Here is a 57,671-nt window from a genome sequence, read left to right as displayed (position 1 = left end):
CCTCTATAGATCTCATCTGATCTGCAGTTACAACGGGTATCACTTCCCTACTCCTCGACTGTTTTTAGAGCTATAGCCACAACGCTTGCTATTGCTGTATCGCGAGAATGAGTGAGACTTATATCCCAGCTTTGTATTCCAAGCTCCTTTGCTCTATTCAAAGCTCTACCGTAAAGATGCAGCACAGGCTTACCTCTATGGTCCGGTACAACTTCTATCTCCTTCCACCCCACCCCACGCATCCCGGTTCCCAAAGCCTTCATAACTGCCTCCTTAGCAGCAAACCTAGCAGCAAGTGACAACAGCTTATGCGAATACAGATCCCTTTCCCTAGCAGTATATACTCTATTCAAAAACCTTTCTCCCCAACGCTCCAACGCTGCTGCTATACGAGGGACCTCTACTATATCAATGCCGCAATATGGAATACAGTAACTCTCAATATCTTTCACAAGCACTCCAGGTTATAAATTCTACTTAGTTTCCTCAAGCAATCCGGCAAAGCGCCTTTCACGATTGAGCTTTCTTGCCTCAGGATCTGGTGGTTGAAATCCAGCTAGGAACTGCTGTCTATAATCCTCAAACTCGCCCTTTAGGATGGCCTCTCTGGCTCCATCCATCAATCTGACAAGGAATCTAAGGTTATGGGTAGTAGCTAGGGTGTAAGCTAGCAGCTCTTCGGCTCTAAAGAGGTGATGAAGATACGCACGCGTAAAGTTACTGCAGGTATAGCAATCACAATCCTCTTGTATAGGTGTGAAATCCTCTTTAAATTGCGCATTCCTGATATTCAACCTACCAGTTGGCACGAGAAGGGCGCCATTACGCGCATTACGTGTAGGCAAAACGCAGTCAAACATGTCTACACCGAGAGCAATACCATTCAGTAGGTCCTCTGGAGATCCCACCCCCATTAGATAACGAGGCTTGTCCATTGGAAGTATAGCTGTCACTACTGAAAGAGCTTCAAGCATTTGCTCCTTATCTTCACCAACGCTAAGGCCACCTATTCCGTAGCCCGGAAGATCCATGGAGGAGACAAAGAGAGCACTTTCTTCCCGAAGATCAAGCCATATACCTCCCTGGACTATTCCAAATAAAGCCTGATCAGGCCGTGTTTTAGAAGCTATGCACCTTTCGAGCCACCTATGAGTTCTCTCCATGGCTTCTTTGACATAGCTCTTATCTGCAGGATAAGGAGCACACTCATCGAAGGCCATGATAATATCTGCACCCAAAAATTCTTGGTACTTAATCACGTTCTCAGGTGTAAATAGATGCTCGCTCCCATCAATATGGCTACGAAATCGCACCCCCTCATCTAGTACCTCTCTTCGAGAAGCCAGGCTAAATACCTGAAATCCTCCACTATCTGTAAGTATAGGCTTGGGCCAACGCATGAACTTGTGTAGTCCACCCGCCTTTGCCACTATCTCTACACCGGGACGAAGGTAGAGATGATAGGTATTGGAGAGTACTATCTGAGCCCCAAGTGCATCTACATCTTCAGGCTTCATAGCCTTGACGGTTGCTTGGGTACCTACGGGCATGAATACTGGAGTTTTTATGTCCCCGTGAGGAGTAGTCAATATTCCAGCTCTTGCAAGCCCATCTGTAGCCTGAACCTCAAAAGAGAACTGGGTATGATCGATATCCATAATCCTCCCTAGATAATGAGCATTGCGTCCCCAAAGGAGTAGAATCTATATCTATTTTCTACAGCTATCCTATAGGCATTCATAATGTGCTCATAGCCGCCTGTCGCAGCTACCAGCATCATAAGAGTAGACTTAGGAAGGTGGAAATTGGTTATTAAAGCATCTACTATCTTGAACTGATAGCCAGGCTTTATAAATAGGTCCGTCTCCACCCAAGTGCCTGCCTGACGTCTTACAGCAGCATCTTCCAAAGCTCTGACAGATGTAGTACCTACTGCTACTACTCTATTGCCAGCACTACGTTTCTCTTCAAGGTATTCAAGCAAGCCCTCTGGGATGTAATATCTTTCGGAGTGCATCTTATGCTCTTCGATACGCTCTGTCTTTATAGGCTGAAATGTCCCAGGACCAACATGGAGAGTTATAAATCTTAGGTCTACTCCATAGTCTCTTAAGCGGGATATCAACTCCTCAGTGAAATGCAAGCCTGCTGTTGGCGCCGCCACGGCACCAGGGTCACGAGCATAGACAGTCTGATATCTCGAAGCATCACCATGAAAATCATGTATGTATGGAGGTAATGGTATCTCGCCATATTTGTCGAGGTTCTCGTGCACTTCTTGCGGTAACCTAATAAGCAATAATCCCTCGGGCAGTTTTTCTAGTACCTGAGCATCGAGATCCTCGGCAATAGTGACCCTCTCTCCAGTCTTCAACCTCCTGGCAGGTCTACCCATGGCCTCCCATTCGGTATCTTTCACATGTCTAACCAGCAAGAACTCAACATTGCCACCTGTCTGCTTTCTACGGCCATGCAATCTAGCTGGGATAACGCGTGTATCATTGAAGACTAATACATCTCCAGGCGATAAGTAATTAGGCAGATCCCTGAATATAGCATGTTGGATCTCACCAGTACGTTTATTGAGTACGAGCAGTCGCGATGAATCTCTAGGTTCAGCTGGTGTTTGAGCTATGAGCTCGGGTGGTAGATAGTAATCAAAATCCTGCAACCTCATTTAAGCTAACGCCCCAAAATACGCAAAATTATGTTGATTATCACTGTAAGTACGACGCTAATTACTATGCATGAGACTATAGGTATATAGAGACTAAATCCATCCCTACTAAATCTGATATCCCCAGGAAGTCTACCAAACGGCAAAAATGATCCAAACACAGCTATGATAATCCCTACTACTAGCAAGAATAAGCCAGCAAAAATAAATATTTTGGCCAGCTCATTCATCGTCTTCGTTGTTCTCCCAAAGAGTAGGTTGTTCCGTATTATTTTCTGTCTTGGACTTACTTTCCGGATATGGTATGGACAGGTGGTCATAGGCCCTTCTGGTAGCAACTCTACCTCTGGGCGTACGTTGTATGAACCCAAGTATTAGCAGGTAGGGTTCGTAAACATCCATTATAGTGTCTGGTTCCTCTGAGATGGACGCTGCTAGCGTCTCAAGTCCCACGGGCCCACCATCAAATTTCTCTATTATTGCGAGGAGTATACGTCTATCAACCTCATCAAGGCCAAGCTCATCTACTCCCTGAATATCAAGCGCCTTGCATGCAGTCTCATGGTCAATTAAGTGATCCGCCCTTACCTGAGCGTAATCCCTTACCCTTCTCAATAGTCTGATAGCGACTCTAGGAGTGCCTCTGCTACGGCGGGCTATCTCTAAGGCTCCCTCATCTGTAATACCTACTTTGAGGATATTAGCAGCCCTCTTCACTATGGCTGCCATCGAGTCAATATCCTGATATTCAAGCCTGAAGATATCCCCGAACCTACCTCGCAGTGGAGAGCTAAGCAAAGCTAGCCTAGTGGTAGCACCAATAAGTGTAAAAGGAGGTAAAGGCAAGGTGACTGTGCCCGCGTTAGGTCCCTTACCATAAACGAAATCTACCTTAAAGTCTTCCATAGCAGAGTAAAGCATCTCCTCAACAGGTCGAGGCAGCCTATGGATTTCATCAATGAATAGGACCTCAAATGGCTGTAACTTAGACAAGATAGATGCTACATCACCGGGTCTTTCTATAGCAGGCCCGGATGTAGAATGTATCTTCACACCCATTTCATTGGCAATAATCGTAGCAAGTGTAGTCTTGCCTAAACCCGGTGGGCCGTAGAGCAATATATGGTCTATGGCCTCCCCCCTTGCCTTAGCCGCCTCGATGATAACCTTGACCCGGTCCTTTATTTGATCTTGACCAATATATTCATCTAATCGCTTGGGCCTGACCGTGGCTTCCTGTATATCATCTTCTGGATATTTTGTAGGATCAATAGCACGTTGCAGCATGATTTAGTCTCCAGTGTTACTAGACAAATTATATCAATCCACAAGCTTCAACTTTACCAGACGGTTATAAGCTATCTGGAGGCTCTACCTGCTAACAAGGTAAGATAGCCAGGTTCTTTTGGCAAGATTTGAATTCTATAAATAGATTTTTGAAGGGTGTTATCAGATTTAGCGGCAACTATTAGGAATGGCTCATCCTTAGGGTCTTGGGCTGAAAGCTTATAGATAGCTCTGCCATCTGCACCAGCATCCACTAGTACGTACCGTTCAGGACTGTTAGCATCTAGGATAATCAAGCTATATCTACCTGGAACATAGGGCCCGCTTAGAACCCATCCGTTAGCCTGCCAACCGTTTGGACTTTCCATATCATCGTAGAAACCTATCTCAGGTATACGTACTCCATCCACAGCCATACCTGCCGAGTTATATCCATCGTCCGTAACATATTCAAATCTCAGCAGGATCTTTCTCCCTGCATATGGAGTAAGATCAAAAGTATCAGTAATCCATCCTCCGCTCTTGCCTGTGTAACCATTTCCTAGGTTGTTTCCACTTGGATTGCTAGTAGTCGAGTGCTTTCCACGAAGTGTAGTCCAAGTTTTGCCGGCATCCCTAGATACCATAACGTAACCATAATCGTAACCTGTCTCTATGTCGTACCAAAGATCGACTTGTAGGGTAGCTTTTTTTACCTTACTAAGGTCTATCTGACGTGTTAGAGTACTATCTACCAGGTCACCTCGATCACTGTACCAGAATTTCTGGCCCTTTTGGGGAAGCACGGGCAGTAAAGGTACCCGGGGATCTGCTTCAAAAAATACATAGTAGTCCGATGAATTCGGGGGCAACTTATAGTAGTCAGCACCCCACTGGTTGATATCAGCCGTCAGATCGGAACCAATATCCAAAGAGGCATATTTTACATTGGGTTGATCAAATTTATACCCAAACATCTTATTGCCCTTGATATCCACTAAATTGGCTATGAGCCATTGAGAGTAGACCTTAGACCAATCATATCCATAAGCAGATAAGGTTTCAGATAAGGCTAACAAGCCTGGGTACTTAGACCTTATTATCCCTCTGAGTATATCGGGGCCAAACCTATGTGCTAAGTAAGACATAAGTCTGTATGATTGACCATAATGAGACAAGGCATCATCTGGGTTGCTGCTCCAACTGCTTAGCTGTACGTCCGGGTTATTAGCGAAGGACTTGCTAGTTTCTAAAGGGATATGTCCTGAAAGCTCCGAGGCGTACTCGGACATACCTTCATTTATCCATACATCTTGGTTGGCATGTTGATACCAATGGATCATATGCTGAAACTCATGCGCAAGCGTAGAGATAAAGGAAGGGCTACCGGGATCAGAATTAACATAGATTATCTCGTGGCCATTACTATATGGACTGACACTACTGGGGTATTCATCATTACTGGAGTAATACCCACCAACACCTGGAATATTCCCTATGAATATAACTATCCTAGGGTCATCATCTATACCGGGTCTCCACTCGGTTCCAAAGACGGACCTTAGATTTGGTATCAAAGATTCAAATTGATCCGCCGCTTGCCGAAGATCAAACTTAGAAAACCCCATCCCCTCCTCAACAAACCAATATGCATTAGGAGTTACGAGTTGAAGAACTGCCCGTTTCCGTAAGTACGAGTTACTCTCTTGATTTAGCACCCAAAAGCTTTTCCTTGTACCTACATGCCAATCCTTAGTGCTGTTGCTAGTGTTAGTCTCCTCCTGAACTAATCCTAGGCGAGATCTCAATAGATCTAGCTTCCTTGCAGGAGGAACGGACTGGTTAAGGACTTCCTCATTGGAAATATCTTGAATGGTCCAATAAGAACTATTGAAGTTCTTATTGGAATTGCGATCGTAAGGGGAAATACCCAAAAGACAAATTACGCAAAAGCCGATGAGTATCAGGCGTAGCCTAAAACTAGATACAACCACAGACACTTTCCTGAAGTTTAATAAAGCTGGTAGTCATCGACATCGCAGGGGATTGTAACAGAAGAGCTGACCTTGCACAACAAATAAAAACGAACATCCGAACTACAAGGAACGTTATATATAGGTAGTTAGATCTTGGAGTAACATCAGCCTTACTATATCATGGGAATCACTACTTTTCTATCATTGGGGAAACAGAAACTCGAGGGAATAGTAAGCCGGAGCCTCTGCCGAGCCAGCAGTTATGGATTACTCCAGGATTACACTCCGAATTACCGCTCTCGTCCATAGGGCTGTTCCCAAGGAGCCCCTCGCTGACAGCAACTTGACAGCAAAGCATGCTGGCCAAGTGGAGGTAGCTTCGAAGAGAACTCTACTTGATAACTCAGTTTTTCTTGGTCGGGGCGAGAGGATTTGAACCTCCGACCTCACGGTCCCGAACCGTGCGCGCTATCCGGGCTGCGCCACGCCCCGGATCCGAACCTCAGGTAATAAGCCATCTTCAGAGGATCTCATGAACTCACCAACCCACTCAAATCCCCTGTTTTGCCAGCCAGGATGCACCAAAAATGCACCAGCCTTTGGAGCACAAAAGGTTGCAATTTGACACAAAGCTAGCCTATACTCAGTATGCCTAGCTGAGGCTAGCTTTTGTACCGATCAAGGGATTGCTGAGCGTTTGTCCCCACTCGTGCGGGGATTGAGCCAAAAAGTCGAAGTCAGAGGGCTTTTTGTGCTCAAAACCAGGCGAGTGAGGGCAAACGCTTTTTTGTTTGGTCAGCACAGAAAGGAGGTGCAAATGGAACAAAAGTTTCTCACTCCGCGCGAGGCAGGGCGGATCCCAGCCGAGGCTCTGGATCCCGAGGCTTTGAGAGCTTCGGGCAACAAAAAGGGGCATCAGTCAGCTTGATGCCCCTGCCCCTGGTGCGGGAAGCACCCCCCCTGTTTGTTTTGGCCGAGGGGAAAATCGGCCCCAGGAGTTATCAAGGAAATGGTACTACACGACGCAAACGATGTCTATACCCAAATCATTGCTAGCCTGCAGTGTGGCACCCCGAGGTGCCCATGCCATCGAGGCGGCAACGTGCACTGTCCGAGTCACGAAGATGCAAATCCAAGTCTGTCGGTCAAGCTTGAAGGCGACAAGGTTTTGTTGTGCTGTCACGCCGGCTGCAGTCAGGAGCAGGTGATCGCAGCCTTGAAGGAGCGAGGGCTGTGGTACTCACCAAAGCCTGGCTCCAACGGCTTCAAGCCCCAAGCCAAGCGCTACCTGGTCAGGCTGGCTGCGACTGGGGAGGCGGTGGGCTATCAGGTCCGACTGGACACGGCAACCGGCAAGCGGATCTGGTGGGAACAGGCTGCTGGCGTCAAGGGGCTGCCCGAAGGCGTCAGCCCTGAGGACCTGGCTTTGTGGGGCGTCGAGCGGTTGGACAAGCATCCAGGCGCGACTGTGATTTTGCTGGAAGGCATAGCCAAAGCCGAAGCCATCCAGGAGCAGCTGGATCCTGAAGAGTTCGTTGCTCTTGGAGGCTACGGCGCTTCAACCCTGCCAGGCGAAGCCAGCCTCAGGCCGCTTGTTGGCAGGAGCGTGATAGTTGTTCCTGACGCTGATGAAAGTGGGCTCCGTTGGGCTCAGCAAGTGCTGGTGCGGCTTTGGCAGCTTGGAGCCAACCCCGAGCAGTTGAAGATCGTACTTGGCTACGATATTGCCGACTTCAAGCGCAGCCTGCCCGAGCTGATACGACGCAAAGCCAAGCCAGTGAGCGTTGAGCAGCTGGAGAGCTGGGGAGGGCTAAAACCAACAACCAACAACATAGATGTTTCTGTTGTTGGTTTTCCTGACATAGAGCCAAAACCAACAACCAACAACTATAGTAGACCTCTTGTTGGAAGTTGGTTGTTGTCAGGCCCACAGCTGCTTGAAGCCGCCAAAGAGCAGAGCAGTATCGAGTACCTGCCCCTGCTTGGAGAGGAGGGCTTTGTTGTTCGTGGCTGGTCTCATCTGCTGGCTGGCTATCCAAGAGTAGGCAAGACCGAGCTGCTGCTTGGCTTGGTGGCTGAGCGCACGCAGGCAGGCGACAAGATCCTGTACCTCACTGAGGAGCCTCAAAGCATCTGGGCTGTGCGCGCTGCAAGGCTACGCGACAAGCTCGACTGGAGTAACTTCACGCTTGGCCTGGCTTTGGGCGTGGATCCAGCACAGCTGCTTGAAGCCGTCAAGACTTCAGATGCTGACCTCGTGATTGTGGACTCGATCCGCAACCTGCTGCGACCTCGTGACGAGACCGACAACAGCGAGCTCGCAAGGCTGATCAACCCCTGGATAGTAGCCTGTCGCGAGGCTGGCAGGACCCTGATCCTGGTACACCACACACGCAAAGGGGGCGGCGACCACGGCGAGGGCATAGCCGGCGGGCACGCGCTGCTGGGCGCTGTGGATATCGCGCTGGAGCTGACCTATGACAAGGTCGAGAGCAGGCGAGTGCTGACCAGCTACGCAAGAGTAATTCCGGGCAGGCAGCTGGCCTACGAGCTGAGTCCTGAAGGCGACTTGCGAGCGCTTGGTAGCCCTGCTGCTGTGGAGCTGCGCCAGCTGCAAGCTAGGATCCAAGAGGTCCTTGATGAGGCTGGCGACTGGCTCACGACTCGCGAGGTCAGAGCTGCCCTTGGCGAGCCACAGCCATCAGATGAACAGGTCAGGCAGGCCTTGCTTGGCCTGGCGCGCGCTGGCCAGATCGAGCGCGATCCAGACCTCTCCACAGAGGCCCGGGGCAAGGTCGTCAGATGGCGATCAGGGCAAGTTCCAACAACCAACAACAAAAATACCTATGTTGTTGGAAGTTGGAAGTGCTCAGGATCCAGCCAGTCCGAGCCCGCTGAGCAGCTTGAATGGGACCCCCCGCTTGACGATCCCGAACAGTTTGAGGCGTACCTGGATGGGATCTTTGGCCCCTCCTCACGCAGGCAGACGAGTCAGTCCCCTGAGACCTCACAAGGGCAGACCTGCTATGTTATCGATCCTGACGAGATTCGGCAGAAGGTTGACGAGATCGAAGAGGAGCTTCGGAGGTTGGGGCTGTGAGCGAACTGGACAGGATCAGGCAAGCGCTCGAGAGGCTCAGGCTCAAACAGAGGACCTGCCGGGACCCAGACCAAAGACGACGGCTAGACAGGCTAGAGTGGGAGCTTGTAGCGGCCTTTCAGCGAGCTCGGTACCCACGCCGCCACAGCTGCGGAGGCCCTTTGCTCGAGACGGGACTGCCAGGCTGGCTGTCGTGTCCGAGCTGTGCCGTCAACATCAAGGCTGACAGCAACCAGGCAAGAGGGCTGCTGGCCTCGAGGCAGCGTGATGCTTGCGCAGCAGAAGAGGGATCTTTTTGAGCGAGCAAATCCGCTGGCCATGCATCGATCCAAAGACGCGCCGCTACACAGGCTGCCTGGGTAGCAGGTGCCCTGCCAGTGGTTGCTGGGCAGGCGCCAAGCCCGTGCCCCGAGGCAAAGGCAGGGTATGGTGCAAGCAGTGCCAGAGGGCTTTTGTGCAAGCGCACCCTCACCAGAGGTACTGCTCACAGGAGTGCTACACGCAGGCACGCAACTCACGCCGGCGTGAGCGTCACCTGCAAACCATCCTGTCGCGGAGCGCGTCGTGATGCAGCAAGGCAAGTGATACGCTCCCTTTTTTGTAGTGTGTACTAGTGTCACCTGCCCCAGGACTGTTGGATCCTGTAGCTGCTTTGGGAGCTGCGGGATCCTGGCCACAAAAATCCGGCATGTCGGAATAAAAAATCCGGCAGCCGGATTTTTTCAAAACGTCCACTTGCTGGACGTTTTTGCCGTAGCAACGTATACTCTTGCCATGAAGCAGGCAGAGGAGCGGAACCATGAGCGCAGCTGGAGAGGGGAAGATCATCAAGCGTGGCAATGCCTATCGAGCGCAGGTTCAAATCAACGGCGTGCGGCACAGCATCACGGGCAAGACCAGAGCGGAGGTCCAGCGCAAGCGCAGAGAGCTGCTTGCTGCTGCAGATCAGGGCATCATGCCTGCACGCACGCGTGTCACGGTGGCAGAGTTCCTGTCCCACTGGCTGGAGATCATCAAGCCTCAGGTCCGTCCTGCCACGCTGGCCGATTACCAGAACAGCGTGCGCAACCACATCGTGCCTGCTCTTGGCACTATCAAGCTCACCAAACTCGAGCCTGCTCACCTGCAGGAGCTGTACTCCCAGCTGCTGGCCAAAGGGCTCTCGGCCAAAACAGTGCGCAACATCCACGGCACAATCCACAAGGCGATCAAAGACGCTGCTCGCTGGGGTATGCTCCCTCGCAACGTGGCGGATATCGCGCGACCTCCCAAAGTGAGCAGGCAGGAGCTGCAGTGCCTGACTCCTGAGCAGGTTCGGCTGCTCATGCAGGCATGTGCGGGCACACGCTACGAGCCCCTGCTGGGACTGGCCATAGCCACGGGAGCCAGGCAAGGGGAGTTATTGGGATTGCGCTGGGCGGATATCGACCTGCAGAGGGGAGTGGTGCAGATCACAAGGCAGCTGACGAGACAGGGCACTTTCTCTGAGCCCAAGACGAGCTCAGGCAAGCGCTCCGTGCATGTGCCGGTCAGCACGGTGGAGCTGCTGCGGAGGCATCGCTCCCTGCAGTTGCAGGAGAGGCTATCGGCAGGGGACAGGTGGCAGGATCAGGGACTGGTGTTTGCCAACACACTGGGAGGGCCGATGGATGCGCGCAACCTGATCCGTGCCTGGCACAGGATCCTGCAGCAGGCAGGGCTGCCCAGGATGCCCTTTCACAGCCTCAGACATACAAGCGCTTCCCTGCTGCTCAGGCAGGGCGTGAGTCCGAGGCTGATCCAGCAGCGACTTGGACATGCAGACATCGCTGTCACTTTGCAGGTATATGCCCACCTGGTGGAAGACATGGACGCACAGGCAGCAGAGGCACTGGCAGCTCTCTGGAGCTAGTCCCAGCGACTTGCACCAAAAGTGCACCAATAAGCCCCTTCGAGCTCTCAGCTTCGAAGGGGCTCTGCTTGTAACTCCAGGCAGTGCCTGGGCTTTCTCTAGTCGGGGCGAGAGGATTTGAACCTCCGACCTCACGGTCCCGAACCGTGCGCGCTATCCGGGCTGCGCCACGCCCCGGCAAGGCTAATAATAACAAAATTACGGTCCCACTTCCAGTCGTGACGTCCATCGATCTTGTACAGGTTTTGGGGCCTTTGATATACTTATCAATGCAGACGCGGCCTCGTAGCTCAGAGGATAGAGCAGCGGTTTCCTAAACCGCGTGTCGGGGGTTCGAGTCCCTCCGGGGCCGCCAAATCCTTCCTGGGGAGATCCATGCAGAACAACTCTCTCGTTCCCGAACGCGTCCTTGTCATAGTAGCTCATCCTGATGATATGGAATTTACCTGTGGAGGTACCATAGCTAAGTGGGCTGAAGCAGGTTCAAAGATATGCTTGGTACTTGCTACTAGTGGTGACAAAGGTACAAAGGATAGGAATAAATCTCCCTTTCATATTGCCGAAATAAGAGAGCAAGAGCAGAAGAAAGCAGCAGAAGTACTGGGTATATCAGAGGTTATTTTTCTTCGCCATCTAGATGGCGAACTCGAAGTCACTATGGACTTTCGAAGACAAATCAGCACTATCATCAGGAAATTCGAGCCTAATGCCCTTATCACTCACGATCCATGGAGGGCTTACCAGATACATCCTGACCACAGAGCAGTTGGCATGGTGAGTATTGATGCAATAGTAGCCGCGAGAGATCATCTATACGTCCCCGAACAACTGGTAGCTGGTTTGGAGCCCCACCACACTTCCCACGTGTTTCTGTTTAGCACGGATAGCCCTGACCATCTAGAAGATATCAGCGACTTCATGGATAAGAAGATAGAGGCTCTGGCGTGCCACCATAGCCAGCTAGGGCACCTCCCCAACTGGCAATCCAGAGTAATACAGTGGGCAGAAGTTACCGGAGAGCGTATAGGTGTGAAGTATGCTGAGGCTTTCAAGCATATAGAACTGCTATAGTTCTGAAATACCTGCTCGCCTCGCTAGCCTCTCCGCACTTCTAACAAGCAAGTCAGTATAATACCTGCCGAATATATTGCTACGCGAAAACCATAGAAACATGGCTGCTGGATCAATCAGCCATATCCTGTGCTGCTCATCAACCACAAGATTGTTCGAGCATCTTATATCATGCATGCACCACCTAGGTGGCCCACCTATGACATCTGGTAAAGAATTAGTCTCCGCTAGGCACATCTTTATAGCCTTGACCAAGTCTAGCAACTCATCCCTAATAAGCTTTAATTCTCTATCTTCAAGCATAGACAGAGGTGTGCCGTTGATTTTCTTCTGGATCACCAAATTTACAGCTTTGCCACTAGAAGTTGTGGATCTTACAAAAAAGCTTTGGGGCACTCTAAAATACTTGGCAGCTGTTGAATGTTCGTTGGCCTGTCGAATTAACCAGCTTAGAGGCTGATCATATCCAAAATAGGGCTTAGCTATCTTAACAACATAATCCTTGTTATTCGTAAGTTCCCATACGTCGTTGAAGAAACCTGAGCCTAAACGTGCTTGGAAAGAGTCACAGATACTATCTATGTTCAACTTTTGGGGTTCAGGATGGTAGAAATTCAAAGTTACTGCACCTCGTATCTCTATGTCGAAGAGGAAGTTTTGAAGTCAAAGACATCCAAAGCCTTTCTAGCAGCTTCCTGCTCAGCCTCAGACTTGCTTCTCCCCTCGCCCTGAGCAGAAACATCGTTTACTTTTACTTGGACTATGAAATTATCTCGAACCGGAGGTGCAGCGATAACTGTGTAAATGGGATTTGTTCTATATAGTCTGTGAGACAGTTCTTGGAGACGCGTCTTGTTATCCTTGACATCAAGCCAGTGCTCTATCTCTTCTTTGCTAAGACGCAGTAAGCGAAATACAACGGACCTGCATGTTTCTAGATCTGAATCCAGGTACACCGCCGCAATGAGCGCCTCTAGGGCATCAGCCAGCACGCTTTCAGATTGGCTACTACCAGAAAGTCTTGCACCTTTGCCCAGTAAAATAAAATCTCCTATACCTAAAGTACGAGAAATATCAGCAAGGTTCTTTCTGCCAACAAGATGAGCTCTAGCTCTGGTCAGAATACCCTCACTAGCTCTCGGGAATAGCCTGAACAAAGCCTCCCCAACTACGAAGGCGAGGATAGAGTCACCGAGAAATTCGAACCTCTCATTAGTTTCCGTCTTTTCTAGGGACTCATTAGCAAAAGACCTGTGGGTAAGCGCTGTCTTGAGCAGCTCTATGTTCCTAAACTTATAACCCAGCCTCTCCTGAAGGGTAATGAAAGAATCGCTTGAGCTCATGCTTATCAGCTGTTATTCTTTCTTTTCCTGATTAGGCTCATCTAGGTCAAGGCTATTTATAAACTCTCTGAATACTGCTAGGCGCTCATTGTCTATATCTGAGATCTCAGAGGATTCTTTCTCAGATTCCGGAGCCTGAGCTTCTTCTTGTTCTACAGGCAACACGAAGCCAGCTTGATCCATAACGTGATCTTCAACGTAAATAGATGCATTAGAGCGGATAGCCAAATTGATAGCATCGCTGGGCCGTGAATCAATAAGCAACTTCTTACCACCCTGATCTATCTCAACGAGCGCAAAGAAGGTCTGATCTCTAAGATCATTAACAATTACCCTCTCAACCACACCTCCCATCTCCGTAATTATGGAGTTCATGAGGTCGTGGGTCATAGGCCTTGCTATTTCCCTGCCACCAAGGTGGAGAGCTATTTGGTGAGCTTGGTATGGATCTATCCATATAGGTATGACTCTAGAACCTCCAACTTCCTTCAGGAGGACTACATGTTGCTCATTCACTACATTAATACGGACCGCTTGAATAACTGTCTCGATCATAGCCGCCTCTCCTCCGACTAGTCCGAATACCTGACGTAAAGCTCCGACAAAACTGGTAATGATACAAACCCTCTATTAGCTAAGTGTACACCGCTTATCTTCAATCCTCCAGGGATAGGACCTATTCTGCTGACTGGCCAGTACGAGAAAAACGCCTTACCTATTATGTCATTTAGTGAGACGTAACCCCAACTTCTTGAATCACTACTATGATATCTGTTATCACCTAGCACAAAAAATTTCCCAGCCGGTACCTTCCAGGTGTTCTGAGAAAAAGGCATTGCTTCGGTCGTAACACCATGGACGTAAGGTTCAGTAAGCTTTCTGCCATTGACCCAAACAGCACCATCGACTATGGTTACCGTATCACCCGGGATGCCTATTATCCTCTTTATATAATCCGTTCCAGGTTGAGCGTTAGTAGCATGAAATACTATAACGTCACCTCTCTGCGGAGCTCGAAATAGATATACGTCACCTGTACCTGTTTCTGGGCCAAGAGCTAGGCGAGCTAGGAGCGAATCCTTATCTACATGCCAGTATAGGGCTTTGTTTACTAAAACGAGCTCGTTGTTCAGGAGGGTAGGGTACATACTCTCTCCTTCAACTCTAAAGGACTGCACAACGGCTCTGACACCTACAAATATAACTATAGTCAGTATCAGAGTCTCTAATAATTCCCTAGCAAAGCTACGTTTCTTGATAGATCCAACTTCGCTTTGGCTTACTTCCGTCGAAGCAGCACCATCAACCTCTCTTTGCACGATCACCCCACAAACACTGAAATTGCAATCTCTGTATGGGATTCTAAATCTTATCAGATCTAAGTACAAGGAACATCTAAAACAAAAGCAGGAGTAATATACTCCTGCTTAAACAATTCAAGACAAGTTCAGTTACTGGGATTAGCCCTTGAGTTCCTGGCGCTCCGCGGTCTTATCCTCCTCCAGCTCTTTACCTGTAAGATTGTCCTTAAACTCTCTTATACCTCTACCAAGAGCTCCACCTACCTCTGGCAACTTCCCGACACCAAACACAAGCATTACTATCACTAAGATGATTATAAGCTCTGGAGCGCCTAAACCGAATGGCATTTGTCTTTTCCTCCTGACTTCCTAGACTAATTTTGCTACGAGAGTGCTACGCTCAGCAGAGACACAGCTACAAACACCACTGCCAGGACTATTGTAAGCTGGAAGAGAGTCTTCTCTAGCCCTCGCCTAGTGTGATAAATCGAACCCGGATCTCCACCGAACGCACCACTAAAGCTGCTACTCTTGCTTTGCATTAGAATAACAGCTATCAAAAGTATAGATACTATAATCTCAGCTATCTTTATAGATGTTTCCAACTCTATATCCTCTGTTCGGCATTATAACAGGGTAGCAATTTCTAATCAACCATAGCAGGAGAAGCCATCATGACTAGCTCGGCAAATTCTTCTGCCTTGAGACTGGCTCCTCCCACCAGAGCACCATCAATATCTTTCTGTTCGATAAATTCTTTGAAATTACCTCTATTGACGCTCCCACCATAGAGTATTCTAACTCTCTCTTGATTGAGGCCATATGAACTAAGTTGTTCCCTTATAAAGGCTGCCATGTCCTGGGCATATTGAGCTGAAGCAGCCAGTCCTGTTCCTATCGCCCAAACAGGTTCATACGCGATCACTATTTCATGATCCCAACCATCGGCAAGAACAGCAGAGAGCTGATTGCTAACGATTTCCTTGGAGATTCCCTCTTTGTACTCCTGCTCCAGCTCCCCAACCGCTAGTATAGGTACCATCCCTGCTCTGGCCACAGCCCTAGCTTTCCTAGCTACTATTTCATCAGTTTCTCCGATAATATGCCGTCTTTCGGAATGACCAACTATGACGTAACTGCACATCTCACTGAGCTGCAGAGGAGATATCTCCCCGGTGTATGCTCCCCAGTCCTCCCAAAATGTATCTTGAGCTCCGACGAGGATGCCGGTCTCCTCAACTAGCTTTGCTACTCTCTCAAGCCAAACAAACGGTGGGCAAAGAACAACCTCAACATCCGTCACGGAAGAAACTCTCGATACGATAGATGACGCTAAATCCTGAGCTTGAGAGGAGTCAGTGTGCATTTTCCAATTACCCGCAACTAGAGGTTTACGCATTGTTATCCTCCAGAGCTGCTATACCCGGTAACTTTTTGCCTTCCAAGAATTCGAGCGATGCACCTCCTCCAGTAGATACATGATCAACCGAAGAGGACATACCTGAATTCTCTAAAGCAGATACCGAGTCTCCGCCCCCAACAACGGTAAATCCGCTACAATTCGCGACAGCCCTTGCTATTGCATAGGTCCCGTCGGCAAAGCCCTCGGTCTCAAACACTCCCATAGGACCGTTCCAGAAAACGGTAGAAGCAGTCGCTATAACACTAGAATAATTTTCGATTGTCTTTGGGCCAATGTCATATATGGACTTATTTTCCGGCACTAAGTTAACCTCAACTATTTCCTTACTATCAGGATCTTGCAAACTGCTAGCAACTACTACATCGACAGGCAAATCTATTTTTTGCTCGCTTAGCAGTTGTTGTGCAGTATCTATCATATCTGCTTCCGCTAAGCTCTTACCCACCTTCAACCCTTGGGCCAGGAGGAAAGTATTGGCCATTGCTCCACCTATAAGCACCTTATCAACGCGTGGTAACAGATTCGATATGACTCCTAATTTATCTGACACCTTAGCTCCACCCAAAATAGCTACAAAAGGCCTATTGGGAGAGTTCAGGATTTTAGTGAGGACCTCAACTTCCTTCTCCATAAGCAGTCCAGCAGCTGAGGGTAACAGCTTTGCTATAGCCTCGGTACTCGCATGTGCCCTATGGGCGGAGCCAAATGCATCATTTACATATACATCTGCTAAGCTCGCGAGTTGATGGGCAAACTGTATATCGTTCTTTTCCTCACCAGGATAGAACCTAGTGTTTTCTAGTAGAAATACTGAGCCTTCTCGGCCGTTTTGTATAACTTGCCTTGCTTGTTCAAGATCAAGGGGAAGCAATTGAACTGGTCTGCCTAATAGGTCGGAGACACGGTCTACAATAAGAGCCATGCTGTACTTAGGATTGAATTGCCCCTTGGGCCTACCAAGGTGAGAGGCTAGAACTAGCTTGGAAGCCCCTAGTTCAAACAGTCTTGTCAGGGTGGGAACAGCTGCCCTGATACGGGTGTCATCCAGGATGACACCCGTATCAGACAATGGGACGTTGAAATCCACGCGGACTAAGACTGTCCGCTCTCTTACATCTATAGATTCAAGTGTGCGCATGCTACGCCATGCTCGCAGATATCATAGCAGCAAGATCAGCCACCCTGACGGAATAACCCCACTCATTATCGTACCAGGAAATTACCTTGACCATCTTTCCGCCTATCACCATCGTAGACAGACCATCAACTATCGTGGAGTGAGTATCCTCTTTGAAATCCGAAGATACCAGAGGCTCCTCGGTATAGCCCAGAATCCTGCTCAACCTGCCATTCGCCGCCTCTTTGAAGCTACAGTTTACCTCCTCGACAGTTACTTCCTTCTCGACCTCCACCACGAAGTCTATTATGCTAACCGTCGGGGTAGGTACACGTAGCGAGAAACCGTCGAACTTACCCTTGAGCTCTGGCAGAACCAACCCCACTGCCCTAGCAGCACCAGTGGTTGTCGGTATTATATTAGCTCCTGCAGCCCTGGCTCTACGAAGGTCTTTATGAGGAGCATCAAGTATCACCTGGTCGTTGGTATATGAGTGTACGGTAGTAAGAAGGCCACGAACGATACCGAAATTCTCTAGCATAACCTTAGCGATTGGAGCTAGAGCATTGGTAGTACATGAAGCGTTCGAAATTATGTTGTGTTTATTGGGGTCGTACTTATCATCATTTACGCCGAGAACAACGGTTATATCCTCATTTTTAGCTGGGGCAGTTATTAGGACCTTCTTGGCACCTGCATCAATATGGGCTTTCGCGCGAGCTCCATCGGTCCCTACTCCGGAAGACTCTATGACGAAATCTATACCCAAATCACCCCAGGGCAGCTTAGTCCAATCTCTCTCAGCGAAAACAGATATTTCAAGGTCATCAACTCTAAGCTGACCATCTGATGCCCATATCTCAGCTTCGTATCTACCATAATTAGTATCGTACTTTAGAAGGTGAGCTAAGACATCGCTACTGGTGAGATCGTTTATAGCTACGATTTCTATATCATCAGGATAATAAGTTCGTATAGCTTTAAAAACCTGTCGACCAATTCTCCCAAAACCGTTAATAGCAACTCGAGCCACCAGTTTCCCTCCCTAGTTTTTATATAGATAATTTTTGATCAATCGGTTTATAGAAAAAAACACTTAGATTGCGGTCATTATAGCAACCAGCAAAAGAAGAAAGGGAGGGTAAATGATAATTTCTTGAAGGGAATCGTCGTTAACTGCTATAATACGTCAAACGGAGCAAGAAGTAAGAAGGGAAGTGGGGCAACCCACTTTTTTATTTATATAAAAAGTTATACAAGGTGATTTGGTCGGAGGGCATATGAGAGGCGAATTCTATGCAGCCATCTCCCAGTTAAGCCTTGAAAGAGGCATCCCCAGAGATGTGCTTATTAAATCAGTAGAAGAGGCAGTCAAGGCTGTATACCGTAAAAACTATGACGCCTCCGGTGATATAGAGGTCAAAATAGATCCTAATACCGGGCAGGCAACGGTTTATCGTGTCCTGCAAGTGGTAGAAAACGTCAAGGACCCTAAAACTCAGATAAGCCTGGCGGATGCAAAGAAGATTGATAAGGAAGCCAGGATAGGCAGCGTCGTACATCAGGACGTTACCCCAGATACCTTCGGCCGAATCGCCGCCCAGATGACTAAGCAGGTAATGCTGCAGAAGATTCGAGAGGCTGAGCACGAAACAATATACAAAGAATTCGGGGACAGAGAAGGAGAACTGGTAACTGGGGTAGTACAGAGAGTAGAGAACGGCTTGGTCATAGTCCAGCTGGGTAAAGCAGAAGCTATTATGCCCAAAGCCGAGCAAGTAGAAAGCGAAAACTACAAACCTGGTCAGAGATTAAAGGTGCTACTGCTAAAGGTTGTTAAAACACCCAGGGGACCTCAACTCATTGTCTCCCGCAGGGACAAAAACCTGCTGAAGAGGCTATTTGAGATTGAAGTTCCTGAGATATATAACGGATCTGTAGAGATCAAGGCTATAGCAAGAATACCTGGGGTGAGATCGAAGATAGCAGTGGCTGCAAGACAACCTGGGATTGACCCTGTGGGTAGCTGTGTAGGTGTTAGAGGTACTCGTGTCCAGAATGTAGTAGACGAGTTGCAAGGGGAGAAGATCGACATTATACAATGGAGCGATGATCCAGCTACTTTTATAGCTAGGGCACTGAGCCCCGCACAAGTCAACGAAGTGATATTGGACAAAGAAACCAAAACCGCTACTGTTATAGTGCCAGAAAAGCAGCTATCCCTTGCAATAGGAAAAGATGGCCAAAACGCTCGACTGGCCGCAAACCTTACGGGATGGAGAATCGACATTAGAAGCCCAGAAAATGTAGAGCATTTCTCTAGCTCCTCCACATCAGTATCAGAGGAGCAAACAGACAGACTAGAGCAAGACGTTTCAGCAGAAACTATATCCGAGTAAGACATATTGCGGTTAGATATGCCAAAAAAGGGGCAGATAATCCGAGTAAAAAGACAACCTCAGAGAACCTGCGTAGGGTGCAAACAAGTAGAAGGCAAGCGCACCCTCATCAGGGTAGTACGTCGTCCTGATGGTATAGTAGAGGTAGATCCCACTGGCAGGAAAGCAGGTAGGGGCGCATACGTACATCAGAGTCTTGATTGTATAGAACAGGCTATCGCAAGTAATGCGCTTTCAAGAAGCTTGAAAGCAAACATAGGAGAAGAGGTAATATCTGAGTTGAGGAACCTTGCCTCTTCTGAAGACTCGGAAGAAACTTAATAAGAGCAGTGTTTGATAATTAGTATGGAAAAGGGTTTGAAGGTTTTTAGTGATGGCAGATAGAGATTTGGACTTGGAGACAATTGAAGATTTGGAAGAAATACTTGAGGAAGACGAGGTTCCTGCAGCCAAACGTCCCAAGAGCAAAAAGACAGGAGCTACTAAACAATCTGCTCCTCGAGCCGCTGTTAGGGGCAGAGAAAGACCTGTAAGGGGAGGCCCACAGGCAGGGAGAGCTGCTACTGCCGTAAGGGTCAGAAGGATCATTGAACTTCCTCCTACAATGACCGTTAAGGAATTAGCTGATTCTCTGGGAGCTAGTGCTGCTGATGTCATAAGGACTTTGATGCAAAACGGCATCATGGCAACTATCAACCAGCAGATAGACTACGACACAGCGGAGATTATAGCTTCCGAGCTAGGCTACGAGACACGGCTCGTTGTGCCTCAAACAGATGAAGAAAAACTGTTAGCCGAACTGGAGGAAGAGCAAAAAAGAGTATCCAAAGGCGTTCTGCAACCTAGACCTCCTGTTATTACCGTGATGGGGCATGTCGATCACGGTAAGACCAAGCTGCTTGATACCATCAGGAAGACGAATGTAGTAGCTGGTGAAGCTGGAGGCATCACGCAACACATAGGCGCTTACCAAGTAGAGTATCAGGGAAGAAAGATAACCTTCCTAGACACGCCTGGGCACGAAGCGTTCACAGCTATGAGAGCGCGTGGTGCTCAGGTAACAGATATAGTAGTGCTTGTAGTAGCTGCCGATGACGGTGTCAGGCCTCAGACTCTCGAGGCTCTGGCACACGCCAGAGCTGCTAATGTGCCTATTGTGGTAGCTATAAACAAGATAGATAGAGAAGGGGCAAATCCGGATAGGGTCAAGCAACAGCTTTCAGAGCAGGGTCTTGTCCCCGATGACTGGGGTGGTGACACCCCGTTTATACCCGTATCGGCCCTAACAGGCGAGGGTATCCAGGACCTATTGTCTATCTTACTCCTGGTAGCAGACATGCGTGAACTCAAGGCTGATCCTACAAGATTGGCTGAAGGCACAATAATAGAGGCTCATCTAGACCCCAATCAGGGGCCAACAGCTACAGTATTAGTTCAGAATGGTACACTCAAGCCCAGAGATTTCGTACTTGTAGGCTCTGTAACTGGCAGAATTAGAGTGATGTTCGATGACAAGGGACAGAAGCTGAGGAAGGCCGAGCCTTCTACTCCGGCAAGGATCATAGGGCTAGAGGGAGTACCTGAGGCTGGAGATAAATTGCTTGTGGTCACTGATGAAAAGCTGGCCAAGCAGGTTGCCCTCCAAAGGGCCAAGGCTGCTCAAGCAGCCGCTCTAGTAAGTAATAGGCCAGCGAGTCTTGAGGAGCTATTTAAGAACGCTTCAGATAGCAAAGAAAAAGAACTTAACATCATCTTGAAGGCAGACGTACAAGGTTCTATTGGAGCAATACAACACGCTCTCTCGCAGATTCAAGAAGAAGGTGCCAAGATATCTATCATCTATTCAGGTACTGGTACCATTTCAGAGTCGGACGTGAAACTGGCTGCGGCCTCTAACGCGATTATTATTGGGTTTAATGTCAGGCCTGACCCTGCCGCGCGCAAGACCGCTGAAGCTGAGAAGATCGATATCCGTTACTATAACGTCATATACAACTTGCTAGATGATGTAAAAGCAGCTCTAGCAGGCCTGCTAGAGCCGGAATCCAAGGAGGTTATAGACGGCTACGCAGAAGTGAGAGCTGTATTCAGGCTTCCTAACAAGGAGCAAGCCGCTGGTCTCTATGTTCTAGATGGTAAAGCACTTAGAAATAGCAGGGTCAGGGTGATTAGAAACGGAGCGGTCATATACGACGGAACAGTATCCTCTCTCAAGCGCTTCAAAGATGATGTCCGAGAAGTGGCAGCAGGATACGAATGTGGACTCACTGTAGCCAACTTCAACGATTTCCAAGAGGGCGATCACATAGAGTTCTATCATACAGAGCAGGTTAGCAGGCAATAAAATGAGTAGAAGGACTGAGCAGGTAGCTCAGGAAATCAAAAGGCATATAAGCGAGCTCCTCGTACAGGAAGTCAGGGATCCTAGGATTGGGTTTGTAACTGTTACCGCTGTAGAGGTATCCCCTGACCTGGAGCATGCAACCATACACGTAAGCGTGCTCGGATCTGAGGAAGATGAGAAGGAAACCATGAAAGCACTGAGGAGAGCTTCCGGATTCCTCAGATCCGAGCTTGCCAAACGTATAAGGCTCAGAAAAATGGCCGAACTGAGGTTTGAGCCAGATAGAAGTGCCGCAGAGGCTATACGTATAAGCCAACTGCTAAACGAAGTCCTACCACCAGATGATAGACAGAAAGAATCAGAGTAAAGAATTTCTCAATGGCTTCATCGTAATCAATAAACCTCTCGGCGTTACTTCTCAATGGGTGGTCAATAGGATAAAAAAACTGTTTAGTGCCAGACGTGTAGGGCACGTAGGGACACTAGATCCGTTCGCAACAGGAGTGCTTCCCATAGCTCTAGGCAAAGCGAATCGGTTAGCTGAGGTTATCCATTCACAGCCCAAGTCTTACGTGGCTGAATTGTCCTTTGGATTTAAGACCTCTACCGGTGATTTAGAGGGAGACATCATAGCCCAATCGGATATTATCCCTAGCCCAAAAGATATAGCGGAGATATTACCGGAGTTTATTGGTCAAATAGAGCAAACGCCACCCAAATACTCTGCAATTAAGGTCGAAGGAAGGAGAGCTTACGAGTTAGCTAGGCAAGGACAAGAATTGACTTTGCCTACTCGCAAGGTAGAAATTTACTCGCTAGAGGCATTGGAATTTCGAGCTTGTACTTTAAAACTAGCCATATCTTGCTCATCGGGTACATATATACGCTCACTCGCTGAGGATATAGCTGAGCGTCTAGGAGCATATGGGTATCTCAGCAATCTCGTAAGGACAAGTGTAGGGGCATTTAGCATCGAGAGCTCCATAACTATAGAGGAATTAGAATCGGTAGGTGACTATTTACAGCCTGCTTTGATCCACCCTCCAGATGACGCACTTACCCACTTGCCAGCAGTCATGCTGGACGAGCGAGATGTCCAAAGGATAAGCAATGGAGCGACGGTCAAAATGGCACATATATCTGAAGAACCCATTCCTCTAGTAAGAATATATAGCGCCAACGGAGAAATAGTTGGGCTTGCTGAATCTAGAGATAATACACTATTCCCTCGTATAATGCTAAAGTAATCGTATGCATAGATACATCTCTTCGCTTATCCACGAAAGGCCATACCGAGAAGCCCCAGGGCCTCAAGTAATAACCATGGGGACCTTTGATGGTTTACATCTCGGGCACCAGGCAATAATCAAAAAGACACTAGCAGTAGCTGAAGAACATGGCTTAGAAAGTACCGCCATCACATTTCATCCGCATCCCAGATATGTACTTAGCGGGAATAAAGTTCCTCAACTATTGCCCTTAGAAGACAGACTAGATCTTCTTGCCGACATGGGCATCAACCATGTATGGTGTATTAATTTCGATCTAGAGCTAGCCAAGCTGTCGGCAAAGGAGTTTTTTGAGCTTCTTTCAAAATGGGTAGTGCCAGCAGCTCTAGTGGTGGGTGAAAACTTCCGTACAGGTCGTAACCGAGAAGCCGGAGTCAAAGAACTAGATGTTCTTGGACAGGAACTCGGATGGGAGCTCATCTCAGTACCAACACTATATATTCATGGGCAGCCTGTCTCAAGTACTCGAATAAGGCATCTACTGACCCAAGAGGGAGATGTAGAATCAGCAGCCTCCCTCCTTGGTCGTAACTATTACATCAAAGGAACAGTAGTACATGGTGAGGGGAGGGGCAGGCAACTAGGTTATCCTACGGCAAACCTCAGTGTAAGCAGCGATTTAGTCGTGCCGTATAACGGTATCTACTACTGCGATGCCTACCTAGATGAACCATCAACTCAACCAAAAGTAGCAGCAGTAAGCATAGGCACCAGACCCACTTTTGGAGGGGGAGAAAGAACAATAGAAGCTTACCTACTTGACTGGTACGGTGACCTTTACGACAGGACACTCAAACTTGAATTCATTCACAGAATTAGGGACGAGCTCAAGTTTGCATCTGTAGAAGATCTCATAGATCAGATGGATCGAGATGTTGCCAACATTAGGTCTCTAGCCTCCTCCAGGCTAAGGAACCAGGTCCAGCAGAACAGATAAATTCCTAATAAATCAAGCTAACAGGTCAGCGAAAAGGGTATCGTAAGCAAATTCTAAATCTACACGGAAGGGGTTTCTATGCTCGCGAGCGTTGCTAGTTGTGCAGTTATAGGGCTCAATGGTGCACTAGTAGACATCGAAGTAGACATAGGGCCAGGCTTACCTACCTTCACCATAGTAGGACTTCCAGATACAGCAGTGCAAGAAGCTAAGGAGAGAGTTAGAACAGCTATCAAGAACTCAGGATGCGCTTTCCCTAACAGAAAGATCACAGTAAATATGGCACCGGCGGACCTCCGAAAAGCAGGGCCAGCATACGATCTTCCAATCGCGGTAGGCATATTAGTAGCTTCAGGCCAGGCCAATGCCTCAACTCCAAAATCAGTGTTCATTGGGGAGCTTGGATTAGATGGGACAGTACGACATGTAAACGGCATAATCTCCATGGTAAGCACTGCCATGGAAGAAGGCTTCTCTCAGATATTCGTTCCCAAGGAGGACGCGCCAGAGGCAAGTCTTATACCAAACGTAACTATTTACCCAGTACAAACACTTGGAGAGTTAGCAGCCCACCTAAGAGGCGAAGCTCCCATAGTACCTTTTACTAATAGTACAGGATGGCAAGACGAGGCTCCGATAGAAGGTCTGACTGACATGGCAGAAATAAAAGGACAAGACCATGCAAAGAGAGCCCTAGAGATAGCAGCAGCTGGACATCACAATATCCTTATGTCGGGGCCTCCCGGATCAGGGAAGACGCTGCTAGCTAGATCATTACCAACTATATTACCCAAGATGTACACAGAAGAAGCGCTGGAAGTTACCAAGATCTATAGCGTAGCAGGGCTACTACCTAAGAATAGACCTTTGATAACAGAAAGGCCCTTTCGAGCACCTCATCACACTATATCTTATGCTGGATTGATTGGAGGCGGGAGACAACCAAAACCCGGCGAAGTTAGCCTTGCACACCGAGGAGTTTTATTCCTCGATGAGATGCCCGAATTTGCACAGAACATCCTAGAGTTGTTGAGACAACCCCTGGAAGATAGAGTGGTTACTATCAGCCGAGTTTCTGGAACTATCACACTACCGGCAGACTTTCTGTTGGTCGGAGCCATGAACCCATGCCCATGCGGATATGCTGGGGATCCGGTAAGAGAGTGTCAGTGTTCTCCAGCTGCCATCACTCGCTACCAAAAGAAGTTGTCTGGTCCATTGATGGACCGGATAGATATCCACATCGAGGTCCCCAGAGTGGAGTTTGAGAAATTAGCCTCTCGAGGAACAGGAGAAAGCTCAAAGAATATAAGGGAGCGAGTGGAAAAGGCAAGAGAGATACAGAAAAAGAGGTTCGGGAATAACCCTCACAAGCAAAACTCAAACATGACGCCTGCCGACATACGGCGTTACTGTCAGCTAAACGAAAAGGGTCAAGCAATTCTGAAAATGGCTGTGCAACAGCTTGGTCTGTCAGCAAGGGCCTACCACAGAATACTCAAGTTAGCTCGAACAATAGCCGACCTAGAGGGTCATGATCAGATACAAACACCGCATGTGGCAGAAGCTATACAATACAGGCGTAGAGAGATAAACTAGCGTTTTCTTACGCAAATATGAAATGCTCAGAGTATAGCACGTAGAAAAGTGCGCGTGCGTTCATGCTGAGGATTGCTGAATATGTCCTCGGGCTTGCCTTGCTCCAAAATAACACCGTGGTCCATGAATACGACTTCATCAGCAACCTCACGGGCAAATCCCATCTCATGAGTCACGACGATCATGGTCATGCCTTCATAAGCAAGATTTTCCATAACCGTAAGAACCTCTCCCACCAATTCGGGATCGAGTGCTGAAGTGGGCTCATCAAACAGCATAACCTTAGGATGCATAGCCAGGGCCCTGGCTATAGCTACCCTCTGTTGCTGACCTCCAGAAAGCTGGCTAGGATAATTATTAGCCTTATCAGCCAGTCCTACCTTAGATAGCAAGCTCAAGCCCTCTTCTATAGCCTGTTTCTTGGGAACACCACGAACGTGAATAGGGGCCTCTATGACGTTCTCTAAGGCCGTCATATGGGAGAAGAGGTTAAAGCGTTGGAACACCATGCCTATTTCGGCACGCTGCCGGGCTACAGCCTTGGGGGGCAACTCAACAAGTCTACCGTTAACCTCTTTATACCCTACGAGGTGACCTTCTAGGTATATGCGCCCTGAGTCTACTTTTTCAAGATGGTTTATACATCTCAGGAGTGTGCTCTTCCCGGATCCGCTAGGACCGATTATAACTATAGTCTGACCTTTTTGAACCTCCAGGGTTATTCCCCGAAGCACCTCCAGATGTCCGAACTTCTTATGAACATCTTCCACATAGACCATAGCATTCTGAGCATTCATCCTCTTCTCAGAGCTCCTGCCATCATCCTTCCAAAGAAACCTGCTGCTTGAGGCTCACGTACAAATCCTCTTTCAAACCTTCTCTCTAGTTTGCCTTGCAAGTAAGAGGCTACAGTAGTCATAGCAAGATACCACAGAGAAGCTATAGTGAGAAGCTCAAAGTACCTGAATGTGGCACTGTAGATCTCCTGTGTAGCAAAGAGCAGTTCATGAGCGCTTATGACGGCCACCAAGGAAGTATTTTTCAGCATTGAGATGAACTCGTTCCCTGTGGGAGGAATAATTATTCTTATGGCCTGAGGAAGAATTATCCTCCTCATTGCTAGCCACCTGGTCATGCCTAAGGAGAGGGCGGCCTCCATCTGGCCGCCCTCAACAGAAAGAATACCAGCACGTATAATCTCAGCCATGTACGCGCCCTCGTTCAGGCTGAGAGCTATTATTGCCGATGGTACCTCTGGTATTACTACTCTCTGATTAGTGAGTTGCGGAATAGCAAAATAGACGAATATTATCTGTACAAGCAGAGGTGTGCCTCTGAAAAGCCATATGTAGAAACCGCTTATCCACCTAAACACAGGTATACGACTATGAGATATTCTCCCTAAAGCCGCTACTAGTCCCAGTAATATGCCTAGGAGCTGTGATACGACAGAGAGAAATATGGTTAGCTCAGCCCCTCTAACTATAGAAGGGTGAAATAAGTATTCCCAAAATATCGCCGGATCAAAGTTCATCTTTCAAAATCCCGATCCGTGAATTCACTCTTTGAGAGCCGCTCCTTCTACTCCCCATTTCTTGAGTATTCTGTCATACTCCCCACTTGCCCTTATTTGCTCCAGCGCCTTAGCCAGCGCATCCTTGAGATCTTGCCTGTTCTTTGGAACAGCTATACCGTAATTTTGTCCAGCGGAGAAAGGCTCACCAGCCAGCTTGAACTTGGATGGGTTCTCTTTTATATGAAATGCGGTCACAGGTAGATCCGAAGTATATACGTCTACGTGCCCAGACACAAGCGCCTGCCAGGCATCAGTGTCCTGCGTAAAGGTCTTCAAAGTCATCTTCTTGGTGCATTGCTCATTAACTTTTTGCAACTCATCCAGCTCTACGGTTCCTCTTTGTACAGATATCGTATAACCACAAAGATCCTTATAGCTATCAGCCTTGATGTTGCTATCGCTAGGGACAACAATTCCGATACTGGCTGTCATATAGTCTACAAAATCGACCTGTTGCCTCCTCTCTGGAGTATCGTTCATACTGGACATTATGATGTCGAATTTTCCTCTCTGTAGTGCCGCGATTATCGTATCAAATGAATTGTTTACCATCTTGGCGCCCTTTAGCCCCATAGCCTTAGCAAGGGCATTGGCCAAATCCACATCAGCGCCTACTATTTGTCCTGTCTTTGGATCAACGGACTCCATAGGTGGATAGCTAGCATCCGTTCCTACAGTTAGATACCCATCATTTATCAGCTTTAGCTGAGGTGCAGGTGAAGATGCAGCTGTAGTAGGAGATGGCGATGGAGATTGAGCAGAGGGAGAAGGAGACGATGTGCCGGTGCTACCAGTGGTGGGTGTAGCTCCTCCCTGCTGCCCTCCACAGGCGATCAAAAAGATTAATCCTAAGATCAATATTGGGAACATTAGAGACTTTTTTATGGCCTGTTTGCTCTTCTTCATAGTTTACGATCGTGACCTCCAGCGTGAAAACTAGTAATAATTATTGCAGACTCATATACAGAATCAGAGCGAATTATATAGCAATTACAAGCCTCAAAGTAGAACAAAACAAATCAAAAAGTTGAGGGAGTTATGCTAAAGGCTTTCCTACACGGCTTTGTGTTGGCTATTGGGTTGATAATCGCTATAGGTCCACAAAATATGTTCATTCTCACCCAGGGAGCTACGCATTCAAGGTTTGCTAAGGCTATCCCAGCTATTATTACGTCCTCGATATCCGACACCATTCTGATCCTTATCGCAGTATTAGGCGTGTCTTTGTTGGTATTGAACAAGCTTTGGGTAATGGTAACGGTGACTACCATAGGTACAGTATTCCTAATCTACATAGGATGGGTTAACTGGAAAAGCTCTCAGGCACACAACCACATCATACATACTAGTGAATCGACGAATTGGCCAGTTCGCAGGCAAGTTGTATTTGCACTATCCTTTTCTCTCCTGAATCCCGGAGCAATAATGGATACCATAGGTGTGATAGGTACAAGCTCGCTAACTTACTCGGGGAGAGAAAAGTTATCTTTTACCCTTGCAACCATAGCAGTATCTTGGATCTGGTTTGCTCTGTTAGCATTAACCGGCAGAATTATGAGGAAAAACATAGCAATGTACGATGTCTTAAACAAGGCATCAGCTATAGTTATGTGGATTAGTGCTATTTACATGGCACAACGACTACTTACTATCATCATGGCGAAGTAGGCATGGATAACATAGCTGTAACTATGTTATCCATGCCAAGCATTTCCTATCTACTAACGCCCTTTAGAGTACCATTCAGGATCATGTAAGTTACAAAGTTATCACTATAGGGGCTGTTGGCATAGATAGGATCGTTCTCAGGTAACCAACCCGTAACTCTCACGTTTTCAAGGGCAGGGTTATTACCGTAACGTTCCCACAGAGGGATTATCGGCAGAAGTTCGTTGAAGGCCTTAGCCAAAGTAGTAATTACCTCTTTCTGCCTGTCAATATTGAGACCGGAAGCAGCTTGAATGGTTAACTTCTGCAGGTCCACCTCACCTACAGACTGTGTCTTCTGCTTGAGAGGATAGTTCATGCCACCACCAGAGGCTAGGGGAGCATTATGAGTGAGTAGATCTGCTACATAGGAGAAGTGGGGATGAGGGTTACCAGCCCCCCATGCATTGATACCTAGCTGGAATCTACCAGCATCCATCTGCGTACTCCATTGAGTAAACGTAACAGGCCTTACGGTAGTCTTAATCCCAAACTTAGTCAGCTGGTCAGCTAGGTTCTGGGCAGCTGCTGACCAGTCAGCATACTCAGCTGGGACTCCAAGCTCATACTCCATACGCTTACCATTGGGGGTGACCCATGTGTCTCCTTGCTTCTTGAATCCGGCACTCTGGAGCACTTGGGCTGCCTTATCTGGATCGTAGGCATAAGAGTTCAACTTGGATAGCTCACTCTGCGGGACCCACTTCTCGAGTATCGAGTCGGATACACCAGCCATGTACTTGCAACGCTTTGCCGACTCCCCTAGAGACACGGTGGCGTTTTGATCCATATTTACAGCCATAGCTATGGCTTGGCGAACCTTGGGATCGGAGAACTCATTTAGCCTCTTGTAGTTGAAGAACAATGCTGGACCAGAGTATACGGGCGGTCGTATGATACGAAAGCCAGCCTGCTGTAGAGCCTTCTCAGTAGCTGGCGGGAAGCCGTGAGTAGCATAGTCGATCTGCTTGGAAAGCAGGATCGGCGTTACAGTGGGAGTCTCGCCGTTATAGAGGACAATCTTGTCAAAGTTGACCATATTGGCATTCCATGCGTCTGGCACCTTGACCAGCGTAACTTGAGATTCTGTCATGCTTCCGGGCTGGACCTTGTATGGGCCAGACACGACAAGCTCCTTGGGGCGGAAACCCTCGAATTGGGTGCGTAGCTTCTTCATATCTGCTGAGCTTGTAGTTGCCCCCTTGTCGAACATGGCCTTGGCCTTCTGGGCAAATTCGCCATATACGGAGTTTGCCCTAATATGTTCCCGCAAAATGTACCTCGGAACTACAGTCGATGGATCCTTCATCTTAAACACCACGGTGTAATCGTCAGGCGCATCTATGGACCCTAGGTAGTTCCACACCACGGCATCCTGCAAGCGCAGCAAAGTGAAGGTAGTTACTACATCCTTGGAAGTAAATTGTGAACCATCACTCCACTTAACACCTTGGCGGAGCTTCACCTGGAAGGTATCAGGCGGTATTATCTCCCAACTGACTGCCAACAGAGGTACATATTGATTCTTGTCCCATAGATAGAAGCCTAATGGCATCTCAAGCATATCCCAATATATGCCAAAGCTATTGTTATTAGTGGCAAAGGTATTCCAGTGTCCAGTAGGAGGCATCTGGTAAGGCCAAGCGCCATGGAATTCACCTCCAGTCGGTTGACCAGAGGGCTTGATCTCAGGTGCCATAGGAGCTATTTGAGCGGTTATATTACCTCCAGCCTGTCCAGCTGAAGTGGGGGAAGCAGCAGGTGTCTGCTCCATAGCTGGAGTAGGTGAAGCCGCCGCACTAGTTGGAGATGGAGCCGGACTAGCAGCTGAAGTTGGGCTGGCAGCCGGACTTGGAGAGGGACTCATACCAGCTGAAGCAGCTGGCGTTGAAGATCCTCCTGGAGCTGGCGAAGCTCCTGTGGTAGGTGTAGCTCCAGGTGCCCCTCCACCACAGGCAACAAGTATCGCACTACCTGCTGCCACCGCTGAAAACTTCAAAAACTTCCTTCTATTAATCTTGCTATACTTTGACATTAGGTATTCCCTCCCAAAAAAGTCTATTTGCTTGACACATACCTGTCAGCAAGCTTACCTTCGCGCTAAACTATGCCAGTCCCCCTTCCCCTTCCATCACCCCCTTCCAAAGGTATGACCTAGATAGATCTTCGAACTACTAAAGCTACTATGAACAAGAAAATAATCCCTATGAACAGCATGAATACTGTTATAGTGAACTCGGCAGTGCCAGGTCTTAGCCATATCAACAATGCTGCAGATAGTAGAACTATAAAGCAGCCTATTCTAAAAGCTGCTTGTCCTGTTTGTGGGTTCATAGCTACACCTTCACGCCCCCAAAGCGAACGAACTCTGGGATCCTGTCCTCCTGCCCTCTCTTGCGAGCCTCAACAAAACAGGCTGCTAGATGTCCATTGATATTGACTACGTCAGATGCTGGTCTTTCTATCTCGCAGAAACCTTCTTCATATAATGGGCATCTGGGATGAAAGGTACATCCGGATGGTAGATTAAGAAGGCTAGGTATGTCTGGGCTACGCAATATAAGTCTCTTCTTGGTGCGAGTCACCACAGGATCAGCTTCGGGGAGTGCGGTTATAAGAGCTCTTGTATAGGGATGTATAGGGTCAGCTATCAAGTCTTGGGTATCACCCAGCTCGACTATTCTACCCAAATACATCACAGCAAGCTGACCTTCCCAGGCAAAATGCTTGGCAACTGCCAAATCATGGGTTATGAAAAGAAACGTAACACCTAGCTCTTTTTGAAGCCTGAGCATCATATTGAGGAGGCTGACACGCAGGGATACATCCACCATGGACACGGCTTCATCCGCCACTATAAGCTCTGGGTTTACGGTCAAGGCTCGTGCTACCGCTACTCTTTGTCGCTGCCCTCCTGAGAGCTGATGTGGATACTTGAATAGAAAATCTCGTGGAGGCGTGAGCCCCACGATCTCAAGCAGCTCTTCCATCTTTCTGTATAATTCAGGCTTAGATCTAACTATATGATGATGCTGAAGAGGGGTAGCAAGAATTTGTGCAACCGACCTTATAGGGTTAAGAGAAGCATATGGGTCTTGGTGGATCATCTGGACTGCTCGACGAAACTGCTTGCTCTCAGAGTGTGTTAAGGTGGAGACATCTTTGCCTTTATAGAGTATCTTGCCCTCAGACGGTGGGAGCAATCCTGCTACCATCTTGCCAGTAGTAGATTTGCCAGATCCGCTCTCGCCAACAAGGCACAAGGTTTTACCCTTCTCGATCTTAAACGAGACATCATCCACTGCCCTTATTTGGTTCTTGCCATGACCAAAAAGTTTGCTTACATGTACAAACTCAATCGCTGTCTCGCTCATAAGCATCCTTTCCCGCTTCCCAATCTTGTATGACGCGCTGCCAATGCCAGCAAGCAGCCCCGTGATTATTCCCCACATCTATTAGAGGAGGCTCTTCTTCCATACATTGCTGAGTAGCATAGGGACAACGTGGATGAAACTTACAACCACTAGGCATATCTATAAGGTCAGGAGGAGAACCCGGGATGGATATGAGGTCTTTCCTACCACCCTCGAGTGTCGGGACCGCTCTAAGTAGACCTACAGTGTAAGGATGGCAAGGCTTATAGAATACGTCCTCTACATTGCCAATCTCGATCACGCGTCCGGCGTACATAGTTGCTACCCGATCAGCCAGCTCAGCAGCTAGCGACAGATCGTGCGATATAAAAATCATTGCAAACTCATGTTCCTGCTTTAAACGACGTATAACGTCGATGATAGCCCTCTGGGTAATAACATCCAAAGCAGTCGTGGGCTCATCTAGGATAATGACTTTAGGGTTTAGCAATAAACCTAAAGCTATCATGACTCGTTGGCGCATACCACCAGAGAGCTCGTGCGGGAACGAGTTAAGTACTCGATCTGGGTCAAGCTGAACGAATCTTAGAACCTCTTTAGCCCTTTCAATGACCTTTTTCTCATCTACACGGCCACTAGAAGCGTGAGATTTATACGTATCCAGAAAATGATCTCTAACCCTAAGGACAGGATTGAGCGCATTCAACGCTGATTGGAAGACCATCGCACATTGTTCCCATCTGAAACGCCGCAGACCTTCCTTTTCAAGATTGAGTACATCTAGCTGTCTACCAGTATCATCTTTGAAAATGATCTTACCGCTAAAGACCTTGGCGGATGTTGGAAGTAGTCGAACCAACGACAATCCCATAGTAGTCTTCCCGGACCCGCTCTCACCTATTAGAGCTAGGCTTTCGCCCTCTAGCAGATCGAAACTGACTCCCCTTACAGCGTGAACAATACCTCTGCTAGCCCTGTAACCTATCTCCAGGTTCTCAACGGACAGTGCGGTTCTTTCAGATCCCCTTATCTCCGCACTGGATAAGGTCTTCTCTTTCACCTAGGAACCTCCTCTCAGTCTAGGATCAAAGATCTCAGCTAGAGACCTGGAGAATGCCACTAAGCTAAGCTGGAATAAGGATATGGCTACTATAGGTGAGAGTATGTATAGAAGACTATCCTTGAAGAATATTGCCCCTCGTACCCAGGCGAGGTTCAACATCACCCCCCAGTTTATCCCTGCCAGAGGCACAAGCCCCAAGAATATCAATCCTACTGAGGCATACATTGCCGAAGTTAATGCGAGAGTAAAGCTTATGGCTATATAACCTGCCATGTTAGGGGCTATTTCCCTAAATATGATATGTGGAGTGCCTAAGTCCAGGCATCTAGCAGCTTCTACATAATCCCTTTCTTTTAGGGACAGCACCTGTGATCTAATTGCTCTCATCAAGCTAGGCCAGCTAATAGCGCCTATTATGAGTGCAATGCTGAATTGAGTCTTGAATTGAAATATTCCAGCTAACACAGCCAGGAAGATAACGCTGGGTATTGTCAAAACGACATCAGCTATCCAAGTGAGGATAGTATCTACTAGCCCCCCAAAATAAGCGCTTATTGACCCCAAGGTTAAGGCTATAAAAGTCGAGATCACAGCCGCCATGAAACCGACAGATATAATGGATCTACCGCCGTGGATGATCTGCACAAGAACATCCCTGCCTTCGGAATCTGTTCCCAGAGGATGCTCGAGAGATGGGGGCTGATATATTTGCCCCACGTTAGCCGACATGTCCATGGGCACAAATATAGGACCTATATAGGTGATCAGTAGAATAATCACCAGCCCTATAAAGCCCACAAAGCCAACTTTATTATTAGATATTAGCTTGAGAGTAGTACCGATCCAGCTGATCACCCCAGCAAGCCAGGAGAGTGGATTAGGTCTCGTCTCTACTGTAGTGGTAGCCATTATCTATCTTCCTCCAACAAGCCTTATCCTAGGATCGAGTCGAGCATAGATCAGATCCGCCAGGAGGTTCGCAAATATTACGGATATAGTGATCAGTAGGAATATGCCTTGAAGCACTGGGTAGTCACGCTGTTGTATAGCATTGAAAAGAACCAATCCTATACCCTGATAGTTCAGCAACCACTCTACAAAGAAGGATCCACCTACCACAAAGGCTAGTGATATGGTGAACTGCGTAAAAAGAGGTAACGAGGCGTTTCTACCTACATAGGAAGTTACTATCCTTCTTTCCTTCAAACCACGAGCCTTAGCGACTGTGACGTAATCCTCACCAAGAGTCGACTCGGTACTACTCCTCATAGTGAGTATCCATCCCCCGATAGTAGTAAGTAAGTAGACGGTTATAGGCAAGGATGCATGATAAAGTGCATCTTTGATAAAGGTCAGACTAAATCCCGGTTGCACACCAGGAGAAAGCGTCCCACGCATAGCTGTGAACGAGAACAGCTCCAACTGCACCCCTAGGAATACAACTAGCATCATTCCCACAAGATAATTAGGTATGGAGCTAAGTGCCGAGGCAACTATGGTCATTACGTGGTCTAGTCTCGACCCTCTGCGATAGGCCATGAACATCCCTATAGACATTCCTAGCAAGAAGCTTAGTATCTCTCCGATACCCACACTAAACAAAGTCCATGGTAGGTACTTGAGCACATAAGTAGTTACGGGCGTGCCAACATTTATAAGGGATTTACCAAAATCCCCATGGAGAAGTCCTCCCATGTAGTCAAAGTATTGCCGCCATATCGGAGCATCCAGATCAAGTGAGAATAGCGAGGCTGCTTGTTGCTTCGCCTCTTCATAGGGGATTCCATATTGATTGACTAGGTTATAAATATAAACCTCGATGGGGCTACCAGGAACTAACCTTACAAGAAAGAAGGTTATAGTAGATACCAGGTAGATAGTAAGTACAGCCCTGATTATCCTTCGCAGCAGATAGTTGCCCACCACCCGGCGCGCCAGTACCACGATACCAACGTTGGGTTCAGCTACAGCGCGTCCTTCCTGAATGACTGCCATTATTTCTCCTTTCTATAACATTCATCCAGTAGTGCGGCCAAAGTATAAAACCATAGTCACATACTGTCAATATCTGGTAGCAAATGAACGTACTGCTAATTGCTACTTTTATGAATTGCTACCAGCTATAGGGAAGACCGAAGGAGCTCTATACTAGACGGGATACCCTTATCGGGATGATCCTTTCCTTCAAACTCAATAGATACGTAACCACTAAAATTAGCTTCTCGCAGCATTTGACCAATCTTCTGATAGTCCAGACCAGCGTCGTAAAATATCCCTCCGCCGAAATAGGTTTTAGCATGCAACATGACGACGTAAGGCAGGAGAGTTTGCATCTCCTCATACTGGTCAGGACGGAAGTTAAAATTACCGGTGTCTAGCACCACCTTTAGCCAAGGAGACTTGACGCTGTTTATTATCCTTAGTACGCCCTCAGCCTTTCCGGTTAGTCCCCAATGATTCTCGAGTGCTATGGTTACGCCTTTCTTGCCTGCATAATAACTAGCTATCTTGAAGCACTCTATGCTCCAATCAAAAGCATCATCATCCGTATATCCGTCAAGAGGAGGTTCGTCCCCGCTAGCAGCCATGAAATCCTCGAAACTCTCAATGGTATTCCATCTTCCACCGAAGGCTCGTACAGTAGGAACTCCTAATTCGTAGGCCACATCTATCCATCTAACTAGCTTATTCAGTTCTTCCATACGGATCGAGTAATCAGGATGTACGAAGTTATGGTGAGCTGATACGGCTACTATATCTACACCTCTCATAAAAGCGTACTGTTTGAGAGTATGTAGATATGCAGGGTCCGACTTCTCAAAGTGTACTCCCAAAAGTTCTATTCCATCCAACCCAAGTTCGGAACACTTATCTATCATCTGCTCGAGGCTTGGTTTATCATCACCCTCTGGCCCCCATCCAAAGCGGTGAAAGGAGTAGCTAGAGACCGCAAGTTTTGGTTTCAAAGGCAGTTACCCCCGTATAGAAAGTGACACATCAGAAGGTTACTACTAGAGTGAAAACTTGGCAACGGTAGAGTGCGACTTGTCGCGCAAATTTTTGTGCATAATTTAGAATTTCTAAATATTCGACAAAATAATCAGCCTACATGATACCCCTCTACAAAAGATCAACCATAAATTCACTCCCGCAATGACAGATAACAATCCTGCTAACCCTATAATGGCTTACTAACTGGAGGAATTATGCAACCAATAGAAGACCACAATAAGGAAGCCAGATGGCAACTGGCTACAAGCCTTTATGAGCTTAGAAACGAGTTATGGGCTATATCCCGACCCGTTACAGCTTGGCTAGTAAGACAAATTAACCCAGGACCAGGAGAAATAATACTGGAGCTACTAGCAGGAACAGGAGATACAGGCTTTGTCGCCGCCAGCTTCTTGGGCCCCAATGGAAAGCTGATCTGCAGTGACCGAAGTATAGAAGCTCTTGATGTTGCTAGGATGAGAGCTAAGGAGTTAGGGATAAATAACGTAGAGTTCAAAGTGTTGAACCCAGAAAAGATAGAACTTCCTGATAATAGTGTAGACGCAGTCATCTGTAAATGGGGAATAACTTCCACTAATTACAAGGAAACACTTCGAGAGTCAAGACGTGTGCTAAGAACTGGAGGTAGGTTGGCTCTCGCGGTATGGGGCGACCCCATAAAAAATCCCTGGATCTCACTAGTACATAACTTGCTAATAGGTAAGGGGTATATCCCCAAATCTAGTTTTCCCGATATTTTTAACCTCTCAATATTAGAGAGGTTAAAAGAGGCACTCACAGAGAGTGGTTTTTTGACACTTGAAATGAGCAGCATGGAAACAAAATTGAGGTTTACTGACAAGGAAACCTACTGGCAGGGAATAACCCAACTTGGTAGCGACTACTCGGGATTTATGAGTACTCTGCGTGAAGACGTGCTCTTAGAACTTAGAGACCTTATCTATCAAATAGTAGAACCTTACAAGTTGCCAGATAATAGCTACGAGTTTTCAGCACAGTCAATAAACGTCCTTGCCATATAACAGACAATACTCAAGATTCTATAGCAAAGATCACACTCATAAATACTGTTTGAGGCTAGAAGAGATTAATCTCTTCTAGCCTGGTCACTATTAAAGGTGAGTCTTGAATTGGATAAGCTTACCTCTCTCGTCAAAGATACCTGCAGCTATACAAAGCGCATACAATCTTAGCAATGAAGACAGAAGCAAGCTATCCCTTACTTGAGAGCTTGAATCAGAGGCAGCGAGTATATCCCTCGCAAGATCCTTCATCGCGATTGACATAGCCTCAGCTTCGTCCTTACTTTCCTGCAGCCTTTGTACAGCTATCTGGAGTATGAGCTCCACAGATTGCATCATTTCGTCTTTTGTGGTGAAGTTGCCGCCCAGTCCCGTTAGTGTCCACATCGTTCTTCCCCAGTTTCTTTACGGTTTATAGCCATAATTTAAAGTAATAAACCGTAAAGAGGATATTCTTGAAGCAAAAATATCATAAATTCGATATTATTTGGGTTTACTAGCGCATGGTCAATGCGCTAGTAAACCTCCTCACAATCCTTGGAGACGTAGTCCCAGCTATCCGCAAAAACTTCGTCTACTCCTTTCCCACAGTACACGTAGTCCTTGGAGCCGTCTCCATAAGTATCTATGGAATCGTCATCATCACCACCATACACGTAATCAGATCCTGATCCCGCATCGATATAATCTTCACCCGCATCGCCGTATATTTTATCCCTACCATTTTGCCCTTCAAGCCAATCGTCATAGCTGCCACCATGGATCACATCATCACCATAGCCCCCTGCGATTTCATCATCTCCGCCTCCACCTGATAGCGTGTCATTTCCGTAACCACCCTTTATGTCATCGATACCGCTGTTACCTTCTACATAATCAGGACCATCATCGCCACGAATTGTATCCCACCCTGAGCCGCCATAGATCTTGTCTCCGCCGTCACCGCCGTACAAATCATCATCCTCGCCCAAGCCGTAAATCGTATCCTTGCCTCCTCTGCCAAAGATCGTATCCCAGGAGTTAGTACCTACAAGATAATTGTTAGCGTTATTACCATATATCTGTTTTGCCAGAGCAATCCCATGAACACCAAGCATTACCAAAGCTAAAGTAGATAATATAGACGCAAACCACTTCATACATCTGTCCTCCTTGAAAATTGATCTCTGAATCTAAAGAGATGATAGAGAGCACTCTTGTCAGCTACTTTGTCACTGCTTTGGGATAAAGGGGAAAAACTAATTTTCGCAGGTGTTAAAATGCAACTAGTAGAGAGTTACGCCGCTAATAGTCCTTAATTCATCTAAATCTAAATCTGAAAGGGAGCTTGCTTTATTAGAAGTTCGGGAGTACCATGCCAGTTAGCAAAACTCCTTAGGGCTTTGCTGACTTCGAAGATAAGCTCATCATCTATCTCGATCCTAGGTTCCAAGTGCAAAGACCTTATCTCCATGACTCCATCTTTACGATGAGCCTTTGGATCGATGCGCCCTATTATTCCGCCTTTGTAAAGAATCGGCAACGTAAAGTATCCATATATCCTTTTGGAAGCAGGTGTATATACTTCTATTTTGTAGTCGAAACCAAACAGCTCTAAAGCTCTCTTACGGTCCCAAATCACCGGATCAAAAGGAGATAGGAAGGTAGTAATGTGATAGTTAGAAATCATCTCCTCAATTACGTTCAACTCAGATATAAAACTACTGCTTACTATAGCTGGAACATCCCATCCATCTACCTCTACTTGAATTAATTCACCCTCGTCCAGCAATTGTTTGACAGCAGTTACAGTCGAAGTTTTATCAAGGCGAAAGTAATCACTTATCCATGTAAGCTTAGCTACTCCCATGGCTTTTACTGATTTAAGCACTAATGATTTGTTCATCTCGTCGGTAGAGGGTACATTGGAATCATCCCAGTCTGGCAGAACTCGTTCCCGCAGGTCATAAACTCTCTGAAAATTTCTCCTCTCCTTTACCATGAGCATGCCTAGATCGAACAAGTATTCTAGAGCCTCTTTCTCAGGCTTACGATTCCACCAACCTCCGGCACGCTTGTCGAGATTGGGAAAGCTAGATGATAGTACGGGCCCATAATTACACACAAAATCCAAGACACTATTGACAATGTCAGAATCTACTTGATACCACCTAGCTAATGTTTTGGATCTTTCGATCATACGTCTCCGATAGATAGGATAATCCTCTATGGGAAGAAAGCATGCTGCATGTGACCAATACTCGAAAAGATAACCCTCAGCATGTAGCTCGTCTAGCCACCTAGGATTGTAATCACCCAATCTACTCCAAATGACCAGATAGGGACTACGAGCCACTACGTTTATAGTATCTATCTGGAGTGCTCCCATCTGCCTGATAGCCTGAAGCACATCCCACTTGGTTACGGGTTCAGCTCTCTTCTCAAACCCCTGAGCATGTAATAAGGCATATCTTGCCGTTTTATTGCTTATCTTCATTGATGCTCCCCAGATAGATAGAGATAATAAGGTTAAGAACAGGATGGATATGCAGCACAGCGATTATACTAAGTAAACATGGCGTTCAACGCCCTAATTTTGGTATCAGAATATGCTTCGTCCCTAGGAGTAGAAAGGTGTACGATAGGTCCGTAACGGCAGGTGATCCCGCTCACAACATACTAGGCTATGGAAGAACTGCACTAGATGCGATATTTGCACCCAAGGCCGTAGCTGTCATAGGAGCCAGTGAAGAGCCAGGTAGTGTAGGTAGAACTGTTTTATGGAACCTCATCAGCAATCCCTTTGGCGGAACGGTATTCCCAGTCAATATACGTAGGTCCAGCGTTCTTGGCATAAAAGCTTACCGGTCTGTACTGGACATTCCCGATCAAGCAGATATGGCTGTTATCGCTACTCCTCCACAAACTGTACCTCAAGTAATATCGGAGTGCTCTCAAGTAGGTATCAAGGGAGCGATAATACTTAGCGCCGGTTTCCGAGAACGTGGTGAAGAAGGCAAAAAGCTTGAGAGCGAAATCCTTGATATAGCTAGGACCTCTGGGATGCGAATCATTGGTCCTAACTGCCTTGGTATCATGAGGCCACCTACAGGTCTAAACGCCACGTTCGCTGCATCCATAGCAAAGCCAGGAAGCGTGGGTTTTATAAGCCAGAGTGGGGCACTTTGTACCGCTATTTTGGATTGGAGCCTTAGGGAAAATGTGGGATTTTCAGCATTTATATCTATTGGCTCTATGCTAGATATAAGCTGGAGCGATCTCATTTACTACCTAGGAGATGACCCCCACACCAACAGCATCCTGCTGTATATAGAATCCGTAGGAGACGCCCGGTCTTTCCTTTCCGCTGTGAGAGAGATCGCCCTCACAAAGCCTGTCATCATAGTAAAAGCTGGCAGAACCGAAGCTGCAGCCAAAGCCGCGGCCTCACATACCGGTGCACTTGCCGAAAGTGACGATGTTTTTGATGCAGCCATAAGAAGAGTAGGTGCTCTTAGGGTCAACAGCATATCTGATTTGTTCTACATATCTGAAGTTCTTAGCAAGCAACCGAGGCCCAAAGGGAAGAGGTTGCTAATAGTTACTAACGCTGGTGGACCTGGTGTTCTAGCTACAGATGCACTGATCAGCGGTGGAGGAGAATTGGCTACCCTATCGGAAGATACTAGCAGGATCTTAGATTCTTTTCTCCCACCTACCTGGAGCCACGGCAACCCTGTAGATATTCTGGGAGATGCAGATGCCGACCGATATAACAAAGCTATGGAATCCGTAGTCGAAGATCCTAACGCTGATGGACTGCTGGTAATTCTCACCCCACAAGCTATGACTGAACCAACACGTACTGCACAAGCACTTGTATCAAACACCAGGCGTTCAAAAAAGCCTGTACTAGCAAGCTGGATGGGCGCAGAGATGGTTGCTGAAGGAGAAAGAGTGTTAAACAACGCTAACATCCCCACATTCAGATACCCGGATGTAGCGGTAAGAATGTTCAATTACATGTGGCAGTACAACGAAAACCTGAGGTTACTGTATGAAACCCCCTCTCTAGCCAGTACTGACATATCTGACGAGGATCGTCAGGATATAGCCAACAAGATCCAGGAATGTAGGAATGCTGGAAGAACAGTCTTAACTGAATGGGAAACGAAGCAAATCCTAAACTATTACTCAATACCCACTGTTAGGACCATACCTGCTCACACACTAGACGAGGCCTTAGAAGCCGCTATTGAGATCGGCTATCCAGTAGTGGTCAAGCTACTATCAAATAGGATCACACACAAAACGGATGTGGGAGGCGTGTACCTGAATATAACGACCCCTGAAGGGGTCAAAGATGCTTGGCACACAATGAAGTCAGCCTTAGGGGAAGACTTTGATGGCGTAACTGTCCAACCAATGATAAAGGAATCAGGCTACGAGCTTATAATCGGTAGCAGCGTAGACCCCCAGTTTGGGCCAGTCCTGGTTTTTGGATCGGGAGGACAACTAGTCGAAGTATATAGAGACAGAGAACTAGGACTGCCACCACTGAACACTACCCTAGCCCGCAGAATGATGGAGAGAACTAAGATATTTCAAGCGCTACTGGGAGTAAGGGGAAGAAAGCGAGTAGACATTAGTGCTCTCGAGCAGATAATAGTAAGGTTCAGTCAGCTGGTAGTTGATTACCCAGAAATCAAAGAAATAGAGATCAATCCTCTACTAGCATCTTCAAACAACATACTGGCGCTAGACGCTCGAGCAATATTGCATGATAAGGATGTTAGCTCTTTCCCTAGGCCCGCCATCAGACCTTATCCGGCAGAGTACATATGGCGGGTAAATTTGGAAGATGGTACAGAGCTAACTATTCGTCCTATCAGGGCAGAAGATGAGCCTTTAATCGTAAGGTTCCACCAGACTTTATCAGAAGAAAGTATCTACTTTAGATATTTCAGAATGATGAGTCTGACTCAGAGAACGGCACACGAGCGACTAACCCGAATATGCTTCATAGATTATGATCGGGAAATGGCCTTAGTAGCAGAAAGATACGATCCGAGCGCGGGGAGTGAAATAATAGGTGTGGCTAGACTAAGCAGGGTGGAATGGAGCCAAGATGCTGAATTTGCAATGATAATCAGCGACAAGTTTCAGCGCAGAGGGATAGGCACACTCTTGTTGAGCAAACTTATTGAAGTAGCAAAAAGGGAAGGTATATCGAATCTTCAAGCTCAAATATTACCCGAAAACTACGGCATGCAAAAGCTCTGCAGAAAACTAGGTTTTTCTATTAGGCACGACGTACATGATGGAATAGTGATTGCAAAGCTACCAGTAAATAAAAACCCCGAGGCAACAAACATTATGTAACCTAAGACAGCATTAACCTGATCGACACAACTATACCGTATATTACTACTAGCAACCGCAGCACATCTGGATTGAGTCTGCGTGCTACCCTTACGCCCAAGAATCCTCCTGTCCAGCTACAAACAGCCATGAGTAAAGCCAAAGGCCACACAACATTACCAAATACAGCAAAATACAATGCTGCTATGCCGTTAATAATTAGTGTGAGAACTCCCTTTAGAGCGTTTATCCTTTGAAGGTCGTCATCCAGGAAGAGCCCTAGAATAGCCAGGGTTATTATTCCTAACCCGGCTCCAAAATATCCTCCATACACAGCTGCAAGAAACTGTCCGAGCAGGATGCCAGGAGATAACAAATTCTCTCCCTTGCCGTCTCTACTTGTTAGTATCCATTTGGCAATCCTCTTCTGTACAAGCAAGAGGCCACAAGCAAAGAGTATAAGAAAAGGCACTATAAGGTCGAATACAGACTGAGGACTAATTAGCAAGATAAAAGATCCAAGCAGTCCTCCTACAAAACCTACAGTTCCCAGGATCCATATCCTCTTGCTTTGGCAGCGAAGCTCCCTTCGATAGGCTACACTCCCGCCTATGGTCCCAGGCCATAATGCTACCGTATTCGTTACATTGGCTGTCACACTAGGTAGACCCACAGCGAGAAGAGCTGGGAAAGTAATGAGAGAGCCTCCGCCAGCTATAGCATTGATAGCTCCCGCAATCAAAGCCGCAGTAGCTAGAATTAATAAACTTCGTACGGATGTAGGTACAGAAGCACCTAACACGGAAGTCAGACTGCTGTCTAAAAGGAAAAGATTCATGATCACATTATGCTGCCTGAAGGTATCAAAGGTCCAGACGAGCGTGGCATAATGAAATCTATCTTCTGAATTCTTAGGGGGACATGAATTGGAAGAGATCAGAGCAGAAAGCTGGCCTAACCTGGCGAATCCCACAATGATAGCCGCTTACAAAGGCTGGAATGACGCTGGCAACGCCGCCACATACGCGCTCGAGTATATAATCTCGCAGACAGGCGCTACCATGTTCGCGTCCATAGATCCTGATGAATTCTATGACTTTACTCAAGTAAGACCTTACACACGACCTATAGGAGATTATGGGCGAGTAATAACTTGGACTCCGAATAACTTCTATTACGCACATATCTCAGAATCCAAGGATTATGTATTTTTTGTTGGCACCGAGCCTAATCTGAGGTGGAGAAGGTATTCTTCATTATTGGTAAAAATGGCAAACAGGTTAGGTGTTAAAGAAGTCATATCCCTCGGATCCATGCTTGCCGATACCCCTCATACTCGTCCCGTGCCCTTAAGCGGTGGGGCTAGCAGCCCGGAGCTTGGAGAAAAGCTAAGGAGTTTAGGCATAAATAGCTCTTTCTATGAAGGGCCAACGGGTATTGTAAGCGTTGCAGGGCTGACCCTAGCAGAGTCAGGTATTCAGCATGCCAGTATCTGGGCTTCAGTTCCTCATTATATATCCGCATCGCCCAACCCAAAGGCAGCACTAGCTCTCGTAGATAGTGTCGAGAGACTAACAGGGCTCAGAGTATCTGTAGATAGACTTCAGATGGAAGCTATAACATTCGAATCACAGGTAGATGCTGCTGTATCAGACAATCCGGATATCGAACAATATGTGCGCGAGCTGGAACAGCGCGTGGAGGATCAACAAAACGAGGACACACAAGACGAAGGTACTCCTGAGGGTTACGATGCTTCGGAGGCTGAAGGATTAATCCGATCGATAGAGGAATATCTACGCCAGCAAAGCCAGAACAGAAACAAGGACGACGAGGAAGATCAGGAAGAAGACAACAAATAGCAAAGAGCGGGGCGCTCTTCTAGAAGAGCGCCCCGCTCATCTGGGCGCGAAGATTGTTCGTCGCACGATGTATAAGCAGCTTAACTGCACCTTCAGTACGCCCCATTACCTCTGCTATCTCCCTATTTTTCATACCTTGTGAGTAGCGCATGCGTATAACCTTTTGCTGATCGGGGTTAAGTCTGTTGATCGCTTTCTGGATCATCAGCTGATCACCGATACGCATAGTTTCTCTTTCTGGGTCGAGTGCACTATCAGCGATTGCAAGATCTTCAATCGATTGAAGGTTCTTCTTCTTGCGATAGTATACTGCTATCTGATTGGACGCTATTCTAAATAGCCAGGCTCCAAATGGCAAATTACGCCATTCATACTTCTCTATAGCCTCGAGGGCAAGCATAAAAGTCAGAGATGTAAGGTCCTCAGCATCCTCGCGATTATGCACTCTGCTGTAAATATAGTTATATAACCTCTCGGCATATGAAGCATACAGCTCGGCGAACGCGCTCCTATCTACCTTTGACTTCTCTACCAGCTCTCTTTCTTTGTCCAAGATGTGTTGAGTACTTGTGTTGTCCCTGAGTTCTGAATTCACGTTTCTCCCTCCGTTCCCTCTCACTCTAGATACTAGCTACTTGAGGGAGAAACGGCATCGTGCAGGTGTGCATAGTTTCATCCTACTTTTTGCTTACTGCTTAGTAAGCGAAATGGCTTATATGCGCACCTGCATTAGAAATCAGTTAATCGTTGAACTCCACTACTGGATTAGATAGTCTACCTATCTTCTCTATCTCCAGATCCATGACGTCACCAGGACGCAAAAACTCTGCTGGAGTACGCGCAAATCCCACCCCAGGAGGCGTACCGGTCAAGATAATATCACCAGGCAATAAGGTCGAACCCAAGGACAGTTCTTGTATAAGTCTAGGAATCCTAAAGACCATGTATTTGGTACTTGAATCTTGCTTTACGACACCGTTTACCTTAAGGGACAATCTCAAATTGTGAGGATCTTCGATCTCATCAGCAGTCACTATCCACGGACCCATTGGACAGTGAGTATCTAGGCTTTTGCCCCTAAACCACTGGCCACCATGACGCCTTTGTAGGTCCCTTGTTGATACGTCATTTGCTATGGTGTACCCAAAGACATAATTCATAGCCTCTTCTTGGGTTATATTTCTGCCCCTACGACCAATAATTACTGCAAGCTCTACCTCCCAATCTACCTGTTCGGATATCTTCCTGTTGAACTGCACGCCTTCTCCCGGGCCAATCACAGTAGTTGTGAGCTTAGTAAAAAATGTTGGATATTCTGGCATCTGCTCAGCATCGCTCGGTCCTCGTTTGTTTAAACCCTCCTCAAAATGCTCAGCATAGTTCCAACCCACACACATTACATTTCTACGAGGAACTGGAATCGGAGCTAGAAGCTTAACTGACTCAAGGGGTACAGAGGCGGGATTATCCGACCCGTAAACTAGCTCCCTTGCAAAGTCCAAAGCCTGCGCTCCCATCTCGATGAACTCTATCATAGTACTAGGTAGCCTTCCGGAAGAAGCCCTGGCTAGATCAACCACCCTATCATCATTGACAGCTCCCAACTTAGGTAGATCGTTTTCCAGGTAGGTTACCAGTCTCATAATCCCTCCTAAACAGTTTTCTAAAGAGCGATTTTACCTTAGTTCAGGATGTTTCTTGAATACGTTGGGAACTAAGATAGGACAATTTCAGTCTTAGTATCACAAAATACCTGCTTGTGATATCCCGGGAGACAGGCAAGGTAAAGTAAACAAGAGTTCATCAACCGGAGGGGTAGTATAATGTGGCACTCAATAAAAAGGAATCTAGTACAGGCAATACTATTGCTATTAGCAGTTGCAGCTATTAGCTATGGCTTGTTTATAACGAGGGCAAGTACATTGAAAGACCAAGATGTTCAAAGCAGCGATCCAGCACCTAGTAAACTGTCATCAGGCATAACTGTCACGGCAGAAGGCGAGGCCGTAGCTAGGCCAGATACTGCCTATCTGAACTTAGGATTTCAAACCGAAAACACTTCTCTGGAAGCGGCAAGAGAAGAGGCCGCAAAACAGATGAACAACATCCTAGATAAGATCAAGCAGCTAGGAGTTAAGGAAAAGGATATACAGACAACCAATTACAGCATATGGTACGATCAGGAAAGGCGAGTCTTTGTTATCAACAACAACGTAAGTGTTACTATACGCAACATAGAATCCTCCTCGAATATCCTGGATGAGGCCATTAAGGCTGGCGCCAATTACGTAAGCGGTATAAGCTTTGGAATAGAGAATAAGTCAGAGCTCGAGAAACAAGCGCGCCAGAGAGCAATGGAGAATGCTAGGGAGAAGGCTCAACAGCTAGCACAGGCGGCTGGAGTAACTCTTGGGCTGCCAGTATATATCTCCGAGGGAGCAGTTTCTAATCCACCTATAGTATTGCCGGCAGGTGTTGAAGCCAGGTCAGCTGCTGATGTTAGTACTCCTATAGAGCCCGGCAGCATGAAAGTAACAATCAGCGTACAGGTCACATTCTCCATCAACAGATAAACCTAAAAAGCAACATAAGTTTGGGCGCAGAAACTGTCTGCGCCCAAACTTATTAAGACCTAGCTGGTACAGATCTTAGGGACTATTGAGCCTGATCCTAGGTGTACGAATAAGATTGGTATTTAGAAGCAGATTGATATCTGCCAGGATATCTCCAGGACTGCCATTCGCGGCGACTTTACCTGCTTGTATGACATAGCACTTGTCAGCTATGTCCTCTACTATATCCAAATCATGAGTGCTACAGATGATAGTTTTGCCCTTCTGCCCCCACAAGGTTAGGAAGTCTATGATCTGCTCCTGACTCCTGGGATCAAGAGCAGCCGTAGGCTCATCCAGAAGTAACACTTCCGGATCAAGAATGAGAACTGAGGCCAAAGCTACCCTCTTCTGCTCACCTCCAGAAAGTCTGTGCGGAGCCCGGTCACGAAGATGAGCTATCTCCATAAGATCCAGAATGTCATTAACTTTACGAATTATTTCGGACTTATCCCAACCCAGCTGCAATGGACCAAACGCAACTTCGTCGAAAACTGTAGCATTGAACAACTGCACATCCGGGTCCTGGAAGACCAAAGCTACTCTTCTTCTAAAGGAAAATGCAAAATCCTCATCCTGGAAGGATTCTTCAGTTATTAGTCTTCCAAAGGCAGTAAACTTACCCTGGCTAGGAAAGTACAGAGCATCCAGCAGTCTAAGTAATGTTGATTTCCCGGAACCATTAGCCCCGAGTATGGCTATTCTATCGCCAGCATTTACGGAGAGATTCAGACCGTCAAGAGCCTTTATACCACCAGGATAGTTATAACACACATCTTCCAGAACAAAAACAGGATCACTCATAGTTATTCTCCCTATCTTCCTAACCATAGCCACAGGCAGCTCAGGGACACAAATGTCAGCAGGACCACCCAATCTCTAGAACTCATTGTAAAGTCCTCAAGTGTCCTTACTTCACCTCGGAATCCTCTAGACTGCATAGCCATATAGACATCACTACTTATTTTCATGCTCTTGCTAAGCAGCACACCGGCTGTTGCGGCAGTTATCCTGCGGCTGTCAGCAGGAGAGAGCTTCCCAACAGTCCTACTTCTACGAGACTCAAACATATTTTGCGCCGTGCGTAATAGCAGGAATATATATCTATAAGTCATGTTGAGTATGACCACGAATAATACAGGCACCCGCAGGAAACGTAATGACTTCAATATGTGACTCCAAGGAGTAGTTAGTACAAGTAGAAACGCAAAGGTAGCAGATGTTATGACCCGAGATATAAGAAATGCTGCACTTTTTACTCCCTGCTCGGTCACACCCCAACCAAGGATTGGAATGTGAAAAATGGGATTCCCAGGAGTAAGAAAAAGAGCTGGGAGGGCTATAGCCCCCGTGAATATGAGGGCGCCGATCCACACGGTCCTGGCAATAGCTCCTAGAGAGACTTTGGAAATAATAGCCAATACTATAGAAAAGATATATATGCTCAAGATCACAAGAAGAGACTTAGACGCAGCTGAAGATAAGATGATAAGCAAGAAGCCTATAACCTTTACCCTTGGATCCAGCCGCTGCAGGAAGCCTCCTTTACCATAAGTATGCTCACTAAAGGAAGCCCTCTCCAAAGCATGGGTTATTCCATCTAAGCTCTTCTCTAGAAACCCAGCTCTCTTATTCTTTTTACTAATCAAGCCCATAAACCATAGCCTGGTGTACTAGGATCCATTGTTCCATCTACTGGCCAAAAATATTTTCCCTATAAGCCAGGTAACTAATGTGACGAGCAGTATACCTACTACAGCTGATATGATGTAACCTGCCACCTCACTCCTCATGAATGAAGGGGCATAATCCGGAATGGGAGCTGTCCAGATGGAAGACCACTTCTTGAGTCCCGAAGGCTCATGGATGTTAGATACCATATCTCCAATACTTCCGTATTGGCTACTAGCATCCCTTAGTGAGGAGATATGCTTCTGGACGAGGCTAGCAGCTTCGTTTATATTCCCGCTTTCAATTGATTGAGCGGTGAGATTATAATCGTTGCGCAAAGACCCATTGGAAGTCTGTGAAGCCAAGGATCTAAAGTCGGAGGCAAGTGCCTGCCTTTCAGAAGTCGACAGGTTGCGAATATAGTATCCGGCTTGCTCTTGAACCACCTCTTCAGTACCCCACTCTCCCCATGCAGTCCCAGAAGCTAGCAGTCCAAGAGGTGTAAGTACGACTAGTAGTGCAAGAGTTACCCACAAAGGTATCAGCCTACGAGGGGATATGCTAGTACGCTGCACACCCTCTTCTACATCCGCAGCTGTCATTCTGAGCAAGCTTGGGTCTACCTTCTGCAAGTAAGCTACTACTCCCCCGGTTACTATAGCCTCTGCTATACCTGCAAATGTTAGGTGCCCTATCATCATGGCAGGTATAGCTACTGAAAGAGGATAAAACGAATAAAGTGGGACGCCATTAGCGTCTTTGAAAAGCATCGGCTGAATACCAAACTCTATAGCAGCAAGAAAAGCCGCAGCATTAATAGCTACATAACCCGCTATTGCAGCTGCTATGACTCTTCTACCAGACGTGAGAGGTGCCCTGCCCGACAGAAGACGATATATTGCATACGCCACCAGAGACCCTACTACAGCCATATTGAAACAGTTAGCACCTATCGCCAGGATGCCACCGTCACCAAAAAATACAGCCTGGAGGATGAGAGCTATCGATATAGCTATGATCGATCCCCAAGGGCCAAGGACAATCGAAGCTATACCCATACCCACAGCGTGCCCAGTGGTACCGCCGGGGAGAGGGATGTTGAACATCATTATCACGAAGGAGAATGCGCTCATCAAAGATATTAGGGGAATGAGCCTGCTAGAAAGGAATTTGCGTAGCCTCTGTAAGGCTATATACCAGAAAGGTGCTGTTGCTGCGTACATAACAGCACAAGTTGATGGACTGAGGTAACCATCGGGTATATGCATAGCATCCTCCGGGCGCGAGTAAGCTCGAAAATCAAAGCATCAAATGGCGATTGAAATAATTTGCATCTGCTACATTTCTTTTACAATATACCTTGCGCCCTGGGAGGGGTCAAGGGAGCGGGTATACCCGCTCCCTTGGAGTTCTTTGTTACTAACGCCTTACCGAGTCCTCGTCCTCAACGTTAGCCTTGGTGGCGCTCTGTATTAACTCAACTACTGATGCATCTGCAAGAGTAGTAGTATCTCCAAGCTGACGATCATTCGCTATATCTCGCAGCAGTCTCCTCATGATCTTTCCACTACGAGTCTTCGGCAGGTCAGGAGTAAACATGATGCGTTTAGGTCTAGCTATAGGACCTATTTTCCTCGCAACGTGCTGGCGTAGTTCTTCTCCAAGCTCGGGTGTAGGCTCAACATCGGACTTAAGAATCACGAATGCAAATATAGCCTCACCCGTTACTTCGTCGTGTTGTCCTATAACAGCTGCCTCAGCAACGCGAGGGTCATCAACAAGCGCACTTTCCACTTCTATAGTTGATATTCTATGACCCGAAACGTTCATTACATCGTCCACTCTACCCAAGAGCCAGAAGTAGCCTTCTTCATCGCGCTTGGCCCCATCCCCTGAGAAATAGACGTCAGGGAACCTGCTCCAATAAGTCTGAACATATCTATCAGGATCTCCGTATATTCCCCTGAGCATCGCGGGCCAAGGCCTCTTGAGAACAAGATAACCTCCTACCCCAGGTGGAACACTATTGCCCTGCTCATCAACAACATCCGCCTGAACCCCAGGGAAGGGGAAGGTTGCGGATCCTGGCTTGAGACGAGTTATACCTGGTAACGGACTTATCATGATCATACCTGTCTCAGTCTGCCACCAGGTGTCTACCACAGGGCATCTTTCCCCACCTATGTACTTGTAGTACCACAGCCACGCTTCAGGGTTGATCGGTTCGCCCACCGAACCAAGCAAACGGAGAGAAGACAGATCGTGAGCCTGAGCATGTTGAGGACCCCACTTCATGTGTGCCCTTATCGCTGTTGGAGCTGTGTAGAGTATGGTCACTTTATACTTCTCTATTATTGACCACCAACGGTCAGGACCTGGATAATCTGGCGCCCCTTCATAGATAACGCTGGTTGTATGATTAGCTAGGGGCCCATAGACTATATAGGAGTGCCCAGTAACCCACCCTATATCAGCAGCGCACCAATAGACATCTTCAGGCTTTATATCGAATATCCATTTGTGGGTAAGTGATACGCCAAGTAGATACCCAGCACTCGTATGGACTATACCTTTGGGCTTCGCAGTAGTACCGGAAGTATACAATAGGTATAGCATATGCTCTGAATCGAGTGGTTCTGCAGGGCAGTCCTCGGACTGATTTGGAACAATGTCATGCCACCAGATATCCCTACCAGGAGTCATGTCTACATCATGTCCTGTTCTTTTGAGGACTATTACCTTCTCGACGCTAGATGTATTCTTTAGGGCCTCATCTGCATTCTTCTTGAGAGGAACTATATTCCCCTTACGATATCCACCATCAGCAGTAATAAGAACCTTAGCCTGAGAATCATTTATTCTGCCGGCCAATGCATCAGCTGAGAACCCTCCAAACACCACAGTATGAGGGGCGCCTATGCGCGCACATGCAAGCATAGCAACTGGTAGTTCCGGCACCATCGGCATATATATGGCTACTCTATCACCCTTCTGCACTCCAAGCTGCTTGAGGGCATTAGCACACTTCTTTACATCTCTAAGGAGATCTGCATAAGTTACCTCTCGAGTATCACCGGGCTCGCCCTCCCAATAGTAAGCTATCTTGTCACCACCGCCAGAGAGGACATGTCTATCCAAGCAATTGTAGGAGACGTTGATTTTGCCCCCATCAAACCATCTCGCATAAGGAGGATTCCAATCCAGCACTTTTTGATAAGGTTCGAACCAATGAAGCTCGCTTTTGGCAAGCTCATCCCAGAATGCTTCAAAGTTCTCCTCGGCCTTCTTATAGATATCAGGAGAATTGATATTCGCCCTCTTACGAAACTCTTCAGGAGGGTCAAATATACGCTCCTCCTTCATAAGGCTTTCTATAGCGATATCATGTATAGAGTCACTCATGACATCTCCTCCTGCAAAATATAGAACACAGATAGCTTTCGATTCAGCATTATATCACTATATTCTAAGAGTAAAATCCAAGGCACACCTGCTAGGATCAAGTGAAATTAGGAGGTAGAGAGTGAAGACTCTTGAGTTTACGATCAACACCGGGAATAAACCGGCGGTGGTAGACATTACCAGTAAGATAGAAGAAGCCATTAAGGATTTACAGGAAGGGCTGGTACACGTCTTCGTACCCCACGCTACAGCTGGACTGGCACTGATGGAGACAGGGTCAGGGTCAGAGTACGATCTAATTAATGCGATAGACCAGCTTTTTCCCAAAAGCTCCAACTACAGACACGCACATGGCTCTCCAGGACATGGGCGAGATCATATATTGCCAGCTTTCATCTCTCCTTTTCTAGTATTGGCTGTGAGAGATAAACGACTACAATTGGGAACCTGGCAGTCCATAGTACTAGTTGATACTAATGTGGATAATACCGTAAGAAAAGTTCAAATCAATCTTATACCCTCAACTGTTTGACTGGTAGTACAGGCATAGATATAGTTTTATGTAGACAACATTAGTTTTATGGAGGCCTCGAAGAGGTGATGTCAAAGAACGGAATAAAGACTGTATTCTTGCTGACCCTGCTAACAGGATTATTCTTGTTGGTGGGGATGCTTCTTGGCGGTAGGCAAGGACTTGTATTCGCTTTTGTACTAGCATTAGGAATGAATTTCTTCTCTTACTGGTACAGCGACAAAATCGCCCTTATGATGACTGGAGCTAGAGAGGTCGGGTGGGAGGAAGCACCCGAGCTGCATCAGATAGTAGAGCAACTTGCTCACCAAGCCAGGATACCTAAGCCAAGGGTTTATATAATTGATTCTCCCGCAGCTAACGCATTTGCAACCGGCCGAGATCCTAAACACGCAGCAGTAGCCGTAACCACTGGGATCATGAGTATTCTAAACAGAGATGAGCTAGCTGGAGTAATAGCTCATGAACTAACTCATGTAAGAAACCGAGATACGCTCATACAGACGATAGTGGCTACTATAGCTGGGGCCATTATGTTCCTAGCAAACATGGCACGGTGGGCGTTTATATTCGGTGGGTACAGTAGATCTGACGATCGCGAGGGCGGTGCTAATCCGCTGGGTGCACTATTAGTGATCATAGTAGCACCGATAGCAGCTACATTGGTACAGCTAGCAATCTCTAGATCTAGGGAGTACGCAGCTGACGAGGGGGCCGCCAAGCTGACAGGAAGACCTCTAGATCTAGCATCGGCTTTACAAAAACTGGAGGCATCTGTGGCAATGCATCCGATGAGAGTCAGCCCTGCAGCATCCCACCTCTTCATAGTGCAGCCACTGAGAGGTGCAGATCTGGCATCTTTGTTTAGCACGCATCCACCAGTAGCTAAGAGAGTTGCAAGGCTCTACCAGATTGCTCAGCAGATGCATGGTCCATCCTTCGCTTTCAGCTAGCATTTAAAAGAGAGCTGCAGGTGCTTATGTAAGCACCTGCAGCTCTCTAGTTTAGAGTCTAGGAATTACACTAATATCTTGTCATCAGTACGATCCACCATATAGAAGCCTTCCACATATTCCTTCAGCATTCTATCGGTGGTAAACTTAGGACCCAAACCAGATATAGCCTCCTTCATCATCTTGACCCATTTACGAGGAATCCCCTTTTCATCTCGATCGTAGAAGAGAGGAATTATGCTTGCTTCCAGCAACTCATATATTGCTCTCGATTCCACCTCGTTCTGCACTTCCGGGCTTTCGTAGACTTTCCCGTCCCCTATAGCCCAGCCAAAGCCGTCGCTACCTTTGTTTGAAGATTCCCAAGCTTCTGCCCACCACCCATCCAGGGTACTAGCATTAAGCACTCCATTCATGCTGGCTTTCATTCCACTGGTACCGCTTGCCTCCATTGGACGCACTGGATTATTCAGCCAAACATCGCACCCCCTAACAAGGTGACGGGCAATCTCTAGATCATAATCCTCTATAAAGGCTATCTTTCCAAGGAAGGGCTCACGTTTGGAGAGTTGTACGATCTTTTGTATCAACTCCTTGCCGCCATTGTCACGCGGATGTGCCTTGCCTGAGAATAGTATCTGCACTGGATGCTGAGGATTATTTAGTATGGCAGCGAGCTTCTCTTCATCACTGAAGAGCAAAGTCGCTCTCTTATAGGTGGCAAATCTCCTGGCAAATCCTATAGTTAGGACGTCCTCAGTAAGATTCCCCAGCTTACCTATCTTCGATCTGCTATTGACTAACTCGATCAATTGCCTCTTGAGCTCTTTGTGCAGGCGCCATAAAAGTTCGTCATCTACTTCCAATATTTTCTGCCAATCTATATTCCCTTCTGAGTCACTTAGAATATCTCTAAGAGAGCTGGATAACCAGGTAGGCGCATGCACACCATTAGTAACATAACCAATCGGCACATCTTCGACAGGCAGCTCCGGCCATAGGGAGCGCCACATTTCCTGAGAGACTCGACCGTGCAGCTTACTTACACCGTTGTTTTTACTAGATGACTTCAATGCAAGCACCGTCATGCAGAAGAGTTCGTTTTCATCTTCTGGTCTCTTCCTTCCCAAGGCCAGTAACTGCTCAAATGAGATACCTAATTTATTAATATAAGATTGCAGATACCTCTCAATCAGATCGATTGAGAAGTAGTCGTGCCCAGCAGCTACAGGAGTATGAGTAGTAAAAACGTTAGTAGATCGTACAGTTTCCAGGGCCTCTTCGAAGCTTTTGCCCATATCCTGGATCATCTCTCTCATGCGCTCAAGGACGAGAAACGCTGAGTGTCCCTCGTTCATGTGATAGACCTGAGGATACAGCCCAAGCATTCGCAGAGCCCTGATACCTCCAATACCAAGTACGATCTCCTGTTGAATGCGCTTTTCAGAATCCCCTCCGTAAAGCTTATCGGTTATGTCCCTGTAGGGGGCCTGATTCTCTTCCAAATTAGTATCCAGAAGATAGAGGTCTACCCTTCCTACCCTGGCTTTCCATATCTGGAACTTAACTACAGCGTCGGCGACATCAACTTCACCTATTACTCGATTGCCCGACATGTCGGTTACTAATGTTAACGGAGTATGAAGATAGTTTATATCTGGATACTCCTCTTGCTGCCAACCATTCTCATCTATCTTCTGGAAGAAGTAGCCATTCTTATAGAGCAGACCTACACCCACCAGAGGAATACCCAGATCACTGGCCGACTTAAGATGGTCACCAGCAAGAACTCCCAGCCCTCCAGAATAGATAGGGAGACACTCTACCAAGCCAAACTCAGCTGAGAAATAAGCGACGCTGAAGTCCCTGGCCCCATAATTTTCTGAGAACCAAGTATTATTAGCCTCAAGATAACGTTGAAGGGAATCATGCTCCTGGTTAACTCTATCCACAAACGACTTATCAGCTAGAAGCATCCGCAGCCTTTCATCAGATATCTTCTTTAGCAGCAGTACTGGATTGTGCTTGGTCTTCTGCCAGTTCTCAGAATCTATATGGGAAAATAGCTCTGCAGTAGACGGAGTCCAGCTCCACTTAAGGTTGTAAGCTAGATCATTCAGTTTATTCCTAATTTCCATATCTTGACTCATGCCTTTGCATCACCCTCACAATCATCATTGTTTTTTATCCTGCACCAATCTCTTTATAGTCACATCCCTAATAGTAGCAAATAGAGCCTCTAACGATCTTCTATACATGCCTCCCTGTCTGGCACAATAAGACAAAAGCGGTCTAGGAAGGTGCTATGACAGATAGACAGCGTGTGGCATTTCAGGGAGAACCAGGGGCATACAGCGAAGAAGCTTCTCTACTTTCTGTGCCAGGATGTGAACCAGTACCGCTACCCTCATTAAGGGACGTATTTGAATCAGTGGCTAACAAGCATACAGACTTGGCAGTGGTGCCCGTAGAGAACTCGCAAGCAGGTAGCATACATGAGACTTATGACCTATTGCTAGAATATGCGGGCAAAATCTTCATTAGAGGCGAGCATGAGCTTAGAGTACGGCACTGCCTTCTAGGTATACAGGATACTGAGCTAGATAGGATTAATAAAGCTTATTCTCATCCACAGGCACTGGCTCAAGCAGCAAACTGGTTACGAGCACATAACATCCAGCCTGTCGCGTATTACGACACAGCGGGTGCAGCCAAACTCGTATCCGAACTCCAAGACCCTACTATCGCCGCTGTAGCTTCACGTAGAGCAGCTGAAGTGTGGGGGCTAAGGGTTTTGGCAGCCGACATAGAAGACAACAAAACCAACCGTACAAGATTTGTGATAATAGGCCGATCACCTGTGGTGCACACAGAGCAACCCAGTGAGGAAGGTAAGACTACGCTGGTGTTCTCAACTCCCAACAAGCCCGGAGCTCTCTATCATGCCCTGGGTTGCTTTGCCAAAAACAACGTAAACCTAACGAAGATAGAGTCAAGACCCTCCCGAGGTGAGGGGTGGGAATACATATTTTATGTAGATTGTCAGGGATGGGTAACCGACCAGGATCTAAGAAGAGCTTTGGATTGTCTAAATGAACAGTCGAGATGGGTAAAAGTTTTGGGTTCCTACCCTAAATCCGTGGACGAAGCTAATATGAATTCAGGTATATAGGTTAGCAATCTACTTGAAAGTCATCAAGGGATAACTCTTCCAAGGAGTGAACGATCCTATCGGCAAGGCGTAGATCCTCTGGGCGTCGCGTCCCAGCAACAGCAAAAACCTTCATCCCTGCAGCCTTACCAGCCTGAACTCCCACTACAGCATCTTCAACAACAACGCAGCACCGAGGATCAACACCAAGCTTTTCGGCAGCCAGGAGGAATATATCGGGGTTGGGCTTCCCGTTCTTGACGTCGTCCCCAGATACTATTTCGTCGAAGCAGCCCTCCAAGCCAATCTCTGCCAGTATCGCCTCTATATTCAACCTGGGAGTAGAAGAAGCTATGGCTTGCTTGTGTCCGTTCGCATGCAAAGATACTACCAGGTTATAAGCCCCAGGAAGCGGCTTGATTCTCCCCCTAATAGATTTCCGGAAGTATCTCTCTTTGTCTTCAGCTATTCTGTTTATCTCTTCCTCAGGAAGATCTCCAAACAGGACACGAATAGCATCAGGATTTCTCATCCCAAAAGTTGGGAGGAAATCCTGATAGCTAATCTCTACACTCCTAGGGTGGGCTACATATAGCCAAGATTCATAGTGAAATTGTCTGGAGTCCACGAGGACTCCATCAAGATCCCATAATACGGCGGC

At 47.1% G+C, this 57,671-nt stretch carries 58 protein-coding genes and 3 tRNA genes (2 of these 61 cut by a window edge); 21 read left to right on the top strand and 40 right to left on the bottom strand.

What is annotated here, in order from left to right; all coding sequences use genetic code 11:
* From TTER_RS04710 to TTER_RS04675, 8 genes are all read right to left on the bottom strand, one after another.
* On the bottom strand, positions 1-43 hold the 5' portion of the coding sequence (locus TTER_RS04710; protein WP_012874885.1) for an NAD(P)H-hydrate dehydratase. The gene continues 1,511 nt to the left of window position 1, outside the view; only the first 43 of its 1,554 coding nucleotides appear in the window; its start codon is at positions 41-43; the stop codon falls past the left edge of the window.
* Between the two features lie 4 nt (positions 44-47).
* Complete coding sequence (locus TTER_RS04705) at positions 48-452, bottom strand: holo-ACP synthase (RefSeq protein WP_012874884.1); 405 nt, start codon at positions 450-452, stop codon at positions 48-50.
* A gap of 21 nt (positions 453-473) precedes the next feature.
* Positions 474-1,658 (bottom strand): tRNA guanosine(34) transglycosylase Tgt, encoded by a 1,185-nt coding sequence (gene tgt / locus TTER_RS04700; protein WP_012874883.1) that lies wholly within the window; start codon positions 1,656-1,658, stop codon positions 474-476.
* 8 nt (positions 1,659-1,666) lie between these two features.
* Positions 1,667-2,677, bottom strand: a complete 1,011-nt coding sequence (queA, locus tag TTER_RS04695; protein WP_012874882.1) for a tRNA preQ1(34) S-adenosylmethionine ribosyltransferase-isomerase QueA — start codon at positions 2,675-2,677, stop codon at positions 1,667-1,669.
* Between the two features lie 5 nt (positions 2,678-2,682).
* On the bottom strand, positions 2,683-2,907 hold the full coding sequence (locus TTER_RS04690) for a DUF2905 domain-containing protein (RefSeq protein WP_012874881.1): 225 nt from the start codon (positions 2,905-2,907) through the stop codon (positions 2,683-2,685).
* The gene (ruvB, locus tag TTER_RS04685) at positions 2,900-3,961 is read right to left on the bottom strand and encodes a Holliday junction branch migration DNA helicase RuvB (protein ID WP_420894134.1); all 1,062 of its coding nucleotides are present in this window, start codon (positions 3,959-3,961) and stop codon (positions 2,900-2,902) included. The genes TTER_RS04690 and ruvB overlap by 8 nt, the downstream gene beginning before the upstream one ends.
* A gap of 74 nt (positions 3,962-4,035) precedes the next feature.
* Positions 4,036-5,571: an immune inhibitor A domain-containing protein gene (locus TTER_RS04680; protein WP_041424353.1), complete on the bottom strand. Its 1,536-nt coding sequence runs from the start codon at positions 5,569-5,571 to the stop codon at positions 4,036-4,038.
* Positions 5,572-6,333: 762 nt separating this feature from the next.
* Positions 6,334-6,411 (bottom strand) — tRNA-Pro (locus TTER_RS04675).
* 517 nt (positions 6,412-6,928) lie between these two features.
* Between TTER_RS04675 and TTER_RS04670 the strand changes: the two genes are divergently transcribed.
* The 4 genes from TTER_RS04670 to TTER_RS04660 all read left to right on the top strand — a co-directional run bounded on the left by TTER_RS04670 (position 6,929) and on the right by TTER_RS04660 (position 10,910).
* Entirely contained in the window at positions 6,929-9,019 is a 2,091-nt protein-coding gene (locus TTER_RS04670; RefSeq protein ID WP_012874877.1) for an AAA family ATPase, read from the top strand.
* The gene (locus TTER_RS04665) at positions 9,016-9,318 is read left to right on the top strand and encodes a hypothetical protein (RefSeq protein WP_012874876.1); all 303 of its coding nucleotides are present in this window, start codon (positions 9,016-9,018) and stop codon (positions 9,316-9,318) included. Before TTER_RS04670 ends, TTER_RS04665 begins: the two co-directional genes overlap by 4 nt.
* Complete coding sequence (locus TTER_RS15565) at positions 9,315-9,587, top strand: hypothetical protein (protein ID WP_148211889.1); 273 nt, start codon at positions 9,315-9,317, stop codon at positions 9,585-9,587. Before TTER_RS04665 ends, TTER_RS15565 begins: the two co-directional genes overlap by 4 nt.
* A 231-nt stretch (positions 9,588-9,818) precedes the next feature.
* Entirely contained in the window at positions 9,819-10,910 is a 1,092-nt protein-coding gene (locus TTER_RS04660) for a tyrosine-type recombinase/integrase (RefSeq protein WP_012874875.1), read from the top strand.
* 102 nt (positions 10,911-11,012) lie between these two features.
* Here TTER_RS04660 and TTER_RS04655 read toward each other — a convergent pair.
* Positions 11,013-11,087 (bottom strand) — tRNA-Pro (locus TTER_RS04655).
* Between the two features lie 102 nt (positions 11,088-11,189).
* Between TTER_RS04655 and TTER_RS04650 the strand changes: the two genes are divergently transcribed.
* A tRNA-Arg gene (locus TTER_RS04650) sits at positions 11,190-11,265 on the top strand.
* A 20-nt stretch (positions 11,266-11,285) separates the two neighbouring features.
* Positions 11,286-11,981, top strand: coding sequence for a PIG-L deacetylase family protein (locus TTER_RS15300; protein WP_012874874.1), 696 nt, complete (start codon positions 11,286-11,288; stop codon positions 11,979-11,981).
* Here the strand turns inward: TTER_RS15300 and TTER_RS04640 are convergent.
* The 9 genes from TTER_RS04640 to gap form a co-directional block, all read right to left on the bottom strand.
* Positions 11,976-12,599, bottom strand: a complete 624-nt coding sequence (locus tag TTER_RS04640; RefSeq protein WP_012874873.1) for a hypothetical protein — start codon at positions 12,597-12,599, stop codon at positions 11,976-11,978. The two genes, TTER_RS15300 and TTER_RS04640, sit on opposite strands and share 6 nt — an antisense overlap.
* Positions 12,600-12,619: 20 nt before the next feature.
* Positions 12,620-13,324 carry a ribonuclease III gene (gene rnc, locus TTER_RS04635; protein WP_012874872.1) on the bottom strand — a complete coding sequence of 235 codons (705 nt, stop codon included), beginning with the start codon at positions 13,322-13,324 and terminating at the stop codon, positions 12,620-12,622.
* Positions 13,325-13,336: 12 nt separating this feature from the next.
* Entirely contained in the window at positions 13,337-13,879 is a 543-nt protein-coding gene (locus TTER_RS04630) for a bifunctional nuclease family protein (protein WP_012874871.1), read from the bottom strand.
* Between the two features lie 17 nt (positions 13,880-13,896).
* On the bottom strand, positions 13,897-14,643 hold the full coding sequence (gene lepB, locus TTER_RS04625; RefSeq protein ID WP_241215216.1) for a signal peptidase I: 747 nt from the start codon (positions 14,641-14,643) through the stop codon (positions 13,897-13,899).
* A 141-nt stretch (positions 14,644-14,784) separates the two neighbouring features.
* Positions 14,785-14,973: a twin-arginine translocase TatA/TatE family subunit gene (locus TTER_RS04620; RefSeq protein WP_012874869.1), complete on the bottom strand. Its 189-nt coding sequence runs from the start codon at positions 14,971-14,973 to the stop codon at positions 14,785-14,787.
* Positions 14,974-15,008: 35 nt separating this feature from the next.
* Complete coding sequence (gene secG / locus TTER_RS04615) at positions 15,009-15,230, bottom strand: preprotein translocase subunit SecG (protein ID WP_012874868.1); 222 nt, start codon at positions 15,228-15,230, stop codon at positions 15,009-15,011.
* Positions 15,231-15,271: 41 nt separating this feature from the next.
* On the bottom strand, positions 15,272-16,024 hold the full coding sequence (gene tpiA / locus TTER_RS04610) for a triose-phosphate isomerase (protein ID WP_012874867.1): 753 nt from the start codon (positions 16,022-16,024) through the stop codon (positions 15,272-15,274).
* Complete coding sequence (locus TTER_RS04605; RefSeq protein ID WP_012874866.1) at positions 16,017-17,186, bottom strand: phosphoglycerate kinase; 1,170 nt, start codon at positions 17,184-17,186, stop codon at positions 16,017-16,019. The genes tpiA and TTER_RS04605 overlap by 8 nt, the downstream gene beginning before the upstream one ends.
* A gap of 1 nt (position 17,187) precedes the next feature.
* On the bottom strand, positions 17,188-18,198 hold the full coding sequence (gap, locus tag TTER_RS04600; protein WP_012874865.1) for a type I glyceraldehyde-3-phosphate dehydrogenase: 1,011 nt from the start codon (positions 18,196-18,198) through the stop codon (positions 17,188-17,190).
* A gap of 232 nt (positions 18,199-18,430) precedes the next feature.
* Here gap and nusA point away from each other — a divergent pair, with 232 nt between their 5' ends.
* The 7 genes from nusA to TTER_RS04565 all read left to right on the top strand — a co-directional run bounded on the left by nusA (position 18,431) and on the right by TTER_RS04565 (position 25,733).
* The gene (nusA, locus tag TTER_RS04595; protein ID WP_241215215.1) at positions 18,431-19,564 is read left to right on the top strand and encodes a transcription termination factor NusA; all 1,134 of its coding nucleotides are present in this window, start codon (positions 18,431-18,433) and stop codon (positions 19,562-19,564) included.
* Between the two features lie 18 nt (positions 19,565-19,582).
* The gene (gene rnpM, locus TTER_RS04590; RefSeq protein WP_012874863.1) at positions 19,583-19,885 is read left to right on the top strand and encodes an RNase P modulator RnpM; all 303 of its coding nucleotides are present in this window, start codon (positions 19,583-19,585) and stop codon (positions 19,883-19,885) included.
* A gap of 52 nt (positions 19,886-19,937) precedes the next feature.
* Positions 19,938-21,908 (top strand): translation initiation factor IF-2, encoded by a 1,971-nt coding sequence (gene infB, locus TTER_RS04585; RefSeq protein WP_012874862.1) that lies wholly within the window; start codon positions 19,938-19,940, stop codon positions 21,906-21,908.
* A 1-nt stretch (position 21,909) separates the two neighbouring features.
* Positions 21,910-22,275 carry a 30S ribosome-binding factor RbfA gene (gene rbfA / locus TTER_RS04580; protein ID WP_012874861.1) on the top strand — a complete coding sequence of 122 codons (366 nt, stop codon included), beginning with the start codon at positions 21,910-21,912 and terminating at the stop codon, positions 22,273-22,275.
* A complete protein-coding gene (truB, locus tag TTER_RS04575) occupies positions 22,250-23,155 on the top strand; it encodes a tRNA pseudouridine(55) synthase TruB (RefSeq protein WP_012874860.1) in 906 nt (301 codons plus the stop codon). Before rbfA ends, truB begins: the two co-directional genes overlap by 26 nt.
* A gap of 4 nt (positions 23,156-23,159) precedes the next feature.
* Positions 23,160-24,134, top strand: a complete 975-nt coding sequence (locus TTER_RS04570) for a bifunctional riboflavin kinase/FAD synthetase (RefSeq protein ID WP_012874859.1) — start codon at positions 23,160-23,162, stop codon at positions 24,132-24,134.
* 78 nt (positions 24,135-24,212) lie between these two features.
* On the top strand, positions 24,213-25,733 hold the full coding sequence (locus TTER_RS04565) for a YifB family Mg chelatase-like AAA ATPase (protein ID WP_012874858.1): 1,521 nt from the start codon (positions 24,213-24,215) through the stop codon (positions 25,731-25,733).
* A 26-nt stretch (positions 25,734-25,759) separates the two neighbouring features.
* Here TTER_RS04565 and TTER_RS04560 read toward each other — a convergent pair whose 3' ends face one another.
* Genes TTER_RS04560 through TTER_RS04550 form a run of 3 tightly spaced genes read right to left on the bottom strand, consistent with a single transcriptional unit; the run spans position 25,760 to position 28,215 of the window.
* On the bottom strand, positions 25,760-26,530 hold the full coding sequence (locus TTER_RS04560; protein WP_012874857.1) for an amino acid ABC transporter ATP-binding protein: 771 nt from the start codon (positions 26,528-26,530) through the stop codon (positions 25,760-25,762).
* Entirely contained in the window at positions 26,527-27,267 is a 741-nt protein-coding gene (locus TTER_RS04555; protein WP_012874856.1) for an amino acid ABC transporter permease, read from the bottom strand. The genes TTER_RS04560 and TTER_RS04555 overlap by 4 nt, the downstream gene beginning before the upstream one ends.
* Before the next feature lie 24 nt (positions 27,268-27,291).
* Complete coding sequence (locus TTER_RS04550; RefSeq protein WP_012874855.1) at positions 27,292-28,215, bottom strand: ABC transporter substrate-binding protein; 924 nt, start codon at positions 28,213-28,215, stop codon at positions 27,292-27,294.
* A 132-nt stretch (positions 28,216-28,347) separates the two neighbouring features.
* On the opposite strand from TTER_RS04550, the gene TTER_RS04545 reads away from it, so the two are divergent.
* Entirely contained in the window at positions 28,348-28,977 is a 630-nt protein-coding gene (locus TTER_RS04545) for a LysE/ArgO family amino acid transporter (protein ID WP_012874854.1), read from the top strand.
* Between the two features lie 46 nt (positions 28,978-29,023).
* Here TTER_RS04545 and TTER_RS04540 read toward each other — a convergent pair whose 3' ends face one another.
* From TTER_RS04540 to TTER_RS04510, 7 genes are all read right to left on the bottom strand, one after another.
* Positions 29,024-31,051, bottom strand: coding sequence for an ABC transporter substrate-binding protein (locus TTER_RS04540; RefSeq protein ID WP_012874853.1), 2,028 nt, complete (start codon positions 31,049-31,051; stop codon positions 29,024-29,026).
* A gap of 119 nt (positions 31,052-31,170) precedes the next feature.
* Positions 31,171-31,350: a hypothetical protein gene (locus TTER_RS04535; protein ID WP_012874852.1), complete on the bottom strand. Its 180-nt coding sequence runs from the start codon at positions 31,348-31,350 to the stop codon at positions 31,171-31,173.
* 2 nt (positions 31,351-31,352) lie between these two features.
* The gene (locus tag TTER_RS04530; RefSeq protein WP_012874851.1) at positions 31,353-32,390 is read right to left on the bottom strand and encodes an oligopeptide/dipeptide ABC transporter ATP-binding protein; all 1,038 of its coding nucleotides are present in this window, start codon (positions 32,388-32,390) and stop codon (positions 31,353-31,355) included.
* Complete coding sequence (locus TTER_RS04525; RefSeq protein WP_012874850.1) at positions 32,371-33,450, bottom strand: ABC transporter ATP-binding protein; 1,080 nt, start codon at positions 33,448-33,450, stop codon at positions 32,371-32,373. Before TTER_RS04525 ends, TTER_RS04530 begins: the two co-directional genes overlap by 20 nt.
* A complete protein-coding gene (locus TTER_RS04520) occupies positions 33,451-34,362 on the bottom strand; it encodes an ABC transporter permease (RefSeq protein WP_012874849.1) in 912 nt (303 codons plus the stop codon). It abuts the gene before it with no gap.
* Between the two features lie 3 nt (positions 34,363-34,365).
* The gene (locus TTER_RS04515) at positions 34,366-35,448 is read right to left on the bottom strand and encodes an ABC transporter permease (RefSeq protein WP_174259459.1); all 1,083 of its coding nucleotides are present in this window, start codon (positions 35,446-35,448) and stop codon (positions 34,366-34,368) included.
* A 125-nt stretch (positions 35,449-35,573) separates the two neighbouring features.
* Positions 35,574-36,419 carry a sugar phosphate isomerase/epimerase family protein gene (locus TTER_RS04510; RefSeq protein WP_012874847.1) on the bottom strand — a complete coding sequence of 282 codons (846 nt, stop codon included), beginning with the start codon at positions 36,417-36,419 and terminating at the stop codon, positions 35,574-35,576.
* A gap of 240 nt (positions 36,420-36,659) precedes the next feature.
* On the opposite strand from TTER_RS04510, the gene TTER_RS04505 reads away from it, so the two are divergent.
* A complete protein-coding gene (locus TTER_RS04505) occupies positions 36,660-37,487 on the top strand; it encodes a class I SAM-dependent methyltransferase (protein ID WP_012874846.1) in 828 nt (275 codons plus the stop codon).
* 90 nt (positions 37,488-37,577) lie between these two features.
* Here the strand turns inward: TTER_RS04505 and TTER_RS04500 are convergent, their stop codons facing one another.
* The 3 genes from TTER_RS04500 to TTER_RS04490 all read right to left on the bottom strand — a co-directional run bounded on the left by TTER_RS04500 (position 37,578) and on the right by TTER_RS04490 (position 39,963).
* Entirely contained in the window at positions 37,578-37,874 is a 297-nt protein-coding gene (locus TTER_RS04500; protein WP_012874845.1) for a hypothetical protein, read from the bottom strand.
* A gap of 128 nt (positions 37,875-38,002) precedes the next feature.
* On the bottom strand, positions 38,003-38,626 hold the full coding sequence (locus tag TTER_RS04495) for a calcium-binding protein (protein WP_012874844.1): 624 nt from the start codon (positions 38,624-38,626) through the stop codon (positions 38,003-38,005).
* Between the two features lie 170 nt (positions 38,627-38,796).
* Positions 38,797-39,963: a winged helix-turn-helix domain-containing protein gene (locus tag TTER_RS04490; RefSeq protein ID WP_012874843.1), complete on the bottom strand. Its 1,167-nt coding sequence runs from the start codon at positions 39,961-39,963 to the stop codon at positions 38,797-38,799.
* Between the two features lie 137 nt (positions 39,964-40,100).
* Here TTER_RS04490 and TTER_RS04485 point away from each other — a divergent pair, with 137 nt between their 5' ends.
* Positions 40,101-42,848: a bifunctional acetate--CoA ligase family protein/GNAT family N-acetyltransferase gene (locus TTER_RS04485; protein ID WP_012874842.1), complete on the top strand. Its 2,748-nt coding sequence runs from the start codon at positions 40,101-40,103 to the stop codon at positions 42,846-42,848.
* A 1-nt stretch (position 42,849) separates the two neighbouring features.
* Here the strand turns inward: TTER_RS04485 and TTER_RS04480 are convergent, their stop codons facing one another.
* Complete coding sequence (locus TTER_RS04480) at positions 42,850-43,665, bottom strand: sulfite exporter TauE/SafE family protein (protein WP_012874841.1); 816 nt, start codon at positions 43,663-43,665, stop codon at positions 42,850-42,852.
* Between the two features lie 88 nt (positions 43,666-43,753).
* Between TTER_RS04480 and TTER_RS04475 the strand changes: the two genes are divergently transcribed.
* Positions 43,754-44,689: a PAC2 family protein gene (locus tag TTER_RS04475; RefSeq protein WP_012874840.1), complete on the top strand. Its 936-nt coding sequence runs from the start codon at positions 43,754-43,756 to the stop codon at positions 44,687-44,689.
* Positions 44,690-44,708: 19 nt separating this feature from the next.
* Here the strand turns inward: TTER_RS04475 and TTER_RS04470 are convergent, their stop codons facing one another.
* Positions 44,709-45,284: an RNA polymerase sigma factor gene (locus TTER_RS04470; RefSeq protein WP_012874839.1), complete on the bottom strand. Its 576-nt coding sequence runs from the start codon at positions 45,282-45,284 to the stop codon at positions 44,709-44,711.
* A 145-nt stretch (positions 45,285-45,429) separates the two neighbouring features.
* The gene (locus TTER_RS04465) at positions 45,430-46,332 is read right to left on the bottom strand and encodes a fumarylacetoacetate hydrolase family protein (protein ID WP_012874838.1); all 903 of its coding nucleotides are present in this window, start codon (positions 46,330-46,332) and stop codon (positions 45,430-45,432) included.
* Between the two features lie 180 nt (positions 46,333-46,512).
* Between TTER_RS04465 and TTER_RS04460 the strand changes: the two genes are divergently transcribed.
* Positions 46,513-47,262, top strand: coding sequence for an SIMPL domain-containing protein (locus TTER_RS04460; protein ID WP_012874837.1), 750 nt, complete (start codon positions 46,513-46,515; stop codon positions 47,260-47,262).
* Between the two features lie 75 nt (positions 47,263-47,337).
* Here the strand turns inward: TTER_RS04460 and TTER_RS04455 are convergent, their stop codons facing one another.
* The 4 genes from TTER_RS04455 to acs all read right to left on the bottom strand — a co-directional run bounded on the left by TTER_RS04455 (position 47,338) and on the right by acs (position 52,374).
* A complete protein-coding gene (locus tag TTER_RS04455) occupies positions 47,338-48,105 on the bottom strand; it encodes an energy-coupling factor ABC transporter ATP-binding protein (protein WP_012874836.1) in 768 nt (255 codons plus the stop codon).
* An 11-nt stretch (positions 48,106-48,116) separates the two neighbouring features.
* Positions 48,117-48,956 carry a cobalt ECF transporter T component CbiQ gene (gene cbiQ, locus TTER_RS15295; protein WP_012874835.1) on the bottom strand — a complete coding sequence of 280 codons (840 nt, stop codon included), beginning with the start codon at positions 48,954-48,956 and terminating at the stop codon, positions 48,117-48,119.
* Between the two features lie 18 nt (positions 48,957-48,974).
* Positions 48,975-50,240: a cobalt transporter CbiM gene (cbiM, locus tag TTER_RS04440; RefSeq protein WP_012874834.1), complete on the bottom strand. Its 1,266-nt coding sequence runs from the start codon at positions 50,238-50,240 to the stop codon at positions 48,975-48,977.
* 151 nt (positions 50,241-50,391) lie between these two features.
* A complete protein-coding gene (gene acs / locus TTER_RS04435; RefSeq protein WP_012874833.1) occupies positions 50,392-52,374 on the bottom strand; it encodes an acetate--CoA ligase in 1,983 nt (660 codons plus the stop codon).
* Between the two features lie 121 nt (positions 52,375-52,495).
* On the opposite strand from acs, the gene TTER_RS04430 reads away from it, so the two are divergent.
* Together TTER_RS04430 and TTER_RS04425 are read left to right on the top strand one after the other, a co-directional pair.
* Positions 52,496-52,906 (top strand): secondary thiamine-phosphate synthase enzyme YjbQ, encoded by a 411-nt coding sequence (locus TTER_RS04430; RefSeq protein WP_012874832.1) that lies wholly within the window; start codon positions 52,496-52,498, stop codon positions 52,904-52,906.
* A 68-nt stretch (positions 52,907-52,974) separates the two neighbouring features.
* Positions 52,975-53,859: a zinc metalloprotease HtpX gene (locus TTER_RS04425; protein ID WP_041424349.1), complete on the top strand. Its 885-nt coding sequence runs from the start codon at positions 52,975-52,977 to the stop codon at positions 53,857-53,859.
* Positions 53,860-53,924: 65 nt separating this feature from the next.
* Here TTER_RS04425 and glgP read toward each other — a convergent pair whose 3' ends face one another.
* Positions 53,925-56,009, bottom strand: coding sequence for an alpha-glucan family phosphorylase (gene glgP, locus TTER_RS04420; protein ID WP_148211886.1), 2,085 nt, complete (start codon positions 56,007-56,009; stop codon positions 53,925-53,927).
* A gap of 155 nt (positions 56,010-56,164) precedes the next feature.
* Between glgP and pheA the strand changes: the two genes are divergently transcribed.
* Entirely contained in the window at positions 56,165-57,031 is an 867-nt protein-coding gene (gene pheA / locus TTER_RS04415; RefSeq protein ID WP_012874829.1) for a prephenate dehydratase, read from the top strand.
* Between the two features lies 1 nt (position 57,032).
* Here pheA and TTER_RS04410 read toward each other — a convergent pair whose 3' ends face one another.
* Positions 57,033-57,671: the 3' portion of an HAD family hydrolase gene (locus TTER_RS04410; RefSeq protein ID WP_012874828.1), read on the bottom strand. It continues 9 nt past the right edge of the window; the window shows 639 of its 648 coding nt (coding positions 10-648); the start codon falls outside the window, past its right edge; the stop codon is at positions 57,033-57,035.

Origin of the sequence: Thermobaculum terrenum ATCC BAA-798 (assembly GCF_000025005.1) — a bacterium.
Lineage (GTDB): Bacteria > Chloroflexota > Chloroflexia > Thermobaculales > Thermobaculaceae > Thermobaculum > Thermobaculum terrenum.
Note: the sequence above shows the minus strand (reverse complement) of the source record. Positions and strands in the feature narration are given on the sequence as shown.

Bases quoted from the DNA above. Each gene is read 5' to 3' on its own strand.
- tgt (WP_012874883.1), bottom strand. From the start codon at position 1,658: ATGGATATCGATCATACCCAGTTCTCTTTTGAGGTTCAGGCTACAGAT.
- queA (WP_012874882.1), bottom strand. From the start codon at position 2,677: ATGAGGTTGCAGGATTTTGATTACTATCTACCACCCGAGCTCATAGCT.
- TTER_RS04690 (WP_012874881.1), bottom strand. From the start codon at position 2,907: ATGAATGAGCTGGCCAAAATATTTATTTTTGCTGGCTTATTCTTGCTA.
- TTER_RS04680 (WP_041424353.1), bottom strand. From the start codon at position 5,571: ATGGGGTTTTCTAAGTTTGATCTTCGGCAAGCGGCGGATCAATTTGAA.
- TTER_RS04670 (WP_012874877.1), top strand. From the start codon at position 6,929: ATGGTACTACACGACGCAAACGATGTCTATACCCAAATCATTGCTAGC.
- TTER_RS04660 (WP_012874875.1), top strand. From the start codon at position 9,819: ATGAGCGCAGCTGGAGAGGGGAAGATCATCAAGCGTGGCAATGCCTAT.
- TTER_RS15300 (WP_012874874.1), top strand. From the start codon at position 11,286: ATGCAGAACAACTCTCTCGTTCCCGAACGCGTCCTTGTCATAGTAGCT.
- rnc (WP_012874872.1), bottom strand. From the start codon at position 13,324: ATGAGCTCAAGCGATTCTTTCATTACCCTTCAGGAGAGGCTGGGTTAT.
- TTER_RS04630 (WP_012874871.1), bottom strand. From the start codon at position 13,879: ATGATCGAGACAGTTATTCAAGCGGTCCGTATTAATGTAGTGAATGAG.
- TTER_RS04620 (WP_012874869.1), bottom strand. From the start codon at position 14,973: ATGCCATTCGGTTTAGGCGCTCCAGAGCTTATAATCATCTTAGTGATA.
- tpiA (WP_012874867.1), bottom strand. From the start codon at position 16,024: ATGCGTAAACCTCTAGTTGCGGGTAATTGGAAAATGCACACTGACTCC.
- TTER_RS04605 (WP_012874866.1), bottom strand. From the start codon at position 17,186: ATGCGCACACTTGAATCTATAGATGTAAGAGAGCGGACAGTCTTAGTC.
- rnpM (WP_012874863.1), top strand. From the start codon at position 19,583: ATGCCAAAAAAGGGGCAGATAATCCGAGTAAAAAGACAACCTCAGAGA.
- infB (WP_012874862.1), top strand. From the start codon at position 19,938: ATGGCAGATAGAGATTTGGACTTGGAGACAATTGAAGATTTGGAAGAA.
- rbfA (WP_012874861.1), top strand. From the start codon at position 21,910: ATGAGTAGAAGGACTGAGCAGGTAGCTCAGGAAATCAAAAGGCATATA.
- truB (WP_012874860.1), top strand. From the start codon at position 22,250: ATGATAGACAGAAAGAATCAGAGTAAAGAATTTCTCAATGGCTTCATC.
- TTER_RS04570 (WP_012874859.1), top strand. From the start codon at position 23,160: ATGCATAGATACATCTCTTCGCTTATCCACGAAAGGCCATACCGAGAA.
- TTER_RS04565 (WP_012874858.1), top strand. From the start codon at position 24,213: ATGCTCGCGAGCGTTGCTAGTTGTGCAGTTATAGGGCTCAATGGTGCA.
- TTER_RS04560 (WP_012874857.1), bottom strand. From the start codon at position 26,530: ATGAATGCTCAGAATGCTATGGTCTATGTGGAAGATGTTCATAAGAAG.
- TTER_RS04555 (WP_012874856.1), bottom strand. From the start codon at position 27,267: ATGAACTTTGATCCGGCGATATTTTGGGAATACTTATTTCACCCTTCT.
- TTER_RS04550 (WP_012874855.1), bottom strand. From the start codon at position 28,215: ATGAAGAAGAGCAAACAGGCCATAAAAAAGTCTCTAATGTTCCCAATA.
- TTER_RS04545 (WP_012874854.1), top strand. From the start codon at position 28,348: ATGCTAAAGGCTTTCCTACACGGCTTTGTGTTGGCTATTGGGTTGATA.
- TTER_RS04540 (WP_012874853.1), bottom strand. From the start codon at position 31,051: ATGTCAAAGTATAGCAAGATTAATAGAAGGAAGTTTTTGAAGTTTTCA.
- TTER_RS04535 (WP_012874852.1), bottom strand. From the start codon at position 31,350: ATGAACCCACAAACAGGACAAGCAGCTTTTAGAATAGGCTGCTTTATA.
- TTER_RS04530 (WP_012874851.1), bottom strand. From the start codon at position 32,390: ATGAGCGAGACAGCGATTGAGTTTGTACATGTAAGCAAACTTTTTGGT.
- TTER_RS04520 (WP_012874849.1), bottom strand. From the start codon at position 34,362: ATGGCTACCACTACAGTAGAGACGAGACCTAATCCACTCTCCTGGCTT.
- TTER_RS04515 (WP_174259459.1), bottom strand. From the start codon at position 35,448: ATGGCAGTCATTCAGGAAGGACGCGCTGTAGCTGAACCCAACGTTGGT.
- TTER_RS04505 (WP_012874846.1), top strand. From the start codon at position 36,660: ATGCAACCAATAGAAGACCACAATAAGGAAGCCAGATGGCAACTGGCT.
- TTER_RS04500 (WP_012874845.1), bottom strand. From the start codon at position 37,874: ATGTGGACACTAACGGGACTGGGCGGCAACTTCACCACAAAAGACGAA.
- TTER_RS04495 (WP_012874844.1), bottom strand. From the start codon at position 38,626: ATGAAGTGGTTTGCGTCTATATTATCTACTTTAGCTTTGGTAATGCTT.
- TTER_RS04490 (WP_012874843.1), bottom strand. From the start codon at position 39,963: ATGAAGATAAGCAATAAAACGGCAAGATATGCCTTATTACATGCTCAG.
- TTER_RS04480 (WP_012874841.1), bottom strand. From the start codon at position 43,665: ATGAATCTTTTCCTTTTAGACAGCAGTCTGACTTCCGTGTTAGGTGCT.
- TTER_RS04465 (WP_012874838.1), bottom strand. From the start codon at position 46,332: ATGAGACTGGTAACCTACCTGGAAAACGATCTACCTAAGTTGGGAGCT.
- TTER_RS04460 (WP_012874837.1), top strand. From the start codon at position 46,513: ATGTGGCACTCAATAAAAAGGAATCTAGTACAGGCAATACTATTGCTA.
- TTER_RS04455 (WP_012874836.1), bottom strand. From the start codon at position 48,105: ATGAGTGATCCTGTTTTTGTTCTGGAAGATGTGTGTTATAACTATCCT.
- cbiQ (WP_012874835.1), bottom strand. From the start codon at position 48,956: ATGGGCTTGATTAGTAAAAAGAATAAGAGAGCTGGGTTTCTAGAGAAG.
- cbiM (WP_012874834.1), bottom strand. From the start codon at position 50,240: ATGCATATACCCGATGGTTACCTCAGTCCATCAACTTGTGCTGTTATG.
- acs (WP_012874833.1), bottom strand. From the start codon at position 52,374: ATGAGTGACTCTATACATGATATCGCTATAGAAAGCCTTATGAAGGAG.
- TTER_RS04425 (WP_041424349.1), top strand. From the start codon at position 52,975: ATGTCAAAGAACGGAATAAAGACTGTATTCTTGCTGACCCTGCTAACA.
- glgP (WP_148211886.1), bottom strand. From the start codon at position 56,009: ATGAGTCAAGATATGGAAATTAGGAATAAACTGAATGATCTAGCTTAC.
- pheA (WP_012874829.1), top strand. From the start codon at position 56,165: ATGACAGATAGACAGCGTGTGGCATTTCAGGGAGAACCAGGGGCATAC.